This window comes from Streptomyces sp. NPDC048462 (assembly GCF_043200175.1).
Classification (GTDB): domain Bacteria; phylum Actinomycetota; class Actinomycetes; order Streptomycetales; family Streptomycetaceae; genus Streptomyces.
In genome coordinates this window covers 1-57,671 of sequence record NZ_JBICXG010000028.1, presented here as the reverse complement: position 1 = coordinate 57,671, position 57,671 = coordinate 1, and the positions used below count along the sequence as shown (strand labels likewise).

21 protein-coding genes and 1 pseudogene (1 of these 22 running past the window's edge) are annotated in these 57,671 nt (G+C 71.8%); 10 read left to right on the top strand and 12 right to left on the bottom strand.

What is annotated here, in order from left to right; all coding sequences use genetic code 11:
- The 9 genes in view from ACGFU6_RS32510 to ACGFU6_RS32470 are tightly spaced (at most 52 nt apart) and all read right to left on the bottom strand, a layout consistent with a single transcriptional unit that may run on beyond the window.
- A protein-coding gene (locus ACGFU6_RS32510; RefSeq protein WP_393616164.1) for an ATP-grasp domain-containing protein crosses the window boundary here: on the bottom strand, nucleotides 1-1,065 show its 5' portion. The gene continues 225 nt to the left of window position 1, outside the view; 1,065 of the gene's 1,290 nt are visible here — the first part of the coding sequence; it begins with the start codon at nucleotides 1,063-1,065; the stop codon falls past the left edge of the window.
- A 26-nt stretch (nucleotides 1,066-1,091) separates the two neighbouring features.
- On the bottom strand, nucleotides 1,092-1,832 hold the full coding sequence (locus tag ACGFU6_RS32505) for a GNAT family N-acetyltransferase (protein ID WP_393616163.1): 741 nt from the start codon (nucleotides 1,830-1,832) through the stop codon (nucleotides 1,092-1,094).
- Between the two features lie 52 nt (nucleotides 1,833-1,884).
- Nucleotides 1,885-3,255, bottom strand: coding sequence for an MFS transporter (locus tag ACGFU6_RS32500; RefSeq protein WP_393616162.1), 1,371 nt, complete (start codon nucleotides 3,253-3,255; stop codon nucleotides 1,885-1,887).
- Nucleotides 3,255-4,325, bottom strand: a complete 1,071-nt coding sequence (locus ACGFU6_RS32495) for an SAM-dependent methyltransferase (protein WP_393616161.1) — start codon at nucleotides 4,323-4,325, stop codon at nucleotides 3,255-3,257. The genes ACGFU6_RS32500 and ACGFU6_RS32495 overlap by 1 nt, the downstream gene beginning before the upstream one ends.
- Nucleotides 4,326-4,371: 46 nt before the next feature.
- Complete coding sequence (locus tag ACGFU6_RS32490) at nucleotides 4,372-5,655, bottom strand: hypothetical protein (RefSeq protein ID WP_393616160.1); 1,284 nt, start codon at nucleotides 5,653-5,655, stop codon at nucleotides 4,372-4,374.
- Nucleotides 5,652-10,016: an amino acid adenylation domain-containing protein gene (locus ACGFU6_RS32485; RefSeq protein ID WP_393616159.1), complete on the bottom strand. Its 4,365-nt coding sequence runs from the start codon at nucleotides 10,014-10,016 to the stop codon at nucleotides 5,652-5,654. Before ACGFU6_RS32485 ends, ACGFU6_RS32490 begins: the two co-directional genes overlap by 4 nt.
- Nucleotides 10,013-10,309 carry a phosphopantetheine-binding protein gene (locus ACGFU6_RS32480; RefSeq protein WP_393616158.1) on the bottom strand — a complete coding sequence of 99 codons (297 nt, stop codon included), beginning with the start codon at nucleotides 10,307-10,309 and terminating at the stop codon, nucleotides 10,013-10,015. The genes ACGFU6_RS32485 and ACGFU6_RS32480 overlap by 4 nt, the downstream gene beginning before the upstream one ends.
- Nucleotides 10,310-10,328: 19 nt before the next feature.
- On the bottom strand, nucleotides 10,329-11,189 hold the full coding sequence (locus ACGFU6_RS32475; protein ID WP_393616157.1) for a hypothetical protein: 861 nt from the start codon (nucleotides 11,187-11,189) through the stop codon (nucleotides 10,329-10,331).
- A 33-nt stretch (nucleotides 11,190-11,222) separates the two neighbouring features.
- On the bottom strand, nucleotides 11,223-12,488 hold the full coding sequence (locus ACGFU6_RS32470) for a tryptophan 2,3-dioxygenase (RefSeq protein WP_393616156.1): 1,266 nt from the start codon (nucleotides 12,486-12,488) through the stop codon (nucleotides 11,223-11,225).
- Between the two features lie 396 nt (nucleotides 12,489-12,884).
- On the opposite strand from ACGFU6_RS32470, the gene ACGFU6_RS32465 reads away from it, so the two are divergent.
- The 6 genes and pseudogenes from ACGFU6_RS32465 to ACGFU6_RS32440 all read left to right on the top strand — a co-directional run bounded on the left by ACGFU6_RS32465 (nucleotide 12,885) and on the right by ACGFU6_RS32440 (nucleotide 49,707).
- Nucleotides 12,885-14,468: a class I adenylate-forming enzyme family protein gene (locus ACGFU6_RS32465; protein ID WP_393616155.1), complete on the top strand. Its 1,584-nt coding sequence runs from the start codon at nucleotides 12,885-12,887 to the stop codon at nucleotides 14,466-14,468.
- 67 nt (nucleotides 14,469-14,535) lie between these two features.
- Nucleotides 14,536-15,822: a 5-aminolevulinate synthase gene (gene hemA, locus ACGFU6_RS32460; RefSeq protein WP_393616154.1), complete on the top strand. Its 1,287-nt coding sequence runs from the start codon at nucleotides 14,536-14,538 to the stop codon at nucleotides 15,820-15,822.
- Complete coding sequence (locus ACGFU6_RS32455; protein ID WP_393616153.1) at nucleotides 15,822-17,372, top strand: long-chain fatty acid--CoA ligase; 1,551 nt, start codon at nucleotides 15,822-15,824, stop codon at nucleotides 17,370-17,372. The genes hemA and ACGFU6_RS32455 overlap by 1 nt, the downstream gene beginning before the upstream one ends.
- 82 nt (nucleotides 17,373-17,454) lie before the next feature.
- On the top strand, nucleotides 17,455-36,060 hold the full coding sequence (locus tag ACGFU6_RS32450) for an SDR family NAD(P)-dependent oxidoreductase (RefSeq protein WP_393616152.1): 18,606 nt from the start codon (nucleotides 17,455-17,457) through the stop codon (nucleotides 36,058-36,060).
- Nucleotides 36,061-36,101: 41 nt separating this feature from the next.
- Nucleotides 36,102-47,525, top strand: a pseudogene (locus tag ACGFU6_RS32445) (SDR family NAD(P)-dependent oxidoreductase); the annotation flags it as partial.
- Between the two features lie 154 nt (nucleotides 47,526-47,679).
- Entirely contained in the window at nucleotides 47,680-49,707 is a 2,028-nt protein-coding gene (locus ACGFU6_RS32440; protein ID WP_393616185.1) for a HelD family protein, read from the top strand.
- Nucleotides 49,708-49,762: 55 nt separating this feature from the next.
- Here the strand turns inward: ACGFU6_RS32440 and ACGFU6_RS32435 are convergent, their stop codons facing one another.
- On the bottom strand, nucleotides 49,763-50,341 hold the full coding sequence (locus ACGFU6_RS32435; protein ID WP_393616151.1) for a TetR/AcrR family transcriptional regulator: 579 nt from the start codon (nucleotides 50,339-50,341) through the stop codon (nucleotides 49,763-49,765).
- Nucleotides 50,342-50,488: 147 nt separating this feature from the next.
- On the opposite strand from ACGFU6_RS32435, the gene ACGFU6_RS32430 reads away from it, so the two are divergent.
- From ACGFU6_RS32430 to ACGFU6_RS32420, 3 genes are all read left to right on the top strand, one after another.
- On the top strand, nucleotides 50,489-51,958 hold the full coding sequence (locus ACGFU6_RS32430; RefSeq protein ID WP_393616150.1) for an MFS transporter: 1,470 nt from the start codon (nucleotides 50,489-50,491) through the stop codon (nucleotides 51,956-51,958).
- A 78-nt stretch (nucleotides 51,959-52,036) separates the two neighbouring features.
- Nucleotides 52,037-53,452, top strand: coding sequence for a helix-turn-helix domain-containing protein (locus ACGFU6_RS32425; protein ID WP_393616149.1), 1,416 nt, complete (start codon nucleotides 52,037-52,039; stop codon nucleotides 53,450-53,452).
- Nucleotides 53,453-53,455: 3 nt separating this feature from the next.
- Entirely contained in the window at nucleotides 53,456-54,046 is a 591-nt protein-coding gene (locus ACGFU6_RS32420) for a hypothetical protein (RefSeq protein WP_393616148.1), read from the top strand.
- A gap of 434 nt (nucleotides 54,047-54,480) precedes the next feature.
- Here the strand turns inward: ACGFU6_RS32420 and ACGFU6_RS32415 are convergent, their stop codons facing one another.
- Nucleotides 54,481-55,122, bottom strand: coding sequence for a hypothetical protein (locus ACGFU6_RS32415; RefSeq protein ID WP_393616147.1), 642 nt, complete (start codon nucleotides 55,120-55,122; stop codon nucleotides 54,481-54,483).
- Between the two features lie 518 nt (nucleotides 55,123-55,640).
- Here ACGFU6_RS32415 and ACGFU6_RS32410 point away from each other — a divergent pair.
- Nucleotides 55,641-56,117, top strand: coding sequence for a DUF6924 domain-containing protein (locus tag ACGFU6_RS32410; RefSeq protein ID WP_393616184.1), 477 nt, complete (start codon nucleotides 55,641-55,643; stop codon nucleotides 56,115-56,117).
- Nucleotides 56,118-56,610: 493 nt separating this feature from the next.
- On the opposite strand, the gene ACGFU6_RS32405 is transcribed toward ACGFU6_RS32410, so the two are convergent.
- On the bottom strand, nucleotides 56,611-57,180 hold the full coding sequence (locus ACGFU6_RS32405; RefSeq protein ID WP_393616146.1) for an SMI1/KNR4 family protein: 570 nt from the start codon (nucleotides 57,178-57,180) through the stop codon (nucleotides 56,611-56,613).
- Nucleotides 57,181-57,671: the final 491 nt, after the last annotated feature.

Below are 57,671 nucleotides of genomic sequence, written 5' to 3'. Positions count from 1 at the left end.
GTCCACGGCGAGCGCGTCGCGCAGCCCGTGCACGCGGACATAGGTGCCGCCGCCGGGCGGCAGGGGCACCGCCCGGGTGAACACCACCCGCCGTTCATCGGCCCGCACCTCTGAGACGTCCTCGCCGAGCGCCACCCGTCCGGCGAGCGTGACCGCGTCGAAGTCGCCCGAAAGACTGGCTAGTTGGGGTTGGAAACCGCCGAGTCGTCCGTTGACCTCGATGATCCTCGGGCCATCGGCGGTCAGCTTCAGCTCGGTGTGGGTAATGCCGGTGGTGATCTCCAGTGCGTGCAGGGCCGAGGTCACCACATCCAGCGCCGCCGCACGTTCCGCCGCCGCGAGCGGCGCCGGGCGCACGTTCCCCACCTCGCGGAACGGTGGCTCCAGCGGGAACTTCCCGGTCACCGCCCAGTGCGAGACCCGGCCCCCGGTCACGGCCGACTCCACGGAGATGAGGTCGCCCAGCGGGCCGCAGTCCCGGCCCCGCAGATACTCCTCCAGCACCAGCGCGTTCTCCCCGCCCGCCCCGGACAGCAGCTCCGCGACCAGTGCGGCGCCCCGGTCCGCGTCCTCGACCAGATGGGTGCTGCGGCTGCCCTCGCCGGTCTGCGGCTTGAGCACGGCGGGCAGTCCGACGGCCGCCAGCGCCTGCGCCCAGTCGCCCGGACGGCGCACCTTGAACGAGCGCACGGAGTCGGCGCCCCGCTCCCGCAGCCGGCGGCGCTGCGCGTACTTGTCGCGCAGCAGCTCCACCGTGGCCGGCGAGTGGTACGGCAGGCCGAGCCGCCCGGCGATCTCGGCGGTGACCGACAGCTTGGACTCGCTGAAGGTCAAGATGGCGTCCGGGGCGTGGGCGGCGAGCAGCCGGGCCGACACGTCGTGATCCGTGGCGTCCAGCCGGACGACCGGGGCCAGCTCCTGGGCCAGCGGCGCCACCTCGTCGCCATGGTCGCCGGGCCACAGGGCCAGGACGGGATCGCCCAAGGAGGCCAGGCCCTCCACGATGTCCAGGAGGAAGGCGGAGCCCCGGTCGTAGACGACGGCGATGACGGGATGCTCAGACATGTTCACGTCCTTGGGGCAGGGTACGGTCAGGCGGCGGACTGGTCGGATTCCTCGGCGTACCGCACTCCGGAGAGCACGCTCGCCACGGGGGCGCCGGGGACGGTGGCCGCGCTCCGGGCTGCGGCCGGGGCCGTCACACCGAACAGCGGCAGCGCGGCGTCGGTTCCGCCCACCTCCGCCTCGATGGAACGGCGGGCCGACCAGCGCTGCCGGGAGAGCCGGAACCGGTCACTGACCACCTGTTCGCCGCGGACCGCGTTGATCTGGCTGCCGTCGTGCTCGAAGCCGAACTTGGCGCACACGGCCTGGGAGGCGTCGTTGCCGCGCCGTACGACGGAGAACGCCTGGTCGGCGCCGAGCCCGGTGAAGGCCAGCTCCAGGGCGGCCGCCCTGGCGTGTCCGCCGAGGCCCTCGCCCTGCCGGCCCAGCGTCAGCCACGACGTCAGCAGTACCTCCCGGGTGACGCCGAAGTCCCGGGCGCCCAGGCTCTGCGAGCCGACCACCTCGCCGTCGGCGACCACGACCAGGAAGAGCGTCCAGTCCTCGGGGGCCCAGGTGGCCATGGCGTGCCAGTGGCGCTGGAGGACGCGGCGGGCGACCACCTCGGGGGTGCCGTCCGTCCACTGCGAGAAGAACGGCATGAAGCCGGGGGCGTGCACCCCCTCGGTCGCCCGGTCCGCGAGCGCGTCGAGATCCTCGGGCGTGGGCCAGCGCAGCTCGACGCGCGATGTGCGCACGCTGATCCCGGTGAGCGGCCAGTTGTTCATGATGGGCAGCACCTCGCTTGCTTCGTATCGGGAGTCCGGTCGGCCCGGACCGTCACACGGAGGCCGTGGCCGCTTCGGCGGCGGTCTCGTGCGGGGCGGCGGCGGTGTCCGGCGCGGGCGGCGCGCCCGCCGCGGAATCGTCCGCCGCTTCGGCCGCCTTCTCCTGCGGCGTCGGCAGGTCCGCCTCCGGGCCCAGCACCGTACGCAGCCGCACGGCCACGGCGACGACCGCCAGACAGCCGGCCAGCAGCGCCGCCATCAGGCCGAGGCCGTCCGCCCACGGCAGCAGGGCACCGGCGAGCGCCGGTCCGGCCACGGAGCCGGTCGAGACGGCAACCGAGAGCACGGCGTTGACCCGGCCCCTGATGTGCTCGGCCGCCAGGTCGTTCAGCAGCGAGGTCACTACCGGGAAGACCAGCGCCTCGCCCACCGAGAGCAGCACCACCCCGGCCATGGCCAGCGCCAGCGCGCTGCCGCCGTGCCGCAGCCCCGCGGCCAGGACCAGCGCCCAGGCCACGGCCCACACCGCGCCGGAGACGGCGAACACCGTGCTGCGGCGGATGCGCTGAATCCGGTCGGCCAGCAGCACCTGGGCGCCCACCGCGACCAGGATGTTGACGGCGAAGGCACCGGAGATGCCCTCGGGTCCGAGCGCCCCGCCCTGCGTCAGATAGCCCGGCAGACCCGAGCGGAACTGCCCGTACGAGACCAGCGAGCAGACCGCCAGCGCGGCCAGCAGCAGCCCGATATGACGCTGGGTCAGTACCTCGCGGTAGCCGGCCCGGCGCTTGCCGGCGGCGCCCTCCTCGTCTTTCCCGGACGCCTTGACCACCTTCGGCAGCAGCCAGAACAGCGCCGCGCCGGCCAGCAGGAACGTAGCCCCGTCCGTCAGGTAGAGCACGCTGAACCGGACCGCGCGCGAGCCCGCGTCCATGGACGCCACCAGACCGCCGACGAGTACCCCGAGCCCGGTCATGGCGTTGAACACCGCGTAGTCGGCGGAGTAGGCAAGGCCCCGCTCCCGCGCGGAGGCGGCCCCCGCGTACAGGTAGCGCAGCACCGTGCCGACCCCGCTGATTCCGAAGCCGTACACCAGGGCCGCGGTCAGCGCGGTGTACACACCGGTCGCCTGCGCGTACAGCGCCGTGCCGATGCCCGCGACGGCCATCACCACGGGCACCGTGGTGCGCGGCGGGAACCGGTCGAGCAGCGAGCCCCACAGCAGTCCGCCGGCCACGGCCGTGGCCGCCTGCACCGCGAGCGTCACGGCGGGCACCCAGGCGGGCAGGCCGCGCACCTCACTGAGGTAGATCCACAGGAACGGCAGGACCAGGCCGCCGCCGAACGAGTTGAGCGCGTTGACGCAGAGGACGACACGGGTGCGCGGGGAGAACTCCCGCAGCGTCGCGAGGGGACTGGCCATCACTGGGCCTCCAGTACGTACAGCCACGAGTGCGGGGTGCCGAACGGCACGACGCGGCGCGGAACCAGACCGGCTCCGGCGAACAGCTCCTCGTACGTCTCCTTGGTGTGCAGCGGCACACCCATGAGCGCGTGGGCCAGCTCGTAGCCGAGGGAGAAGACCGGCAGTGCCGCCGAGTCCTGCGAGTCCGGCCGCAGCATCGTGTCCGCGAAGACGAACGTGCGGGCCGCCGGGAACGCCTCACGCAGCCGGGTGAAGGTGTGCGGCCGGGTGACGGGGTCTGCCAGCAGGTCGTGCAGCAGGAAGAAGCTCATCACCGTGTCGACCTCGGCGAGGGTCTCGCGGTGCGCGGCCCGGTGGCACACGTCCAGCACGTCCGTCCGGATCGCCCGGACCCGGTCGGCCAGGCCCGCCTCGGCGATCGTGCGGTGGCCGAGGTCAGTGGCCGGACCGCTGATGTCCAGACCGAGGCCCCGGGTGCCGGGGCGCTCGCCGACCACCCGCGAGACGCGTGCGGAGATGCCGCTGCCGAGGTCGGCGAGGACGGAGAAGTCCACATCGGCCAGGACCGAGTTCAGGGTGCCGGCCATGAAGGAGCGGTCGTTCTGACCGGAGCCGAGCGCCACCATCGCCTCGTCGCGCAGCACGTCGGTGCCGAACTCGGCCTCGCCGGCCACGATGCGGTGGGCCTGCGCGAAGACCTCGTTGTATCCGCCGACGCCCCAGGTGAAGTACCCGCGCATGCGGATGACCTCCTGGCCGGCTGTGGTCAGCAGCGCGGTGTGGCCGTCGTTCTGGAGCCGGACCCAGCCACAGGTCGCCGCGGCCCGGACCACCTCGCGCAGCTCCCGCTCGCGGACGGCGGGGCCGGTCTCGGCGACGAGGACGCGCAGGTCGAGCAGCGGGTCGACGGCCAGCCGGTCCCAGACCCCGAGCCGGTCGAGGGCGTTGATGACGGTGCCGGCGACATAGCCGTTGAAGGCCTGGTCCACGCCGATCGGCGCGGGCGCGGCCCCGGCCCAGTCGGCTGGAACGGGCACCGCGGCGGTGAGGTCCTGGGCGGTTTTCATGGCGGTTCCTTTCGTGAGTACGGGTACGGGTACGGGGGTTCAGGGATCAGGTGTGCGCGGCGGCGGCCGGCCGGAGCGGCGTCCCGGCGAGCTCGCACCAATCGGCGAGCAGCTCGTCGGCGGACGAGGAACCGGCGACCGGGGCGTAGACGGCCAGCGCCACCGCCCAGCCGTCACCCGCAGGGGCGAGGGCACAGCGGACCAGCGGGACGTCCGCCGCGGCGAACGTGTCCTCCGCGGCGGCGGCCCGCACACGGCCGGCCGGGGCGGCACCGCTGTCCGGGGCGAGCACCGTCACCGGCACCGGCCGGCCGGAGACGCGGGCGAACCAGCGGCCGCCCGACCGGGTGAAGACGGTGCGCAGGTCCGGGTGACGGTCCTGGAGCGCGGCCAGTGCGGCGTCGGCGGCCGGGGCGCCGGGCACCGGACCGGGCAGGATGGCCGTCGCGCACAGCGTGTGCTCGGCCGCGCTCCCCGAGCGCACCAGGTCGTGGAAGAGCCAGCGCTGCTCGTGCGGGGTGAGCGGGCGCAGTCCGGGCGGGACCGTCGCGGTGACGGAGCCGGAGCGCTGGAAGGGGTACCCGGGCAGCCGCACCCGGCGCCCGCCGCGCCCCAGCGTGCAGTCCACGTCGAAGCCCCGCTCCCACAGCGTGGCGAAGAGTCGCGCGTACGAGGCCGGATCCAGGGGGTCGAGGCACAGGACACCCGCTTCGGTGGCGCCGGCACCCAGGCGGACCACCAGCACCTCCCCCTCAGGGCCCTTGGCCGGCGGGGTTGCGGTGGCTGTCGCCGCCGCCCGCAGCGCGTCGGGGAGGGACAGTTCACCGCGCAGCGCCGACGCGGCGGCGGCCGCCGGCCCCCGGCCGAGGACCACGTCCGGACGCACCCCGTGCGCGGCCAGCCAGGACGCCGTGCCGTACAGCACCGCCGCCGTTTCGGCGGCCTGCGGCAGACCGAGGTCCCCGGCGGTGGCGGACGCCTCGACGGCCTGCGCCAGCGGGGGAGTGCCGAGCGGGGCCGACCCGTCACCGAGGTCGAGGACCAGGCCGGGCACCGGAGCCGCCCGGCGCGGGCGCGCCGCCGACTCCCGCAGCGCGTCGGCCAGTCCGGCGACGCTCGTCCCGGTCACCGCGTGCCGGACGGCGAACCGCTCCCGCCCGTGCGCGAGGGTGAGGGCCACGTCGTCGGGGTCCAGTGACGGGTCCGCCGCCAGCCGGTCCGCGAGCCGGACGGCCGCCGCCGCCGCGGTCCGCTCGTCCCGGGCGGATACCGCCAGTACCCGCGGCGCCCCGGGGCCTGCCGGAAACGTTGTCTCCATCGCGGTGCTCACACCCTCTCCCGTACGTGTTCCTGCACGACCACATGGGCGTTCGTGCCACCCACCCCGAACGAGCTCACCCCCGCCGTGCGCGGCCGTCCGGCCGGGGTGTCCCAGGCCCGTCCCTCCGTCAGCAGGGCGAACCGGCCGCCCTGCCCGGTGAGTTCGTCGATGGGTTCGCTCACATGGGGCGTCGCGGGGAGCACTCCGTGGTGCACGGCGAGCACCGTCTTGATGAGCCCGGCGATCCCCGCGGCCGTGTTGCAGTGCCCGATGGACGCCTTCACGGAGCCGACGGCCACCTGCGGGCCCGAGGTGCCCAGCGCCGCGCCGAGCGCGGTGGCCTCGATCGCGTCGCCGAGCCGGGTGCCGGTCCCGTGGGCCTCCACGTAACCGATGTCGGCCCCGGTGACCCCGGCGGCGGCGACGGCCCGGCGGATCACCCGGGCCTGCCCCTCGATCCCGGGGGCCGAGTAGCCGACGCGCTCGCGGCCGTCGTTGTTGACCGCGCTGCCCCGGATCACCGCGTGGACCGGGTCACCGTCCCGCTCGGCGTCGGAGAGCCGGCGCAGCAGCAGCGCCCCCGCCCCGAACCCGCCGACGGTGCCCGAGGCCCGCCGGTCGAAGGGGCGGCAGACCCCGTCGTCGGCGTACAGCAGGCCGGGCCGGTAGACGTACGAACCGTCGGACTCGCCGTCGAGCGAGACGGCCCCGGCCAGCGCGTAGTCGCTCTCGTGGCGCAGCAGCGCCCGCGCGGCCAGGTGCACGGCGTACAGCCCGGTGGAGCAGGCGGTGTCGAGCAGCAGTGCCTCGCCCCACAGGTCGTGCAGATACGCGAAGCGGGACGCCACGAACGTCGGGTCGACGCTGACCACGTCGTCGACGCGGGCCTCGCCGTCGGTGTGGGCGAGCCGGGGGCAGCCCGCGTACAGGCTGGTGCGGTGCGCGATGTCGGACAACCGCAGCGACGCGTCCTCGACGGCTGCCCACAGCACCTCGTGCAGCACACCGTGCTGGGGGTCGCCCGATTCGACGTCGTCGGCGGTGAGCCCGAGCAGCCCGGCGTCGTACCCCGGGCCGTCGGCGAGCATCCCCCAGCGGGCCACGCGGCGGGTGCCGTCGCCCCGTTCGGTCACCAAAGGCCCGGGGCCCTCGGTGAAGCAGTCGCGGCCCGCCGCCAGATTGTCCCAGTAGGCCGCCAGGTCGGGGGCGCCGGCGAACCGGGCGCCCATCCCGATCACGGCGATCGCGTCGTCCTGTTCGCGGACCGTCGCACGCGGTGCCCGTTCCCGCTCGCCGAGCTCCTCGTCGGCGCTCGCGCCGCCGATGAGCCGGGCCTGCGAGCGGACGCTGGTGAACCGCATCAGTTCGGAGACGGACGGGGCGGTGCCGGTGGTCTCCAGCAACGCGTCCTGGAGCTTGACCAGCAGCAGCGAGTGGCCGCCCGCGTCGAAGAAGTTGGTCTCCCGGTCGAAGACGCGGCCCGGCAGCACCTTCCGCCAGGCCTTCAGCACCGCACCGGTGACGCCACCCGCCGGCTCCTGCGGCGGAGCGACCGGTGCCACGGACTGAGCGACCGGCGACGGCGTCGCCGCGTCCGGTGGTGCGGGCAGCCGCTTGCGGTCGATCTTGCCGTTCGGGGTCAGCGGCAGCTCACCGAGTGCCAGCAGGTGCGAGGGCACGGCGAACCGGGGCAGTACGGCGCGCAGATGGTTCCGTACGCTCTCCAGCGCCGACGGACGGTCAAGGACCGTGTAACCGACGATCTGCTTCTCGCCGGCGTCGTTGATCCGGGTCGTGACGAACGCCCCCCGCACCTGCGGGTGTGCGCGCAGAGCCGCCTCGACCTCGCCCAGCTCGACCCGCTGACTGCGGATCTTGACCTGGTTGTCGGCGCGGCCGATGAACTCCAGCTGCCCGTCGGCCGCCCACCGCACCCGGTCCCCGGTGCGGTACAGCCGCGCCCCCGGCTCGTCGCCGAAGGGATCGGGCACGAACCGCTGCGCGGTGCCGCGCGGATCACCGAGATAGCCCCGGGCCACGCCCGAGCCGCCGAGCACCAGCTCACCGGGCACGTACACCGGCGCGGGGACCAGCGTGCCCTCCAGGACCACATGGAGCCGGGTGCCCGGCACCGCACGGCCGATCGGCACGGTGCGCGCGCCCTGCGGCACCTCCTCGATGGGGTGCCAGGAGGAGGTGAAGGAGTTCTCCGTCGGCCCGTAGCTGTGCAGCAGCGTGCCCGGACGCGCCCAGCGCAGGGCCTTGCGGATGTGCGGTACGGAGATGATCTCGCCGCCGAAGTAGACGCGGCGCAGCGACTGGAGCAGGTCGGGGGTGTCCTCGATCAGCCGGTTCAGCAGCGGAGTGGTGACCAGCAGGGTGGTCACCCCGTGCGCGCGGACCGCGGTGCGCAGCTCGCGTGGGCTGAGGACGAGTTCCTTGTCGAGCACGACCAGCTTCGCGCCGTGCGTCAGCGCGCCCCAGATCTCGTACGTCGCACCGTCGAAGTTCAGGGGGGACAGGTGCGAGACGGTGTCGTCGGGGCCCAGCGGCACGAATTCGGGGCGGTGCATCATCCGCAGCACCCCGCCGTGCGGCAGCACGACCCCCTTGGGACGGCCCGTGGAGCCGGAGGTGTAGAGCACGTTGAAGGCCGTCTCCGGCCCGGCCGAGGTGTGCGGCGCCGACACCGGCAGCGGCCTGGCCGCCGCCCGGACCGCCTCCGGGGTGTGCACGGGCAGCCCGGTGACCCGGTGCTCCTCGCCCGCCTCGGCGATCAGGAGCCGGGGGCGGGCGTCGGAGACCACCAGCTCCAGCTGGGCGTCGGGGTAGGCGGGGTCGAGCGGCAGGTACGCGGCCCCGGCCAGCCCCACCGCGAGCATGGCGGTGACGGTGTGCGGGCCCGGACGCAGCAGGAGCGCTACGACATCGTCGGTGCGCACCCCCTGGATACGCAGCCAGTGCGCCATCCGCACCGCGTCCCGCACCAGTTCGCCATAGCTCAGCCGGGTCCCGTTGTGCACGACGGCGGGGGCGCCGGGGGCGCGGCGCGCCTGCTCCAGCACCAGCTCCGGCACGGTGGCCGAGGCCACCGGTGTGCTCGGGGCGCCGGCGTGCGGCGCCGCCGCGAGAGAGGCCAGCAGCCCCCGGCAGGTGATGCCCGGCCGGGACGCCACCGCCAGCATCCGGTCGATCTGCTCCGTCATCAGCTCGGCCGTGGCGGGCGCGTACAGGTCCTGGTCGTAGTCGATGCGCAGCACGAGCCGGTCCGGGGCCTCCACGGCCGCGAACGCCAGGTCGTACTTGGCTCCCGCGCTCTCCGGATGCAGCAGCCGCACCTCGGCATCCGGTACCCGCCAGGCTGATGCGGGCTGCGGCTGGTGCAGGAAGACCGCCGAGTGGGCGGGGGCGCTGCCGGGAGGCAGGTCGCCCGAATCCGCGTGGGCCTCCATGGACTGGAGGACCTGCTCGCCGAGCGCGGCCGCGTAGTCCGCGAAGGGGCGGGCCGCCTCGTGCACGGAACGCACGGGCAGGACCCGGGTGAACAGGCCGACGGCATTGTCCTGGCCCGCCTCGTGCCGCCCGGCGAACGGCATGCCGAGCACACCGTCGTCCTCCCCGGACCAGGCGTGCAGCAGCAGGCTCCACACCGCGAGCAGGACCATCGCCGGGCTGACACCCTCGCGGGCGGCGAGCGAACGCACCTCGGCGAGCCTGCCGCTGTCCAGCTCGCGCTCGGTCCAGCCCGCCGGGCCGAGCATCGTGTCCTCGGCACGCAACCGGTCCGGCAACGGGGCCAGCCGCGCGGGCTCGCCGTCCAGCAGCGTCGTCCAGTACGGGTCGGGGGCCGTCGCCGCAGGCTGCGGCTCGGGCACGGGCACCGGCACGAAGCGGGGGTCGCGGCCCGCGTGCCGGGCCCGGTAGGCGGTGATCAGGTCCTCGGCGAGCACCTCGGCGGACCGGCCGTCCGCCACGAGGTGATGCACCGTCACCGTGACCAGGGCCCCGTCGTCGAACCGGAGCGCCTCGACCCGCAGCAGCGGCGCGGTGCCCGGGGCCAGCGGGCGGGCCGAGGCCCGGGCGGCGTCGGCGAGCGCCGCCTCGCGGTCGTACCCGCCGGGACGCACGGCGATGTGCAGCGGCGCCGCCACACCGGGCTCCGCGGTGTGGCGCAGCGTGCCCCGCACCGTTTCGAACCGTCCGGCCGGCGCGGGGTGGCGCTCCAGCACATCGGCCAGGGCCGCGCGCAGCGCCCGGTCGTCGAGGTCGCCGCGGAACTCCAGGCAGACGGGGATGTTGTAACGGCCGGACTCGGGCTCACAGCGGTCCGCCAGCCAGATCTCCAGCTGTGCGGAGGAGGCCGCGCTCACGCCCCGGCCCCCGCACGCGTCCCGGGGTCACCGCTGACCGGGACGGCCCCGGCGAGGAAGGCGGCCAGCTCGGTCACGGTCGGGTGCGCGAAGAACTGGCGTACCGTCAGGGACGTCCCCAGCTCCCGCTTGAGCGTGCGCACGATCCGCAGCGCGCACATCGAGTGACCGCCGACCAGGAAGAAGTTCTCCTCGTCGTCGAACTCGTCGTGGCCCAGGCTCTCGGTCCAGGCGGTGCGCACCAGCGACGCCAGCTCGCTCGTCGCACCGTCGGTGGGAAGCGCCGATGTCATGGGGAGACTCCTTACGTGGTCAGGACGCCGCGTCGGCGGGGACGGGAGGGACGAAACGGCGGTAGGTGGCATCCACGGCGTCCCAGAGCTGGGGAAAGAGGGTGCGCTCGGACATCCGGACGAGGCTGACGGTGGACTCCCCGCGCAGACTCGTGGGCAGTACGGGGCAGCTCCCGCCGGCCACGGAGTGCGGCTCGGCCTCGGGGTGCCCGCCCAACTGGCCCCACACCATGCGCAGATGGAGCTGCTTCCAGTCCGCGACGGCCCCGTCCAGCCGGATCAGGCCCTGCCGCACCAGCGCGAGATCGGCCGCGATCCGCTCGTCCCCGGCCGGCGCCGCGAGCCTGCCCTGCGCCGTGATCAGGTCCTCCGAGGTGAGACCGGCGCGCTCCAGCGCCCGGGTGAAGGCCCGCCACAGGGGCGGCGCCGCGCGGCGCAGATTGCGCGCCCCGGGGGAGTCCAGCCCCGTGGTGTTCTCGGGGAAGGTGTCACGCATGGTGAGCAGGCCGGTCTGCGGCAGGAATTCCACCAGGGTGTCCAGCGCCTGCACCGGTATGCGGCCCAGCGAGGCGGCACGCTCCAGCACCTGCGCGGCCAGCAGCGGGTCGCCGTCGTCCAGCAGGGTCACCGCGCGGCCCATCTCGAAGTGCATCGCGGCCCACGCGTACTCGGTGATCAGGTGCACGGACTGGAACAGCCGCTGGTCGGGGTGGACGAGCTGGTCCTCCGGGAGGAGGGCGGACAGCGCCGTGGTGAGCCGGGTGTCCTGCTCGTAGTTGCTGCCCCGGTCGTACTCGTAGACGAGCTGCGGATCCGCGGCATCCGGGTTCAGTGCGCGGCGGGCGGTACCCGGCCGTCCGGTTGTGGCTCTCTTGCTCATGAGCTTCGGTGTCCTCCGGTTCGCTGATCGTGGTCAGCCGACGGCCGGCTGCTGTTCCATGGCGGGGAACAGCCGCTGGGAGATCACCGACGCCAGATAGGGCACGCCCTCCGTGGAACCGGTGCCGCTCCTGGTGCCGATCATCCGTACGGCCAGCCGGTAGTGGGTCTGCTTCCACCTCTGGTGCACCCCCTCCAGCTGCAGGGCGGCAGCCCGCAGGACCGCGGCGTCCCGCTCCGGAAGCCATCCACTGGAGATCACGTTCTCCCAGGTGCCCTGGACCGTCTCCCGGCCGGCCAGCACTTCGCTGCGCACGTCAGGAACCGAGAGGAACGCGAACGAGTCCAGCCTCGCTCGAGCCGGGGTGGAGCAGTACGACTCGAAGGTCTTGTAGCCCTCGGACTGGATGGCGCTCGCACCCTCCGTGAACTGCCGGAACACCTGGAACGACTCGGGCTGCATGGTGGCGAGCAACGAGAACAGCGGCAGCGACTCGCGCAGTACGTCGGTGACCGCGGCGACCAACGCGGCGGCGTCGCCCGGCTGTTCGCCGCGCAGGGTGCGCACCGCCTCGTCCAGCGTGGCCGACATGAAGGCGAAGGTGGTCTCGAAGGACTGGAGCACGCGCAGGAACAGGTACTCGTCGTGCAGGACGTACACGGGCTGGAGGCTGGTGCGCAGCATCAGCCGTTCCCGGGCGGTGACGGTGGCCAGCACGGCGTCCGCGAGCTCGCCGGCCGGAGTGCGGCCCGGTGTCGCGGCGACGACGACGGGGTCGACGGCCCCGTCCAGCACACGCAGCGCGGCCGGTTCCATGACCCTGGCCGCGAGCCGCAGCCGCTTGTTCAGGAGCAGTTCGCCCGGGAGCATCCCCTGCGGGTCGTGCGGGGTGCCCTCCAGCGCGTCGCGTTCGAAGCCGATCAGGTCGGCGAGCAGCATCAGCACCGTGCGGTCGCGGTGCCGGCGCAGCACCTCCCAGCCCGACCGGCTGCCGGGCGCGCCCCGCCGCAACAGCGCCAGCGCCGTGTAGCTGGGGTAGTCGTAACGGTCGTCGAACTTGTCCAGGAGGACGTCGAGGAAGGGCCCGACGAAGGTGTCCGGGATGCCTTCGCCGCCGCGGGACGCCTCGGTGAACACGGTGCGGCACTCCGAGAGCAGCGTCAGGAGCTCCTCGTCGAGGAAGTGCTTGCCCACGGCTCGCAGCCGGTCGATGACGCCGGCGTACGGGAAGTCCCCCGCCCCTCCGGAACTGCACCAGTCGGAGAGTCCGTGCGACAGCGGTGCGTCGGTTTCTTCCATCTCGATTCTCCTTGGGCCCCGGCGATGGATGATTCGAGGCTCGCTGGAGGCCCTGGAAGAACGCTCAAGTCTCGCTCCACACCGGTGCCGGTGCCGGCGGCGCGGACGCGAGGAGCTGTCGGCACACGACGAAGCCGCGTTTTCCCCGTCAAAGAGGCCTATTGCGCGGGAACTTGTGAGCGCCGGGGCGGTTTCCGGCCCACTGCCGCGGGATCGCAATCGCATGGATGTACTGCACGCGCAGGCGCGCCACCTCGCACCGAAGAGGGATTCGAAGTCATGCGTTCAAGAAGCACATGACGGTTGCTAGAGCCCTGACGGAACGAGGTTGACCGCATTCCATTGGATGTCGAAGATTAAACCGCCCAATCGGATGACATCGCTATGGAAGGTCCCATGAGCCTGCCCGAACATTGGTGGAGTAAAAGTCAGAGTTATGTCTCCGATATCCTTTCGCTGCTCGCAGCCGCACCGGATCGGGATGCCGCCTATTGGCGTGGTAAGACCTTCTCCGGCAGTGATCTGATTCGGTCCGTCACTGAAACGTTCCTCGCGCTGCGCAATAGTGGAGTGGGCAGGGGGGACATGGTCGCGATTCTGGTCGCACCCAACAGCCCCGAGATGCTCACCGCGCGGTACGCGACGCATCTGCTCGGCGGCGCCGTGTCGTATCTGCGCACGACCAACCCCGGTACCAGGGCGACGGTCCTTCCGCTGGACCACCAGATCCAGATCCTGCGCGAGACCGAAGCCGTGACCATCTACGCCGATGCCGAAGGCTCGGAGCGCGCGGCAGAGCTCGCTGCCGGCAGCGGGATCCCGGTGACACGGATTCCGCACGGGGAGCACGGCGAGGCCGGCCGGACCGAGGGCGCCGGTACGCCGGACGCCGTGTCGTGGGAGCCGGGCGCGCCGGCCTTCATCGGCTTCACCAGCGGCAGCACGGGACGGCCCAAGGGCATCCGGCTGTCGGGCGGTGCGTGGGAAGCCACCCTGAGCGCCTGGATGGAGCTCGGCCGTGAGGCCGACTGCGCGACCATACTGGTGTCGACCCCGCTGAGCCACGGCGTCGCGCCGTTGGCGGACGCGGTCCTCGCGCTGGGCGGAGCGCTGCATCTCCACGAGACCTTCGACGCCGAGAAGTTCGCGGAGACCGTCTCGGAGTCGAAGGAGATCACGTGGACGTTCATGGCCTCGAACCACGTGTTCCAGCTCATCGACCACCTGGTCGAGCGCGGAATCCGTGACCCCGAAGCCGTGGCAGCCGCAGGCCTTTCCTCACTGAAGCGGATTGTCTACGGCGGCAGCCCCGCGGCCCCCGCAAGAATTGCCCAGGCCTTCCGGATCTTTGGCCCTGTCCTGTGGCAGGGGTACGCCGCGACCGAATGCGGTCGAATCACGACCCTCACGCCACCGGAGCATGGCGACCCGGATCTCACGGCAACCGTCGGGCGGCCCTTCCCGTATGTGGAGATCGCCGTCCGTAACCCGGATACGGGTGCGCGGCTGACGGCCGGCGAAACCGGCGAGGTTCACGTCCGGTCTCCTCAGATGATGGACGGCTATCACCGGGACCCGGAATTGACGGCACGAGTTCTTCGTGACGGCTGGTATTCCACCGGAGACATCGGATTCATCGACGAGCGAGGCTATCTGACGCTCATGGGCCGGGTGGCCCATGTCATCAAGGTGGGCGGCGTCAAGGTGCATCCCATCGTTCTCGAGGCGGAAATCCTTTCCCACCCGGGCGTCCGGCATGCCGCCGTCTACAGCGTCCGGGACGAGGACGGAAGCGAGCACATCCACGCTGCGATCGAATGCGATCCGGCCGAGGTGGTCGAAGTGGAAGACATCCGCTCGGGAATCACCGAGGCACTTTCCCCGATTCACGTGCCCGAGAAGATACACGTCTTGAGCGTGCTGCCGATGAACAGCAACGGCAAGCCCGACAAGGAGCTCCTGAAGTCGCAGTTTTCCTAGTGCCGCTCCCGGCACCGGCGACCTCGTGTGCAGGCCAGTCCCATCGCTAAGTCGAGAAGGCGAGTAAATGAACGTTCACCTGGCATCCTATCTGAGTGGCAAAACCGCCGGCGATCTCGCGGAAAGCAAGCGCGAGTTCCTGGAGATCGGCCGTCGTTCCGGTCACTACCCCATGGCCTCTGCCCGGCGTGACGGGGTGGATTCGGAAGTAAATGTCTGGTGCAGCAACGACTACCTGGGCATGGGGCAGAACCGGCAGGTCATCGAGGCGATGCAGGCCGCGATAGAGACCCATGGCGCAGGCTCCGGAGGGTCCCGGAACATCGGCGGGACCAACCACCACCACGTCCGCCTGGAGAACGAACTGGCGGATCTGCACGGCAAGGAGGCCGCGCTCCTCTTCACCTCCGGCTACACCGCCAACGAAGGCGCCCTCACCGTGCTGGCGGGGATGCCCAAGGACACCGTCGTGTTCTCCGATGCGAAGAACCACGCCTCGATCATCGACGGACTCCGCCACAGCGGCGCGCAGAAGCACGTCTTCCGGCACAACGACGTCGCCCACCTGGAAGAGCTGATCGCGGCGGCTCCCGCCGACTGCCCGAAGTTCATCGTCGTGGAATCGGTCTACTCCATGTCGGGCAACGTCGCGCCGCTCGCCGAGATCGCCGACATCGCCGACAAGTACGGTGCCACCACCTTCATCGACGAGGTCCACGCGGTCGGCATGTACGGCCCGCAGGGCGCCGGTATCGCCGCGCGGGAAGGCATCCGCGATCGCTTCACGGTCGTCATGGGCACCCTGGCCAAGGGCTTCGGAACGGTCGGCGGCTACATCGCGGGACCGGCGGCCCTCGTGGACGCGGTGCGGACCTACGCGCGCTCGTTCGTCTTCACCACCTCGCTGCCGCCGGCGGTCGCGGCCGCCGCGCTGGCATCGGTCCGGTATCTGCGGTCCTCCGACGTCGAGCGCAAGCTCCTCTCGGAGAACGCGCAGCTTCTGCACAGCCTCCTGATCGACGCCGACATCCCGTTCGTCTCCACGGACTCCCACATCATCGCCGCCTTCGTCGGTGACGACGAGCTGTGCAAGCGGGCGTCCCAGCTGCTGTTCGAGCGGCACGGGATCTACGTCCAGTCCATCAACGCCCCGAGCGTGCCCGCGGGCGAGGAGATCCTGCGGATCGCTCCGTCCGCCGTGCACAGCCAGAGCGACGTCGAGAACTTCGCCCAGGCCCTTCGGGGAATCTGGAAGGAGCTGAGCATTCCGACCGCGAGTGCCCGGGACTGGTTCGAGTCCGAGCTCTGCGGTGCCGGCATCCGCACCGAGGCGAAAGCCGGAGCGCTGGTGTAATGACAATGTCAGTCGTCGGCGTACTGGCCGGCACGGCGGAGCGGCGTCCCGAACACCCGGCCGTTGTCCACGAGTCCGAGCACTTCACGTACGGGTGGCTGTGGGACCAGGCCCGCCGCTACGCCTCCGTGCTGCGTGACAACGGCGTACGGCCGGGGGACCGGGTTGCCATGCTGCTGGTCGACACCCCGCAGTTTCCCGTCGTGTACTTCGGCGTGCTGGCGGCCGGTGCCGTCGCGATCCCGCTGAACGTCATGGCGACGGCGGCGGAGATCGATCACGTACTGGCCGACGCCGACGCCCGATACCTGGTGTGCGCCGCCTCCTTGCTCGACCGCGTGAGCGAGGCGGCGGCGCGGCGCGGCACGGTGCTCCTGAGCGTCGGTCCGGGCCCCGCGGGCACGGTCGACCTGGAGCACGCGGCACAGGGCACGGCGCCGATCGACGAAGCCGTCGTGCCGGAACCCGACGACGTCGCGGTCGTGTTCTACACGTCCGGTACGACGGGTGAGCCGAAGGGCGTGATGCTCACCCACCGGAACATTCTGTACAACGTCGAGAGGATGGTCACCACTCCGTATGCGTTCCGGGGTGACGACGTCCTGCTCGGGTGCCTGCCGCTGGCGCACGCCTTCGGCCAGATCTGCGCCATGCTGACCGGCTTCCGTGCCGGCATCTCCCTCGTCATGATGCCCAGGTTCTCCGGCCGGGAGGCCCTTGAACTGATGACGGAACACCGGTGCACGGTGTTCATGGGCGTGCCGACCATGTACTCCAAGCTGCTCGACGCGGTGGCTCAGGGAGGGCAGGTCCCTCGGCTCGACCGCGTGTACAGCGGGGGATCGGCCCTTCCCGCCAAGACCCTCGAGGCTGTCCGGAGCACGTTCGGATGCCCGGTGTACGAGGGCTACGGGATGACCGAGACCTCCTGCAGCGTCGCCTACCACTACCCCGGCCTCACCTTTCGCCCCGGAACGGTCGGTGTTCCCATCACCGGCATCACCGTCGGCACGGCCCGGCCGGACGCCGACGGGATCGAGCTCCTGCCCGACGGCGAGGTGGGCGAGATCGTGGTGCGGGGCCAGAGCGTCATGGCCGGATATCTCGGCCGCCCGGACCTCACCGCCGAAGCGGTGAGGGACGGTTGGTTCCGCACCGGCGATCTCGGCAGGCTGGACCGCGACGGCTACCTCTCGGTCGTGGGCCGCAAGAAGGACCTCATTCTGCGCGGCGGCTACAACGTCTATCCGCGCGAGATCGAGGAGATCCTCGTCAGGCATCCGGCCGTGGCACAGGTCGCGGTCATCGGTGTTCCGCACCCCGTGCTCGGCGAGGAGGTCTGGGCGGTCGTCGTGCCTTCCCGGCCGGCGGACATCACCCCCGGATCCGGCGAGGAGATCACCGAATGGGGCCGGCAGCGTCTCGCCGCATATAAGTACCCTCGGCGAGTCGAATTCGTCGATGCCCTCCCGCTGGGATCCAGCGGAAAAGTTCTCAAGCGAACACTCGTGGCGAAATACGAGAAGCATTCTCCGCAGACAGTGGCATGAATTGGCGTAGCACCCGCGGCACGGCTGCGGGTGCTACGCCTCCGTTCAAGCATCGAACGCGAAAATAGGGGGCAGCTCCACCATGGCTGAATTCCAAGCGGACACGGCGATATCGACAGAGGCCATTGCCGTCGTCGGTATGTCCTGCCGACTGCCACACGCGGAGAACCCCGCTCAGCTGTGGCAACTGCTGAGCGACGGCCGCAGTGCCATCGGCGCGCCTCCTGCGGGACGCCCCGAACTGCCCTCTCGTCCGGGCGGCTACCTCGAGGACGTCAGCGGCTTCGACGCCGGCTTCTTCGGCATCGGTCCGCGTGAGGCGTCGTCGATGGATCCGCAGCAGCGGCTGATGCTTGAACTCGCCTGGGAGGCCTTGGAAGACGCCAGGATCCGCCCGTCCGACCTCGCCGAGAGCCGGACCGGTGTCTTCGTCGGCGTCATTGCCGACGACTACGCCGCCCTCACACACCAGCACGGCATCGAAGGCATCACCCGTCACACCCTGACCGGACTCAACCGGGGCGTCATCGCCAACCGGATCTCCTACACCCTGGGCCTGCACGGGCCGAGCGCGGCCATGGACACCGGCCAGTCCTCCTCGCTGGTCGCTGTGCACCAGGCAGCCGAGAGTCTGCGCCGGGGCGAGTCCGCCATGGCCATCGCCGGCGGTGTCAACCTCAACCTGGTGCCGGACAGCACCATCGGCGCGGAGCGGTTCGGCGCGCTGTCACCGGACGGTCGCAGCTTCACCTTCGACGCGCGGGCGAACGGATACGTACGTGGTGAGGGCGGCGCCTTCGTGGTGCTCAAGCCCCTGCACGCCGCCGTGGCCGACGGTGATCCGGTCTACTGCGTGCTGCACGGCAGCGCGATGAACAACGACGGAACGACCGAGGGTCTCACCGTGCCGAGTCCGGCCGGCCAGCGGGACGTCCTGCGGCAGGCGTACGAGCGGGCCGGGGTGCCCGCCGAGCAGGTGCAGTACGTCGAGCTGCACGGCACGGGTACCAAGGTGGGCGACCCGATCGAGGCGTCGGCACTGGGCGCGGTGCTCGGCGACGGCCGGGTGGACGGGGCCGACCTGCGGGTCGGATCGGTGAAGACCAACGTCGGACACCTCGAGGGTGCCGCCGGAATCGTCGGCCTGCTGAAGGCGGCGCTCTGCATCCGGCACCGCGAGCTCGTGCCGAGCCTGAACTTCGAAACCCCCAACCCGGACATCCCGCTCGACCGGTTGAAGCTCACCGTCCAGCGTGGCCGCGAGCCGTGGCCGCGCCCGGCGGAGCCGCTCTACGCGGGTGTCAGCTCGTTCGGCATGGGCGGTACGAACTGTCACGTCGTGCTCTCGGACTGGCGCACCGAGCCGGCGGCCCGGGAGGAGACGCCGGACGCCGAGGCCGATGCCGAGTCCCGTGCCGAGTCCGGCGCCGGCCCGGTGCCGTGGGTGGTGTCGGGCAGGTCGGCCGAGGCCGTGGCGGGTCAGGCGGATCGCCTGGTGTCGTTCCTGGCGGAGCGTCCGGAGCTGGACGTCGCGGCGGTGGGCCGCTCGCTCGCCGTGACGCGTTCCAGTTTCGACCACCGCGCGGTGCTCGTGGGGGAGACCCGCGAGGAGCTGCTGGCCGGAGCCCGTGCACTGGCCGAGGGCATGCCCTCGGCCGGAGTCGTCAGGGGCCGTGCGGCGCCGGAAGGTGCGCTGGCGTTCCTGTTCTCCGGGCAGGGCAGTCAGCGTGTGGGGATGGGTCGTGAGTTGTATGTGGCGGAGCCGGTGTTCGCGGCTGCGTTCGACGAGGTTGTCGCGGCGCTTGATGCCTATCTGGACGGGTCGCTGGCGGGGGTGATCGCGGGCGAGCCGGAGCTGCTCCAGCGCACCGCGTTCACTCAGCCGGCGTTGTTCGCGGTCGAGGTGGCGCTGTTCCGGCTGCTGTCTCATTACGGGGTGGTTCCGGACTATTTGGTGGGTCATTCGGTGGGTGAGTTGGCGGCGGCTCATGTGGCGGGTGTGCTGTCGCTTGAGGATGCGGCGCGGTTGGTGTGTGCGCGGGCGCGTTTGATGGAGGGGATCGCCGCGGGTGGGGCGATGGTGGCCCTGAACGCGGGGGAGGAGCGTGTCGCGGGGTGGCTCGAGGGCCGTTCCGGTGTGGAGGTGGCGGGGGTCAACAGCCCTTCTGGCACGGTGGTTTCGGGTGACGAGGCGGCTGTGCTCGGGGTTTTGGAGCGGGCGCGCGCGGAGGGTGTGAAGGCGACGCGGCTGAAGGTGAGCCACGCGTTCCACTCGGCGCATCTGGACGGGATGCTGGCGGAGCTGACGGAGGTCGCCCGGACTCTGACCCATGCGGCTCCCCGGATTCCGGTCGTCTCGAATGTCACCGGTGAGGTGGTGGAGGAGTTCACCCCTGAGTACTGGGCGGTTCAGGCCCGGTCGGCGGTGCGCTTCGCCGACGGTGTTGCCACGCTGGCCGGCCTCGGTGTGACGGCGTTCCTGGAGCTGGGGCCGGACGGGACGCTTGCCGGCCTGACCGGCGAGTGCCTGGCGGATGCCGAGGGCATGGTCGCGGTTGCGTTGCTGCGCAAGGACCGTGCCGAGAAGCGTTCGCTCCTCGCTGCTCTGGGCGTGGTGCACGCGCACGGTGTGGACGTCGACTGGGAAGGGTTCCTGCCGGGCTCCGGCCTGGTCGAGCTGCCCACATACGCCTTCCAGCGCCGACGCTTCTGGCTGGACGGCTCGGCGAAGGACCCGGTCCAGGTACCCGCCGTTGCGAGGGAGCGGAGCGGCCCGAAGCAGGTCACGCGAGGCGACACGCTGGAACTGGTGCGCGCGCACGCGGCAGCGGTGCTCGGCCACGGATCGGCGCGCGACGTGGGCGTCGACACGACCTTCCGGGAACTGGGCTTCGACTCCCTCTCGGCCGTTGAACTGCGCAACGCGCTGCACGCGGCCACCGGGCTCTCGCTGCCCGCCGGCCTCCTCTTCAACTACCCGACCCCGGCCGGACTCGCCGAACACCTCGACAGCCGGCTCGACGGCCCGGACCGCAGCCAGGTCCAGGACGACGCCGCGCACGGGGCCACCGCCCCTGACGAGCCGATCGCCATCGTGGGCATGGCGTGCCGGCTGCCGGGCGGAGTCGCCTCTCCGGAGGACCTGTGGCGCCTGGTCAGCAGCGAGGCCGACGCGGTCGGCGGATTCCCGGCCAACCGAGGCTGGGACCTCGATTCGCTCTTCACCTCCGATCCGGACAGCCCCGGCAGGACCTACGCCACCCAAGGAGGCTTCCTGCACGACGCGGACCGGTTCGACGCCGCGTTCTTCGGCATCAGCCCCCGCGAGGCGGCGGCGATGGACCCCCAGCAGCGGCTGCTCCTGGAGACGGCCTGGGAGGCCTTCGAGCAGGCGGGCATGGACCCCGCCGCGCTGCGCGGCACCCGTACCGGCGTGTACGTGGGCGCCACGGCACAGGAGTACGGGCCCCGGCTGCACGAGCCGTCCGACGGACACGACGGCTACCTGCTGACGGGCAACACCGCCAGCGTGGCCTCGGGCCGGCTCTCCTACACCTTCGGACTCGAGGGCCCGGCCGTGACGGTCGACACCGCCTGCTCGTCCTCGCTCGTAGCGCTGCACCTCGCCGCCCAGTCCCTGCGCCGGGGTGAGTCCTCCGTGGCCCTCGCCGGCGGTGTGTCCGTCATGGCCACACCCGGCATGTTCGTGGAGTTCTCCCGGCAGCGCGGGCTTGCGCCGGACGGGCGCTGCAAGGCGTTCTCCTCGTCGGCGGACGGCACCGGCTGGGCCGAGGGCGTGGGCCTGCTGGTGCTGGAGCGGCTGTCGGACGCGGAGCGCGACGGGCACCGGGTGCTCGCGGTGATCCGTGGCTCCGCCGTGAACCAGGACGGTGCGAGCAACGGCCTGACGGCACCGAACGGGCCCTCCCAGGAGCGGGTCATCCGCGCCGCGCTCGCCGACGCCCGCCTGACCGCGTCCGAGGTGGACGCGGTCGAGGCGCACGGCACCGGTACGAAGCTCGGCGACCCGATCGAGGCGCAGGCGCTGCTGGCCACCTACGGCCAGGACCGCGAGGAGCCGCTCCGCCTCGGCTCACTGAAGTCGAACATCGGTCACACGCAGGCCGCGGCGGGTGTCGCGGGCGTGATCAAGATGGTCATGGCGATGCGCAACGGGGTTCTCCCCGCGACGCTGCACGTGGACGAGCCGACCTCGCACGTCACTTGGCAGGACGGCGCGGTAGAGCTGCTGACTCAGGCCCACGACTGGCCGGAGCTCGGCCGTCCGCGCCGGGCGGGCGTCTCGTCGTTCGGTATCAGCGGCACCAACGCCCACCTCATCGTCGAGCAGGTCGACGAGGCCGGGGCTCCGGTGGAGGAGCCGCCGGTGGCGGGTCCGGTGCCGTGGGTGCTGTCGGGCAGGTCCGAGGCCGCGCTCTCGGAGCAGGCGGACCGGCTGGTGTCGTTCCTGGCGGAGCGTCCGGAGCTCGACGCCGTGAGCGTGGGCCGTTCGCTGGCCGTATCGCGTGCTCGTTTCGATCACCGGGCCGTCCTCGTGGGGGAGACCCGCGAGGAACTCCTCGACGCCCTGCGCACGCTGACGCCGGGCGGGCCCGCCCCGACGGGTGCCGTGGCGTTCCTGTTCTCCGGGCAGGGCAGTCAGCGTGTGGGGATGGGCCGTGAGTTGTATGCGGTGGAGCCGGTGTTCGCGGCTGCGTTCGACGAGGTTGTCGCGGCGCTGGATGTGCACTTGGACGGGTCGCTTGCCGAGGTGATCGCGGGCGAGCCGGAGCTGCTCCAGCGCACCGCGTTCACTCAGCCGGCGTTGTTCGCGGTCGAGGTGGCGCTGTTCCGGCTGCTGTCTCATCACGGGGTGGTCCCGGACTATTTGGTGGGTCATTCGGTGGGTGAGCTGGCGGCGGCCCATGTCTCGGGTGTCCTCTCGCTTGAGGATGCGGCGCGGTTGGTGTGTGCGCGGGCGCGTCTGATGGAGGGGATCGCCGCGGGTGGGGCGATGGTGGCCCTGAACGCGGGGGAGGAGCGTGTCGCGGGGTGGCTCGAGGGCCGTTCCGGTGTGGAGGTGGCGGGGGTCAACAGCCCTTCTGGCACGGTGGTTTCGGGTGACGAGGCGGCTGTGCTCGAGGTTTTGGAGCTGGCGCGCGCGGAGGGTGTGAAGGCGACGCGGCTGAAGGTGAGTCACGCGTTCCACTCGGCGCATCTGGACGGGATGCTGGCGGAGCTGACGGAGGTCGCCCGGACTCTGACCCATGCGGCTCCCCGGATTCCGGTCGTCTCGAATGTCACCGGTGAGGTGGTGGAGGAGTTCACCCCTGAGTACTGGGCGGTTCAGGCCCGGTCGGCGGTGCGCTTCGCCGACGGTGTTGCCACGCTGGCCGGCCTCGGTGTGACGGCGTTCCTGGAGCTGGGGCCGGACGGGACGCTTGCCGGCCTGACCGGCGAGTGCCTGGCCGACACCGAGGGCATCGTCGCGGTTGCGTTGCTGCGCAAGGACCGTGCCGAGAAGCGTTCGCTCCTCGCTGCTCTGGGCGTGGTGCACGCCCAGGGTGTGGACGTCGACTGGGAGGGGTTCCTGCCGGGCTCCGGCCTGGTCGAGCTGCCCACATACGCCTTCCAGCGTGAGCGCTTCTGGCTGGACACGCCGCGTTCCGGTGACGCGGCGGGCCTGGGCCTGACGGCTGTGAACCACCCGATGCTCGCCGCGGCGATCCCGGACCCCGACGGCGACGCGGTGCAGTTCTCGGCCTCGGTGTCGTTGACCTCGCATCCGTGGCTGGCCGACCACACGATCGGCGGGACGGTCCTGGTCCCGGGGACGGTGTTCCTGGAACTCGCGGGCACCGCGGCCGAGCACCTGGGCCATGCCACCGTCGAGGAACTCACCCTCCAGGCACCCCTGATCCTCGCCGAGAGGACGAGCGCCCAGCTGCGGCTGACCGTCGACCGGGCCGACGCGCGCGGCGACCGCCGGTTCACCGTGTACGCGCGGACCGGCGAAGAGCAGTGGACCGGCCACGCGGCCGGACTGCTCACTCCCGCCGTCGCCCCGCCGGGCGTCTCCCTGGACCAGTGGCCCCCGGCCGGAGCCACCCCTGTCCCCCTGGACGGCGTCTACGACCGCCTCGGCGGCCTGGGCTACGGCTACGGTCCGGCCTTCCGCGGCCTGCGCGCCGCCTGGCGCGCGGGCGACGACATCTTCGCCGAGGTCGCCCTGCCCGAACAGCTCCACACCGAAGCCGCACGCTTCGGCGCGCACCCCGCGCTCCTCGACGCGGTCCTGCACCCGCTCGTTCTCGACGCCGCGGACCCGGCGCAGGACGAGAGCACGATCCGTCTGCCGTTCTCCTTCTCGGGCTTCGCACTGCACGCGGTCGGCGCCACGGTGCTGCGCGTCCGCTGGACCCGCACCGGCCGGGACACGGCCCGTCTCGCGCTGGCCGACGGCACCGGCGCCCCTGTCGCGGCGATCGAGTCGGTCGCCCTGCGGCCGATTCCGCGCGATCAGCTCGCCGCCGCCGTCACCGGCCCGGCCGTGGAGTCCCTGTACCGGATGGCCTGGGACGCCGTCCCGGCCGCCGGGCCGGTCGCCGACCAGGGATGGGTCCGGCTCGGCGAGGCCCCCTACGCCGACCTCGCCGCGCTCGGCGCCGCGGTCGACGCGGGCTCCACCGCCCCGGAGTTCGTGGTGATCGGCGAGAAGCAGCTCACCGCAGCCACCACCGGAGACGAGCTCGCCCGCACCCACACCACGGCGGCGCGCGGTCTCGAGGCGGTCCAGGACTGGCTGGCCGCACCGCAGTTCGCGGATTGCCGCCTCGTCCTCGTCGTACCGGACGGCGCGCTGCACACGGCCCCGCTCGTGGGCCTGATCCGTACCGCGCAGTCCGAGCAGCCGGGCAGGCTGGTCCTCGTCCACGTGGACGAGGACGGCGCGGAACTGCTCCCCGCCGCGCTGGCGTCCGGCGAGCCCGAGGTCGCGGTGCGCGGCGGCGGGCTGTTCGTACCGCGCCTGGCACGCCCCGCGGCCACCGCGGGGACGGCGAAGGGCCTGGACCCGGAGGGCACGGTCCTGGTGACCGGTGCTCTGGGCACCCTGGGCCAACTGATCACGCGCCGTCTGGTGACGCACCACGGTGCGCGGCACCTGCTGCTGGTGTCGCGGCGGGGTGCCGAGACCCCGGGCGCCGCCGAGTTCGTGGCGGAGCTGGCGGAGTCGGGCGCCCGCGCCCGGGTGGCCGCGTGCGACGTGTCGGACTTCGACGCGCTGGCGGCCCTGCTGGAAGAGGCCGGGGCCGAGCGCCCGCTGACCGCCGTGGTGCACACGGCGGGTGTCCTGGACGATGCTACGGTCGCCTCGCTGTCGGCCGGTCAGCTGGAGCGGGTGATGCGCCCGAAGGTGGACGCGGCCTGGAACCTCCACCGCCTCACCGAGTCCCGCGCCCTCACCTCGTTCGTCATGTTCTCGTCCATCGCGGGACTCATGGGCAACGCCGGCCAGGCCAACTACGCGGCCGCCAACACCTTCCTCGACGCCCTCGCGCAGCACCGCCACGCCCGGAACCTGCCTGCCACCTCCCTCGCGTGGAGCCTGTGGGACAGCGCCGACGGCATGGCCGGAAGCCTCGCGGACGCGGACGTCGCGCGCTGGAAGCGCAGCGGCATCGTCCCGCTGACCCCGCAGCTGGGACTCGACCTGTTCGACGCGGCGCTCGCCTCGGCGGAGCCGCTGCTGGTCCCCGCCGAATTCGACCTGGGCGCGCTGCGCGCCCGGGGCGCCGAGGACACGCTGCCCGAGCTGTTCACCGGCCTGGTCCGCGTCGGCCGCCGGCAGGCGGCAGGCACCGCCGACGCCGACTCGTCCTGGGGCCGGCGGATGAGCGAACTGCCCGCACAGGAGCGGGAGCGGGCCGTACTCCAGACCGTACGGGAGACCGTCGGGCTCGTCCTCGGGCACGGGGCCGACGCCGGCATCGACCCGGCCAAGGCGTTCAAGGAGACCGGCTTCGACTCCCTCACGGGGATCGAACTGCGCAACCGGCTGAACTCGGTGACCGGGCTGCGGCTGCCCACCACCCTCGTGTTCGACCACCCGTCGCCCCGGGCGGTGGCGGACTTCCTGCTGGACCGCCTCGACGCGACCACGACGGCCGCCGTCCCGTCGGTGACCGCCCACGCCCCGGGACTGGACGAGCCGATCGCCGTGGTCGGTATGGGCTGCCGCTACCCGGGCGGGGTCTCCTCCCCCGAGGACCTGTGGCGGCTCGTGGCAGAGGGCCGGGACGCGATTGGCGACTTCCCGTCCGACCGGGGCTGGGACGTGGAGGACCTCTTTGACCCGGACCCCGAGAAGACCGGCAAGTCGTACACCCGCAAGGGCGGATTCCTCTACGACTCCGCGGAGTTCGACGCCGAGTTCTTCGGCCTGAGCCCACGTGAGGCGATCGCGACCGACCCGCAGCAGCGGGTGCTGCTCGAGGTCGCGTGGGAGGCGCTGGAGCGGGCGGGAATCGACCCCGCCGCGCTGCGCGGCTCCTCGACCGGCGTCTACGCGGGCGTGATGTACAGCGACTACGGATCGCGGCTGACGAGCGCTCCGGAGGGTTTCGAGGGGCACCTGCTGACGGGCACGATCGCGAGCGTCCTGTCGGGCCGGGTGTCCTACACGTTCGGCTTCGAGGGGCCGGCGGTGACGCTGGACACGGCATGCTCCTCGTCACTGGTCGCGGTCCACCTGGCCGCTCAGGCGCTGCGCCAGGGCGAGTGCTCGATGGCACTGGCCGGCGGTGTCACCGTGATGTCCACGCCGACGACCTTCGTCGAGTTCTCACGTCAGCGCGGACTGTCGCCGGACGGGACCTGCAAGTCGTTCGCCGCCTCGGCGGACGGCACGGGCTGGGGCGAGGGCGCGGGCATGCTGGTCCTGGAGCGTCTCTCCGACGCCCAGCGGCTCGGGCACCAGGTCCTCGGCGTGATCCGTGGTTCCGCGGTCAACCAGGACGGCGCGAGCAACGGCCTCACCGCCCCCAACGGCCCCTCCCAGGAACGCGTCATCCGCCAGGCCCTCGCCAACGCCCGCCTCGCCCCGCACGAGGTGGACGCGGTCGAGGCGCACGGCACCGGCACCCGGCTCGGTGACCCGATCGAGGCCAACGCGCTGCTGGCCACCTACGGCCAGGACCGCGGCGAGCCGCTGCGGCTGGGATCGATCAAGTCGAACATCGGCCACACCCAGGCCGCCGCCGGTGTCGCGGGCATCATCAAGATGCTGATGGCGATGCGTCACGCGGAGCTTCCGGCGACGCTGCACGTGGCCGAGCCGACACCGCACGTCGACTGGTCGACCGGTGCGGTGGAGCTGGTCACCGAGCACGGGGCCTGGCCGGAGGTGGCACGACCGCGCCGCGCGGCCGTTTCCTCGTTCGGCATCAGCGGTACGAACGCGCATGTGGTCCTGGAACAGGGCCCGGAGCCGGTCACGGCCGCAGAGCCCGCGGTGGCGGGGCTTCCGCTGGTGGTCTCGGCGAAGAGCGAGGCGGCCCTGGCCGCCCGCGCCGGCCAGATCCGCGAGCTGCTGGCCTCGCGGAGCGCCGACCCGGCACAGGTGGCGTCGGCTCTCGCCACCCGCGTCCCGCACCTCCCCTTCCGGGCGACGGTTTCGGGCGCCGGCCGGGACGAGCTGCTGGCGGGCCTCGACGCACTGGCCTCGGGCGGGACCGCGCCGAACCTGGTGCAGGGCACCGCCACGGGCGCGGGCAAGACGGTGTTCGTGTTCCCGGGACAGGGCTCGCAGTGGCAGGGCATGGCCCTGGAACTCTTCGACTCCTCACCGGTGTTCGCCGCCCGGCTCGTCGAGTGCGAGCGGGCGCTCGCGCCGTTCACGGACTGGTCGCTGCTGGACGTCCTGCGCGGTGTGGAGGACGCGCCCGGATTCGACCGGGTGGACGTGGTGCAGCCGGCGCTGTGGGCCGTGATGGTGTCGCTGGCCGCGCTGTGGCGTTCGGTGGGCATCGAGCCGGACGCGGTGATCGGCCACTCGCAGGGCGAGATCGCGGCGGCCGCGGTGTCCGGCGCACTGTCGCTGGAGGACGCTGCGAAGGTCGTGGCGCTGCGCAGCCGGGCGATCGTGAAGCTGGCCGGTACGGGCGGGATGGTCTCGGTGGCCCTGCCCGCCGACGAGGTCCGCGAACTCATCACCCGCTGGGACGGCGCCATCGACATCGCCGCGCACAACGGCCCGCGCTCCGTGGTCGTCGCCGGAGAGGTGACCGCTCTCCAGGAGCTGGTCGCCCACTGCAAGGACAACAAGATGCGCGCCAAGCGCATCCCGGTCGACTACGCCTCCCACTCCGCGCACGTCGAGACCCTGCGGGACGAGCTTCTCGACGCCCTGTCCTCCCTCACCCCGCGCACCGTCGAGGTGCCCTTCCTCTCCACCGTCACCGGTCAGCCGCTGAAGGGCACGGAGCTCGACGGCGCCTACTGGTTCCGCAACCTGCGCAGGACCGTCCAGCTGGAGGAGGCCACCCGGACCCTGCTCGACCAGGGCCACCGCGTCTTCATCGAGGCCAGCGCCCACCCGGTGCTGACCATCGCGCTCCAGGAGACGATCGACGACACGTCCCACGACAGCGCCGTCACCGTCCCCTCGCTCCACCGTCACGAAGGCGGACTCGACGACTTCCTCGCCTCCGCGGCGCAGGCCCACGTCTCGGGCGCTCCGCTCGACTGGGCTGCCGTGCTCGGCGGCCCCGGCGCGGTCGTCGACCTGCCGACGTACCCCTTCCAGCGCCGGCGCCACTGGCTGGAGGGCCCGGTGACGGCCGGGGACGCGGGCGGGCTCGGCATGGCCGCCGAGCGGCACCCGCTCGTCGGCGCCGCGCTCTGGCTGGCCGACGCGGACAGGCTGGTCCTGAGCAGCAGGATCGCCCTGAACACGCACCCCTGGCTGGCCGACCACGCCGTGGCCGACACCGTGCTGCTCCCCGGCACCGCGTTCGTGGACCTCGCCATCCGGGCCGGTGACCACACGGGCCTGGACCAGCTCGACGAACTGACCCTCCAGGCACCGCTGGTGCTGTCCGGCCGAGGCGCGGTACAGCTCCAGGCCGTCGTCGACGCCCCGGACGAGGAGGGCCGGCGCACGCTGTCGGTGCACTCCCGCCCGGAGCCCGACTCCGACGACGCCCTGAGCCACCCGTGGACCCTCCACGCCACCGGCGTACTGGGCCACGCGGACGGACCCGCCGACGTACCGGCCGACACCGCCTGGCCCCCGGCCGGCGCCGAGCCGGTCGACCTGACGGCGGCGTACGACACGCTCGCCGAGCGGGGCTTCCAGTACGGGCCCGCCTTCCAGGGCCTGCGGGCGCTGTGGCGCAACGGCCGGGAGACCTTCGCCGAGGTCGCGCTCCCGGAGGGCGTCTCCCCGGGAGAGTTCGGGATCCACCCGGCCCTCCTCGACGCCGCCCTGCACCCGCTGGCACTCGCGGCCGACGGCCGCCTGGTGCTGCCGTTCGCCTGGACCGGTGTCCGGCTGCACGCGGTGAACGCCAGCGTGCTGCGCGTACGCATCACCCCGGAGGGCTCGGGCGCCGCCCTGTCCCTCGCCGACGCCGGCGGAGCGCCGATCGCGTCGGTGAAGACGCTCAGCCTGCGGGCCGTGGACCCCGCGCAGCTGACCGGCTCGGGCACGTCCCGCCGGCCGGTGCTCCAGGTGGAGTGGACGACCGCCCCCAAGGCCGCCCCGGCCGCCGGGTGGGCCGTCCTCGACGACCGGGGCCACGGCCTGCCCGCCCCCGCGGGCAGCTACTCGGACCTCGCCGGCATCGTCGGCGACCCGCCGCTGGTCGTGGTCCCCGTCCCGGGCGAGGACGGCCCCGGCGCCGCGGCACACCGGGCCCTGCGGCTGGCCCAGGAATGGCTCGCCGAGGACCGGTTCGCCGGCTCGCGCCTGGTCTTCCTGACCCGTGACGCGACCACCGCCCGCACGGAGGCCGGACTCGCTTCGGCTCCCGTCTGGGGTCTGGTGCGTACCGCCATGACCGAGCACCCCGAGCGCTTCGGCCTGCTGGACCTGACGGACCGGGACGTCTCCGAGGCCGAGCTCGGCCTCGCACTGGGCGTACCGGACGCGCAGGTGAGCCTGCGGGACGGGGCGCTGCTCGTACCCAGGCTGGTCAGGTCGCCCGAGGCGGACGACACCGTGCCCGCCCTGAACCCCGAGGGCACTGTCCTCATCACGGGCGCCACCGGCACCCTGGGGCAGCTCTTCGCCCGCCACCTCGTCGCCGAACACGGCGTACGGCATCTGCTGCTGGCCAGCCGCCGGGGCCGGGACGCGGCGGGCATGCTCGAGCTGGAGGCCGAACTCACGGCCCACGGAGCCTGCGTGTCCGTGGTCTCCTGCGACACGGCCGACCGCACGTCCGTCGCCGCGATGCTGGACGCGATCCCCGCACCGCACCCGCTCAGCGCGGTCCTGCACACCGCCGGCGTCCTCGACGACGGCACCCTGCACGCCCTCACGGCCGAGCAGCTCGACACCGTCCTGCGCCCCAAGGTCGATGCCGCACGGCACCTGCACGAGCTGACGGCCGGCCTGGACCTGGACGCGTTCGTCCTGTTCTCCTCGCTGGCCGGAACGGTCGGCACTCCGGGACAGGCCAACTACGCCGCGGCCAACACCTACCTGGACGCCCTCGCACAGCACCGCCAGGCCCTGGGCCTGCCCGGTACGTCGCTGGCCTGGGGCCTGTGGGCCGAGGGCAGCGGGATGACCGGTCACCTGACCGACGCAGACCTCGCCCGCATGTCCCGGGGCGGCATCGCCCCCATCGGCGGCGAGCAGGGCCTCGCCCTGTTCGACGCGGCGCTCGCCACCCGCCGGCCGGTGCTCGTCCCGGCGCTCCTCGACTACACCGGACTGCGGGCCCAGAACGAGGACGGCACGCTGCCCGCGATCTTCCACAGCCTGGTGGTGCGGCGGGCCGCCGCCGGCGAACAGCCGGGCGGCAACACCCTCCGTGAACGCCTGGCACCCCTGGCCCCCCAGGACCAGGAGCGCGCTGTCCTGGAACTGGTCCGAGGCGTGGTGGCCTCCGTACTGGGACACACCGACGCCGGCCAGGTCGCGTCCGACCGGGCCTTCAACGAGCTGGGCTTCGACTCGCTCAAGGCGGTGGAACTCCGCAACCGGCTGAACGCGGCCGCGGGCATGAAGCTGCCCGCGACGCTGGTGTTCGACCACCCCAACACCGTTGACCTGGCCGGCTTCCTGCGTACCGAACTGCTGGGCAGCCCGGCCGCCACGCCGGCCGAGGGCGGACCCGTCCACGCCGAACCGGCCGCCGGCGCCTCCGACGAGCCGATCGCGATCGTCGCGATGGCCTGCCGCTACCCGGGCGAGGCCGGCTCCCCGGAGGAGCTGTGGACGCTGCTGTCCGACGGGCGGGACGCCATCGGCCCGTTCCCGGCCGACCGAGGCTGGGATCTGGAGAGCCTGTACGACACGGACCCCGACCACCCGGGCACCTCGTACACCCGGCACGGCGGATTCCTCTACGAGGCACCGCAGTTCGACCCCGAACTCTTCGGGGTCAGCGCACGGGAGGCCACCGCCATCGACCCCCAGCAGCGACTCCTGCTGGAGATCTGCTGGGAGGCCTTCGAGCGCGCGGGCATCGACCCCACCTCCCTCAAGGGCACCCAGACCGGTGTGTTCGCCGGCGTCATGGCCAACGACTACGCGGCACGCCTGAAGGACACCCCCGAGGGCATGGAGGGCTACCTGTCGGTCGGCAGCACCGTCAGTGTCGCCTCCGGCCGCATCGCCTACACCTTCGGTCTGCAGGGCCCGGCGATCACCGTCGACACCGCCTGCTCCTCCTCACTCGTCTCCCTCCACCTCGCCGCCCAGGCACTGCGCAACGGCGAATGCGAACTGGCCCTGGCCGGCGGCGTGACCGTGCTGGCCGCGCCCACCCTGTTCGTCGAGTTCAGCCGGCAGCGCGGCCTGGCACCGGACGGCCGGTGCAAGTCCTTCTCCGCGCGGGCGGACGGGGCGGCCTGGGCCGAAGGCGCCGGAATCCTCCTGCTGGAGCGGCTCTCCGACGCCCGGCGCAACGGCCGCCGGATCCTCGGCGTGATCCGCGGAACAGCCGTCAACCAGGACGGCGCCAGCAACGGCCTCACCGCCCCCAACGGCCCCTCCCAGGAACGGGTGATCCGCCAGGCGCTCACCAACGCGGGCCTGACCACCGCAGACGTCGACGCACTGGAGGCCCACGGCACCGGCACCACACTGGGCGACCCGATCGAGGCCCGGGCCGTACTCGCCACCTACGGGCAGGAGCGCACGTCCCCCCTCCTGATGGGCTCCCTGAAGTCCAACATCGGACACTCCCAGGCCGCCGCCGGCGTGGCCGGCGTCATCAAGATGGTCAAGGCGATGGAGCACGGAGTGCTCCCCAAGAGCCTCCACATCGACGAGCCCAGCCCGCACGTGGACTGGTCCGCGGGCGAGGTCGAACTGCTCACCGAGGCGGTGCCGTGGCCCGAGACCGACCGGCCGCGCCGGGCAGGCGTGTCCTCCTTCGGCATCAGCGGCACCAACGCCCACGTCATCGTGGAGCAGCCGCCGGCCGAGGAGACGGTCCCGCCGGCCGAGCCGATGCCGGTCGTGCCGCTGCTGCTGTCCGGCCACAACGACGCGGCCCTGCTGGCACAGGCCGAGCAGGTGGTCGGGGCGCTCGCCGACGCCGGCCCGCAGGACCTGGCGGCGACGGGCCGGACCCTGGCCCTCGGACGAGCAGGCCTCACGCACCGCGCCGTGGTGGTGGCCGCCACCACCGCCGAAGCGGCCGGCGCACTCGCGGCACCGGCCGTGCGGGGCACACCCGTGGACGGCCGCACCGCCTTCCTGTTCACCGGCCAGGGCAGCCAGCGGCTCGGCATGGGCCGGGAGCTGTACACCGCCTACCCCGCCTACGCCCGGGCCCTGGACGCCGTGTGCGCAGAGCTGGACCCATGGCTGGACGAGCCGCTGCTCGACGTCCTCTTCGGCGAGGACCCGGCGCCGCTGGACCGGACCGGCTTCGCCCAGCCCGCCCTGTTCGCCACCGAGGTCGCGCTCTTCCGGCTCCTCGAACACTGGGGCGTACGGCCGGACTTCCTGGCGGGTCACTCCATCGGTGAACTGGCCGCCGCGCACGTCGCCGGCGTCCTCTCGCTGGGCGACGCCGCACGGCTCGTCGCGGCGCGCGGCCGGCTGATGCAGGCACTGCCCGGCAGCGGCGCGATGCTCGCCGTACAGGCCGGGGAGCAGGAGGTGCTGCCGCTGCTCGCCGGACGGGAGGACCTGCTGGACATCGCCGCCGTCAACGGCCCCGCCTCCGTCGTGCTCTCGGGCGACGCGGAAGCCGTCGAGGCCGTCGGCGCCGAACTCTCCGCCCTGGGGCGCAAGACCAAGCGGCTGCGCGTCAGCCACGCCTTCCACTCCCCGCACATGGACGGGATGCTGGACGAGTTCCGGATGGTCGCCAAGGGGCTCACGTTCACCGCGCCCGCCATCCCGATCGTCTCCACCCTGACCGGGCAGCCGGTCGGCGCAGAGGAACTGACCACGCCCGAGTACTGGGTCCGTCACGTCCGCCGGCCCGTGCGCTTCCTGGACGCGGCATGCGCCCTGGAGGCCGAAGGCGTACGGACCTTCCTGGAACTCGGCCCCGACGGCGTGCTCAGCGCGATGGGACAGGACTTCCTCGACGCGGGATCGCTCTTGGTCCCGCTGCTGCGCGGCGGGCGCCACGAGCCGCACACCGCCGTCACCGCCCTGGCCCACGCCCACGTACGGGGCGTGCCGGTCCACTGGCCCGCACTGTTCGGCGAGAGCACCGCACCCGCCGCGGACCTGCCGACCTACCCCTTCCAGCGCCGGCGCTACTGGCTCACCGAAGGGCCCGGCGGCGGCAACGTCACCTCGGCCGGCCTCGACTCCGCCCGGCACCCGCTGCTCGGGGCCGCGGTGCCGCTCGCCGACTCCGACGGCGTCCTGTTCACCGGCCGGATCTCGGCCCGCAGCCACCCCTGGTTCGCCGACCACACCGTCGCCGGCACCCTGCTGGTCCCCGGCACGGCCCTGGTGGACCTCGCACTGCACGCGGGCGCCGCACTCGGCTGCCAGCACCTGGAGGAACTCGCCCTCCAGTCACCCCTGGTCCTCCCCGACGAGGGCGCGCTCCAGCTCCAGATCACCGTCGGCGGCCCCGACGCGGACGGCCGCAGGCCCATCGCCGTCCACTCGCGCGGAGAAGGCGAACAGGAGGACAAGCTCTGGAACCGGCACGCCACCGGAACCGTGCTGGCCGCCCTCCCCGCCGTCCCCGGACCCGACCTCGCGTCCTGGCCCCCGGCCGGCGCCGAACCCCAGCCGGTCGAGGACCTGTACGACCGCCTCGCCGACCAGGGCTACGGCTACGGCCCCGCCTTCCAGGGACTCCAGGCGGCATGGCGCTCGGGCGACGACCTCTACGCCGAGGTACGGCCGTCCACAGATCCCGACGGATTCGCCCTGCACCCGGCACTGTTCGACGCATCGCTGCACGCCCTGCTCCTGGAGGAGTCGGCCGGACTACGGCTGCCCTTCTCCTTCGGCGGCGTCCAGCTGACCGGGACCCGCAGCGGCACCGGCACCCTGCGCGTCAAGCTGTCGGCCGGCCCCGACGGAACGGTCGCGGTCGACATCGCCGACGAGACGGGCGCGCCGGTGGCCACCGTCGCCACGCTCGCCCTGCGCGCCCTGCCGGCCGGGACCGCGCTGACCCGCCCCCGCGATCAGCACGTGTACGCGGTGGAGCGGGCCGGTGCGGAACTCTCCGCCGGCGGCGACCTGAGCATCGTGGTCCTCGGCGATGCCGACCTCGGACCCGCCGCCCGGCACCACGCCGACCTCGCCGCGCTGGCCGCCGCGACGGCCGACGGCGCGGCCGCACCCGACGTGGTCGTCCTTCCGGTACCCCCGGCCCCCGTCCACGAGACCGGCCGGGTCACCCAGGACGTGCTGGCGGTCCTGCGCCAGTGGCTCGCCGCCGACCCGCCGGCCGGAGCACGGCTCGCCGTCCTGAGCAACGGGGAACTGGCGCACAGCGCACTGTCCGGGCTGATGCGGACCGCCGAGTCGGAACACCCCGGACGCTTCCAGCACGTGATCACGGACGGCCGGCCGCCCGGCCGCGAGCTGCTGGCCGCGGCCCTCGCCGACCCCCGTCCGCAGCTCGAACTGCACCAAGGACAGGCATACGTGACCAGGCTCGCCAAGGTCCCGCACCCGGTGCGGAACCCCGACGCCGGCGACGCGTTCGACCCGGAGCGCACCGTGCTGATCACCGGCGGCACCGGCGCGCTCGGAGCCCAGGTCGCCCGGCACCTGGTGACCGGCCGAGGCGCCCGCCACCTGCTGCTCACCAGCAGGCGGGGCGGAGCGCGGGACCTGGCCGCCGAACTGACGGAGCTCGGCGCGGAGGTACAGGTCGCGGCATGCGACGCGGCCGACCGCGACGCCCTGGCCGCCCTGCTCGCCTCGGTCCCGGACGCGCACCCGCTCACCGCGATCGTGCACGCGGCCGGAGTCGTCGAGGACAGCACGCTGGAGGCCCTGAGCCCGCAGAGCCTCTCCCGGGTCCTGCGGCCGAAGGTGGAAGCAGCCTGGAACCTGCACGAGCTGACCGCCGGGCTGGAACTGACGGACTTCGTCCTCTTCTCCTCCGTCGCCGGCCTGGTGGGCAACGCCGGACAGGCCAACTACGCCGCCGGCAACACCTTCCTGGACGCGCTCGCCGCACACCGGCACGCCGAGGGACTGCCCGCCGTGTCCCTCGCCTGGGGCATGTGGCAGGACGGCATGGCGAACGACCTCGACCACGCCGACCGGGCCCGGCTCGCACGCAACGGGATCCTGCCGATGCCGGCCGGCCAGGCCCTCGCAGCCCTCGACACGGCCCTGACCGGGGCCGGCGCGCCACGACCCGGCGCCGATGCGGTGGTGCCGGGCCCGGTGCTCGCCCCGGTGGCACTCGACTTCGCGGCACTGCGCGGCCTCGGCGACGCACTGCCCGAGCTGTACCGGGGCCTGGTGCGCACCGAGCGCCGGCCCGCCCGGCCCGCCTCCGCTCCGGCAGCGATTCCGCTGGCGCAGCGCCTCACCGGCCTGGACGGGGAGGAGCAGCGGCAGCTGCTGCTCGACTTCGTCAGGGAACAGGTCGGCATCGTCCTCGCCCACCCGGCCCCGCGGACGATCGACGTCCAGCGCGGACTGCTGGACCTGGGCCTCGACTCCCTCACCGCGGTCGAACTGCGCAACAGGCTGAACATCGCCACCGGACTGCGGCTGCCCAGCACGCTCGTCTTCGACCACCCGAGCACCCGGGCCATCGCCGCGTACCTGCAGGGCGAACTGGCCGGCGAAACCGCGGACCCGGTCCAGGCGGCCCTGGACGCACTGGAGGCCGCGCTCTCGGCCGCAGGCCCGGCGGACGGCGACGGACCGGAGGGAACGTATGCCACGCGGCTGCGCGGCCTGCTCCGGACAGTGGCCGGCGGCTCCGACGACGCCGACCTCGATCTGGCGAGCGACGACCAACTCTTCGCAGCACTCGACAACGAACTCGGCAGGTAGACATGAGTAACGAGCAGAAACTCCGCGACTACCTCAAGCGGGCGACCGTCGACCTGCGGGAGAGCCGTCAGCGTGTGCAGGAGCTGGAGGACCGGGCACACGAGCCGATCGCGATCGTGGGCATGGCCTGCCGGCTCCCGGGCGGTGTCGCCTCCCCGGACGACCTGTGGGAGCTGCTGCGCGCCGAACGCGACGCCGTAGGTCCCTTCCCGGAGGGCCGCGACTGGGACCTGGAGAGCCTGTACCACCCCGAACCCGACCACCTCGGAACCTCGTACTGCCGCGAAGGCGGCTTCCTGTACGAGGCGGACCGGTTCGACGCCGAGTTCTTCGGCATCAGCCCCCGCGAGGCGGCGGCGATGGATCCCCAGCAGCGGCTGCTCCTGGAGACGGCGTGGGAAGCCGTCGAGCACGCGGGCATCGACCCGACCGCGCTGCGCGGCACCCGTACCGGGGTGTACGCGGGCGTCATGTACGACGACTACGGCTCCCGGACTCCCCGTGCGCCCGAGGACTTCGAGGGCTACCTGCTGACCGGCAGCGCCGGCAGCATCGCCTCTGGCCGGCTGTCCTACACCTTCGGCCTGGAGGGGCCGGCGGTGACGGTGGACACCGCGTGCTCGTCCTCGCTGGTCGCGCTGCACCTTGCGGCTCAGTCGCTGCGCGGGGGCGAATGCTCCATGGCGCTGGCCGGCGGTGTCACGGTGATGGCGACACCGGGCACGTTCGTGGAGTTCTCCCGGCAGCGCGGGCTGGCGCCGGACGGACGCTGCAAGGCGTTCTCCTCGTCGGCGGACGGCACCGGCTGGGCCGAGGGCGTGGGTGTCCTGGTGCTGGAGCGGCTGTCGGACGCACAGCGCAGCGGGCACCGGGTGCTGGCGGTGCTCCGCGGTTCCGCGGTGAACCAGGACGGTGCGAGCAGCCAGCTGACCGCGCCGAACGGGCCCGCGCAGGAGCGGGTCATCCGGGCCGCGCTGGCCGACGCGCGGCTGTCCGGGTCCGAGGTGGACGCGGTGGAGGCGCACGGTACGGGTACGCGTCTGGGCGATCCCATCGAGGCGCAGGCACTGCTGTCCGCCTATGGCCGGGCCCGTGCGGACGACAACCCGTTGTGGCTGGGTTCGGTCAAGTCGAACATCGGTCACACGCAGGCCGCGGCAGGTGTCACGGGCGTGATCAAGATGGTCATGGCGATGCGGGAGGGCGTCATGCCCTCGACCCTGCACGTGGACGAGCCGACCCCCGAGGTCGACTGGTCGGCGGGCACCGTGAAACTGCTGACGCAGGCTCAGCCGTGGCCCGATCTCGACCGCCCGCGCCGCACGGGTGTGTCGTCGTTCGGGATCAGCGGGACCAACGCGCACGTGATCCTCGAAGAGGCGCCGTCCGCCCGCGAAGCTGTCGCACAGGAGCAGGACCAGGACCAGGGACAGGACCAGACGCAGGGACAGGAGCAGGAGCAGGTCCGCCCGGCGCTGCCGGCGCCGTGGTTGCTCTCGGCCAAGTCGGAGCCCGCGCTCCGGGCCCAGGCGAGCCGGCTGCTGGCCTGGCTCGCCGACCACCCCGAGGCCCAGGACGCCGACATCGCTGCCGTCCTGATCACCGCGCGCGCTCGGCTGGGCCGGCGCGGTGCGGTGCTCGGCGCCGACCGCGCCGGCCTCCTCAGCGGCCTCACGGCCCTCGCCGCGGGCGCGGAATCCCCGCACGTGGTCTCGGGCGCCGCCACCGCCGGCGAGACGGCCTTCCTGTTCACCGGCCAGGGCGCGCAGCGCATCGGCATGGGCGCGGGGCTTGCTGCCGCGTTCCCCGTGTTCGCCGCCGCCCTCGACGAGGTGTGCGCGCAACTCGATGCCCTGCTGGGGGTGTCGCTGCGCGAGGTCATGTCCGGCGACACCGGGCGCACCGCCCTGCTGGACCGCACGGAATTCACGCAGCCAGCGCTGTTCGCGTTCGAGGTGGCGCTGTACCGCCTGCTGGAGTCGTTCGGCGTGACCCCGGACGTGGTGGCCGGGCACTCGGTCGGTGAGCTGGCCGCAGCCCATGTGGCCGGGGTGTGGTCGCTGGCCGATGCCTGCCGGCTCGTCGCCGCCCGGGGCCGGCTGATGGGAGCGCTGCCGGCCGGCGGCGCGATGCTCGCCGCCGCGGTGCCGGAGGAGCGGGCGCGGCAACTGCTCGCGGCCGGGACGGTCTCGCTGGCGGCCGTGAACGCGCCCGGGGCGGCTGTGTTCTCCGGCGAGGCGGCGGCGATCCACGCGCTGGAGGACCAACTGGCCGAAGAGGGCGTGCGGACCAAGCGGCTGACGGTCAGCCACGCCTTCCACTCGGCCCTGATGGAACCGATGCTCGCCGAGTACGAGCAGGTCGCCGCATCGGTGGAGTACCGGACGCCGCGCATCGGCGTGTGCTCCACGGTGACCGGCACGATGGCCGGCTCCGAGCTGCTGACACCGCGGTACTGGGTGCGGCAGGTGCGTGAGGCCGTGCGGTTCGCACCTGCGGTGCGCTCGCTCGCCGATGCCGGCGTGCGCCGGTTCGTCGAGGTGGGCCCGGACGCGGTGCTGGCGGCGATGACCCGTCAGACACTCAGCGACGAGGAGGAGTCCCGCTCGCTGGTCACGGCGGCGGCACGGCGCGGTGTCGACGAGGCCGGTCAGTTCCTGCGGCTGCTCGCCGCAGTGCACTGCTCGGGTGCCGCTGTCGACTGGGCGCCGCTGATGCCGCAAGGCCCGGCCCGCCACCTCGATCTGCCCGTCTACGCCTTCCAGCACCGCCGTTACTGGGTACAGCCCGACGACGACGCGCTCGGTGACATGAGCCGCGCCGGCCTGCACGCGCTCGATCATCCGATGCTGCGGGTCGCCGCGCCGCTCGCCGGACGCGACGAATGGCTGTTCAGCGGCCGGCTCTCCATCGCCGACCTGCCGTGGATCGCCGACCACACCGCTTTCGGATCGGTGCTTCTGCCCGGCACCGGTTTCGTCGACCTCGCCCTGGCCGCAGGGCGCCGGCTGGACCTGCCCGTCCTGGACGAACTCGTCCTGGCGACGCCGCTGCTCCTCGACGGCACCGCCGCCGCGGACGTGCAGCTCTCGGTGAGCGAACCCGATCACACCGGCCGCCGCCGCCTGTCGATCCACTCGCGTGCCGTCACCGGCGCCGCGCCGTCCCACCCGGGCGAGCCGGAGTGGACGCTCCACGCCACCGGCGCGCTCGCCCCCGCCGACAGCGTGACACCGCACTGGACCGACCCCGACTGGCCGCCCGCCGACGGCACACCGGTCGACGGGGCGCGCCTGTACGACCGGCTCACCGACCTGGGATTCGGCTACGGCCCGAGTTTCCAGGGCGTGCGCGCCGCCTGGACCGACGGTGACGAGGTGTTCACCGAGGTCACCCTGGATGAGACGGCGGCGGGCCGGGCAGCGGGATTCGGGGTGCATCCCGCACTCCTGGACGCGGTCTTCCACGCCGCTATCGACGTGCTCGCCGAGGACCTGCCCGACGGCCGGCTGCCGCTCCCGTTCTCCTTCGGCGGCGTCCGGGTGTTCCGGCCCGGCGCCACGGCGGTCCGGGCCCGCATCATCCGCTCGGGTCCCCAGAAGGTGCGTATCGACGCCTGCGACGCCGGTGGCGCCGCGGTCCTGTCGATCGATGCCGTACTTGCCCGCCCCGCGGACGCCGGCGCTCTCGCCGGTGCCCGCAGCCCGCTCTACGCCCTGGACTGGACGCCGGTGACGGCGCAGGCGGCGCCGGACGGGCAACTGGTAGCACTGGGGCGGTCCGTCGCGGGCTGCGCCGAGACGTTCGAGGACGTCGCCGCGTTCGCGGCAGGCGGCGGTCATGCCGGCGCGGCCGTCGTCTGGTCGCCCGAGACGGCGCAGGCGGACCGCGAGGACGTCCCCGCAGCCATTCGCAGGGCCGTGCACAGCGCCCTCGCGGTGCTGCGCGGCTGGCTCACCGAACCGGGCTGCGCCGACTCGGCACTGGTCGTGCTGACCCGCAACGGGGCAGGCCTGCCCGGTGAGACGCCGGACCCCGCGGCCGCGGCCGTGCGAGGTCTGGTACGCAGTGCGCAGTCGGAGAACCCGGGGCGCATCGTGAACGTCGACCTCGACATCGACCCCGACGACACCGGGGACCTGCTCCGGCGGATCGCCGCCGCGGCCGCCATGGACGAACCACAGCTCGCGATCCGCGACGGCGTAACCGTGGTACCGAGGCTGGTGCGTGCGGTCACCGGCGAACCGGCCGGCGGAGACTTCGGCGACGGCACGGTCCTGATCACCGGCGGCGCGGGCGGCCTCGGTGCCGTCACCGCACGCCACCTGGTCGCCCGCCACGGGGTGCGCACTCTGCTCCTCGCCTCGCGCCGGGGCACGGCCGCACCGGGTGTCGAGGAGCTGGTCACCGAGCTGACCGCGCTGGGCGCCGACGTGCGTGTCGCCGCGTGCGACGTCAGCGAGCGCGCCGAGGTCGCCGCGCTGCTGGACTCCCTGCCCGCGCACCAGCCGCTGACAGCCGTGGTGCACACCGCGGGCGTGTCCGACGACGGCACGATCGAGACCCTGAGCGCCGAGCAGGTGGACCGGGTGCTCGCCCCGAAGGTCGACGCCGCCTGGCATCTGCACGAGCTGACCCGCGACCTGGACCTGTCCGCGTTCGTGCTGTTCTCCTCCGCCGGGCCGCTGCTCGGCGGGCAGGGCCAGGGCAACTACGCGGCCGCGAACGCGGCGATGGACGCGCTCGTCCAGGCACGTCGCAGCGCCGGCCTGGCCGCGCACTCGCTGGCCTGGGGACTGTGGAAGCTCGGCATGGCCGAGGCGCTGAACGACGCGGGTGGCGAGAACATGGTGCGCCAGATCCGCACCCGTCTCGGTCTCTCCCCGATCGAGCCGGACACCGGCATGCAGATGCTCGACAGCGCGTTGACCTCCGGTGAACCGATGCTGATGACCGCGCTGCTCGACACGCCGGCCCTCACCGCACTGGGCCGGCTCGGCACGCTGCCCGCGCTCCTGCGCGGCCTGATCCGCCTGCCGTCGCGCGACCGGATCGCCGACAGCCCGCTGCGTCAGCGGCTGCTCGATGCCCCCGAGGAGCAGTGGGAGCCGCTGATCCTCAACGAGGTCCGTGCGATCGCCGCCGCGGTCCTCGGCCACGAGTCGGCCGACGCCATCGCCCCCGAGACACCGTTCACGGAACTGGGCTTCGACTCGCTCGGCGGAATCGAGTTCCGCAACAAGGTGACCGCCGCCACCGGTGTCCAGCTCCCGTCCACGCTGGTGTTCGACTATCCGACCGCCGCCGCTGTCGCTGGCTTCCTGCGTACCCGGGTCGACGGTTCGCAGCCGGCGCGGCCGCGCCCCGCCTCGGCCAGGACCAGAGCTGTCGGCGGGGCCGACGAGCCGATCGCGATCGTCGGTATGAGCTGCCGGTACCCCGGCGGCGTCGAGAACCCCGGCCAGCTCTGGGACCTGATCGAAGGGCGTGTCGACGCGATCACCCCGATCCCGGGAGACCGCGGCTGGGACGTCGATCACCTGTATGACACCGACCCGGGCAAGCCGGGCAGGATCTACACCCGGGAAGGCGGGTTCCTGGACGCCGCAGGTGACTTCGACGCGGCGTTCTTCGGGATCGGACCCCGCGAGGCGGCGGCGATGGACCCGCAGCAGCGGCTGCTGCTGGAGGCGTCCTGGGAAGCGCTCGAAGACGCCGGCATCGATCCGACCTCACTGCGGGGCAGTGACACCGGGGTCTACGCGGGCGTCATGTACCAGGACTACGGCTACACGGCGCGCGAGGCCGCCGACGGCGCCGCGGAGGGCTATCTGGCGACCGGGTCTGCCGGCAGTGTCGTCTCCGGCCGGGTGTCCTACTCCCTCGGTCTGGAAGGGCCCGCGGTGACGGTGGACACGGCGTGCTCCTCGTCGCTGGTGGCACTGCACCTGGCGGTCCAGGCGCTGCGCGCGGGAGAGACCTCGCTGGTCCTGGCCAGCGGGGTGACGGTCATGTCGACTCCGCTGCTGTTCCTGGAGTTCTCCCGGCAGCGGGCGCTGTCGCCGGACGGGCGCTGCAAGGCGTTCTCAAGTGGTGCCGACGGTGTCTCGTGGGCCGAGGGCGTCGGCGTACTGGCCCTCGAACGGCTGTCCGACGCGCAGCGCAACGGGCGCCCGGTACTGGCTGTCATCCGAGGCAGCGCCATCAACCAGGACGGTGCGAGCAACGGCCTGACCGCGCCCAACGGTCCGTCCCAGGAGCGGGTGATCGCCCAGGCACTGGCCAACGCGGGTGTGGCCGCGGCCGAGGTGGACGTGGTGGAGGCACACGGCACCGGCACCACGCTGGGCGACCCGATCGAGGCGCAGGCACTGATCAACGCCTACGGGCAGGAGCGCGCCGAGCCGCTGCGGATCGGCTCGCTGAAGTCGAACATCGGGCACACGCAGGCGGCGGCCGGTGTCGGCGGTGTGATCAAGATGGTGCAGGCGCTCCAGCACGAGGTGCTGCCGGCCACCCTGCATGTCGATGCCCCGTCGCCGCACGTGGAGTGGGCGGCGGGCGCGGTACGGATCCTGACCGACGCGGAGCCGTGGCCGGCCGGGGAGCAGCCGCGCCGGGCGGGTGTGTCGTCGTTCGGGATCAGCGGGACCAACGCGCACGTGATCATCGAGGAGGCGCCCGCAGCCCCGCCGGCGCCGGTCGCCGCAACCGGCCCGGCGGCTGTGCCGCTGCTGCTGTCCGCGCGGACGCCTGCCGCGCTGCGGTCCCAGGCGCGCCGTCTGCACGACACGCTGAGCGAACGCCCCGGGCTCGAACTCAGCGACGTCGCGTCGACGCTGGCGCTGCACCGCGCGCAACTCGAGGAGCGCGCCGCGGTCGTGGGCCCGGACCGGGAGTCGCTGCTGGCGGCCCTGGCACGGCTGGCGGCCGGTGAGACGGGAGCGGGCGTGGTTGAGGGCACCGGCCGGACCGGTACGACAGCGTTCCTGTTCACCGGTCAGGGCGCGCAGCGGATCGGGATGGGCGCCGGACTGTACCGCGAGTTCCCGGTGTTCGCGGCCGCGCTCGACGAGGTGTGCGCGCAGTTCGACGCGCACCTGGAGCATGCGCTGCAAGATGTGATGTTCGGTGCGGGCGACGAGACCCTGCTCGATCGCACCGAGTACGCCCAGCCCGCGCTGTTCGCGTTCGAGGTCGCGATGTTCCGCCTCGTGGAGTCCATGGGCGTGACACCGGACGCGGTGGCCGGGCACTCGATCGGTGAGCTGGCCGCCGCACACGTGGCCGGTGTGTGGTCGCTGCCGGACGCGTGCCGGCTCGTCGCGGCCCGGGGCCGCCTGATGGGGGCGCTGCCGGCCGGGGGGAGCATGCTGGCCGCCGCGGTCCCGGAAGCACGGGCCGCGGAGCTGCTGGCAGCGGTCAACACCGATCCGGCCGCCGCGGTCTCCCTGGCGGCGGTCAACGCTCCCGAGGCGGTGGTCTTCTCCGGCAACACCGACGCGGTGTCGGCGCTCGAGGCGACGCTGGTGGCCGAGGGCGTCAGGACGAGCCGGCTGCGGGTGAGCCACGCCTTCCACTCCGCCCTGATGGACTCCATGCTGAACGACTTCGCGGAGATCGCCGCGGACCTGACCTACCACGAGCCGCGCATTGCGCTGTGCTCCACGGTCTCGGGAGCCTTCGCCGACGAACTCCTGGGCACGCCCGAGTACTGGGTACGGCAGGTGCGCGAGGCCGTGCGCTTCGCTCCGGCCGTGCGCTCCCTCCTCCAGTCGGGTGTCGGCCTCTTCGTCGAACTGGGCCCCGACGCGGTGCTGACCGCCATGACCCGTGCCACGCTGGCAGCCGATCCCGCACAGCGCGCATCGGTCGTCGCGGGATCCCGTCGCACGGCCGCCGAACCCGAGCAACTGGTCACCGCGCTGGCTGCGGCGCACTGCGCGGGCCGGCCGGTGCGGTGGTCCGGCTTCTTCGGGGCCCGGCCGCAGGCACGGATCGCGCTGCCCACCTACCCCTTCGAGCACGAACGTTTCTGGCTGCAGCCCGCGGAGAGCGCCGCGCCGCTCGCCGGCGCCGACTCCACCGGCCATCCGCTGCTGCACGCCCAGGTACAGCTCGCCGGCACGGACGAGTGGCTGTTCACCGGCAGGCTCTCGCAGCGCACACACCCCTGGCTCGCCGACCACACCGTTCTCGGCACGGTCGTGATGCCGGGAACCGGATTCGTGGAACTGGCACTGGCCGCCGGTGCCCGGCTCGGCGTGCCGCGCCTGGCGGAACTGGCCCTCGAGGCGCCGCTGATCCTCCCGGCCGAGGGCGGCACGGACCTTCAGCTCGCCGTGGGCGGAGCCGACGCCGACGGGCACCGGACCGTGACGGTCCACGCCCGTGTCGCCGACACCTGGGTGCCGCAGGCCCGTGGCCTGCTCACTCCCGCTACGCCGGCCCCGGCGCCGGGCTGGCACCGGGACTGGCCTCCGGCCGAGGGCGAACCGGTCGACGGGGCAGAGGTGTACCGCGTGCTCGGCGATCTCGGGTTCGCGTTCGGCCCGGCGTTCCAGGGGGTCCGGGCGGCGTGGCTGCGCGGGGAGGAAGCCTTCGCGGATCTCGCACTCGATGCCGGAACCGCAGCGCGTGCCACGGCATTCGGGCTGCATCCGGCGCTGCTGGACGCGGTGTTCCACGCCGCTGTCGGCCTTCTCGCCGAGAAGGGACCCGACGGCCGGGCGCCCCTGCCGTCCGCCTTCGACGGTGTTCAGCTGGCGCAGTCCGGCGCGGGCGCCCTGCGCGTCCGTATCGCCCGCACCGCGCCGGACACCTTCCGCGTGGACGCCGTCGACGCTGCCGGCGCCCCGGTACTGAGCGTGGAGTCGGTGCGGGTCCGCCCCATCGAGCGGGCGGCGCTGGCCCAGCTGCAGGGCGCGGCACCGCTGTTCGACCTCGAATGGGTCACCGTGCCCGCCGCCCACAAAGCGGACGCCCGGAGCATCGTCGTGCTGGGCGATCCCGCGATCGTCGAGGCCCCCGAGCCTCTCACCAGCTGCGCCGGCCCGGCGGAACTCGGTGAGCTGCGGGACGTGCCCCACACGGTGGTGTGGCAGGCACCCCGCGCAACGGCCGGCGGCGCGGCGGAGGTACATGCCGGTGTGCTGACGACGCTCGCCCTCCTGCAGAGCTGGAACAGCGCGGAGCACCCCGGCCGGCTCGCGGTCGTGACGCACCGGGCCGGCGGACTGCCCGGTGAGCAACCCGATCTGGTCGGGGCCGCCGTGGCCGCTCTGGTACGCAGCGCACAGTCGGAGTACCCGGGCCGGTTCCTGCTCATCGACCACGACGGCGACGCCCTGCCGGTCGCGTCCCTTGCCGCTGCCGTGGCCCAGGACGAACCGCACCTGGCCGTCCGCGAGGGCCGGCTCCTGGCACCGCGCCTGCAGCCGCTTCCCGTAACCGAACCTGGCCTGCCGCCGTCGTTCGACCGTGGCACGGTCCTCATCACCGGCGGGACCGGGGGCATCGGCGCGATCGTCGCCCGGCACCTGGTTACGGAGCACGGCGCACGGCACCTGCTGTTGGCGTCGCGTCGCGGCCCGGCCGCGGACGGTGCCGACGAACTGGCTGCCGAGCTGACCGCTCTCGGCGCCCGGGTCCGGGTCGTGGCATGCGACGTCACCGAACGCGCCGCCGTCGAGGCTCTGCTGGCCGGTATCGATGCCGGTGTTCCGCTGACCGCTGTGATCCACACGGCGGGCGTCCTGGACGACGGCACGCTCGACAGCCTCACCACCGAGCAGACGACGCGGGTGCTGGCACCGAAGGTCGATGCGGCACTGCACCTGCACGAGCTGACCCGTGACCTGGACCTGTCCGCGTTCGTGCTGTTCTCGTCGGCGGCGCCGCTGCTCGGCGGACAGGGGCAGGGCAACTACGCGGCTGCGAACGGTGTGCTGGACGCACTGGCGCGCGTACGGCGCGGCGCGGGTCTGCCCGCGCACTCACTGGCCTGGGGGCTGTGGACCGTCGGCATGGCCGGGGCGCTCGGAGGGGAAAACGGCGAGCAGTACACCCGCCGGATCCGGAGCAGGCTGGGCCTGGTCCCGATCGACGCGGAGTCCGGCATGGCGCTGTTCGACAACGCGCTCGCGACGGAGCGCGCGACTGCGGTGACCGCACTGCTGGACACGGCTGCGCTCACCGACCTGGCGCGCGGCGGCACCCTGCCCGCGATGCTGCGCGGAATGATCCAGGTGTCCCCGGCTGCCGAGGGCAGGGACGTCAGCCTGACGCAGCGACTGGCCGCACTGCCCGACGCGGACCGTGACGGTGTGATCCTGCGCGAGGTGCGCAGTGTCGCGGCGGCGGTCCTCGGTCACCGGTCCGGTGAGGCGATCGACCCGCACGCGCTGTTCACCGAGCTCGGGTTCGACTCCCTCGGTGCCGTGGAATTCCGTAACCGGCTCGCCCAACTGGCCGATCTGGAGCTGCCGTTGACGCTGATCTTCGATCACCCGACCGCCGCCGATGTGGCGAAGCTCGTGCGATCGAGGATCGAGGAGCCCGCCGCCGATGTGGCCGAGCAGGAACCGGCCGGGGTGCGCGGCACGCTCACCGACCTGGTGTCGGCGGCACACCGCCGCGGCGAACTGGCGGCGGCGATGCCTCTGCTGGTGGCGAGTTCGGCGCTGATGCCCACGTACACCGCCGACGCGGCCGGCAGGCGGCGTCCGGCCGAGGTGCAGCTCTTGGCGCGCGGCGCCGGGGGACCGGCGCTGGTCTGCATCCCGTCGTTCCTGGCGGGTTCGGGCCCTCACCAGTTCGCCCGCCTGGCCCGTGAGCTGAGCGGCGAGCGGCAGGTCAGTGTGCTGCGGCTGCCCGGGATGCGCGCGGGCGAGGAGCTGCCGGCGACGTGGGAGGCGGCGATCGAGAGCCTCGCGGCGGCAGTTGTGTCGGAGTGCGGGCGTGGTCCGGTGGCGCTGGTCGGCTATTCGGCCGGTGGCGCGGTCGCCCATGCGGTCGCCCGGCGGGTGGAGAGCGAGGGCGGGGAGCTCGTGGGCCTCGCGATGATCGACACCTACGCCCCGGACGAGGACGAGGCGACCCGCCGCGTGCTTGTCGACGCGCTGGGACAGGTCCTGTCCCGGGACAACGCACTGACTCCCGTCGATGACCACAGCCTGGTCTCCATGGGCGGCTACGTGCGGATCTACCCCGAGCGCGGGGCCGGACGGATTGCTGCTCCGACGCTGAATCTGCGGGCCACCGTGACGCTGAGCGGCTTCGAAGCCGACCCGGTTCCCGACTGGCAACACCGAGGACCGGCCGAGTACATCGAGGCAGATCACTTCTCGATCATTGAGGACCGGGCGGCAGAGACCGCCACGTGCCTGCGGAACTGGCTCGATTCACTCAAGAGCCATTCCGTCCAGCATTCCGATATATGTGGCTGCGGAATGCGTGACGCGTAAAAGCAGTCGGACACGGGGACATAACCCCGACAAGTAAGTCAAGACTTATCTTTATGGAGCTTCGTCCGTATGGTGTTGCTCGAATCGAAGGAGCTTCTTGTTGTTGAATATGAATGGTTCTGCTGTGCGTGCGGTTGACTCGGAGCAGGACTATGTGTCCTCGTTGTACGAGCTGCTCACCGAGCGGATTTCCGAGGCGCGAGTACACCGGGCGAGTGTGCTGAAGGCTCCGGCGGAAAGCGCCGGTGAGGCGTACGAGAGAGATATCGCCGCCGACCGACTGGCCAAGGAGATCGGCCGGCTGGAGGGCGCCGAAATGGGGCTGGTCTTCGGGCGCATCGACTGGTCGGACGGCACGGCCCTGCGCATCGGGCGGATCGGCCTCCATACGGAGGAGGACGAGCTGCCGCTGCTCGTTGACTGGCGCGCGAACGCGGCGCGGCCCTTCTACGAGGCGACACCGGTCCACCCGATGGACCTGCGACGCCGCAGGCATCTGCGCCTCGATGACCGCACCGTCGTCTCGGTGAGCGACGAACTGCTGGACGGGAGCACCCCGACCGATCAGGACGTGGTGGGAGACGGCCCGCTGGTCGAGGCTCTGTCGGCGCGGCGCACGGGCAGGATGAACGCGGCCGTCGCGACGCTGCAGGCCGAGCAGGACGAGATCGTCCGCTCCCCCCACCGAGGGGTGACCGTGGTGCAGGGCGGGCCCGGCACCGGCAAGACGGTCGTCGCCCTGCACCGGGCGGCCTACGTCCTGTACGCCTTCCCGCGTGCCGCGGAGGAGGGTGTCCTGGTGGTGGGTCCGAATGCCCGTTTCCTGGACTACATTTCCCAGGTCCTTCCCTCACTGGGTGAGAACGACGTGGTCCTGGCGACGTGTCAGGAACTGGCAGGGGTGTTCACGGACGCGGTGGACTCTTTCGGCACGGCACGTCTCAAGGGGAGTTCCGACTTCGCCGACGCCCTGGCCGGTCTGCTGCGTTCCTACCAAGCTCCGGCCGGCGATTTCACGGTGCAGGTCGGTCAGGAAGTGATCTCGCTGCCCGAGAGGGAAGTGGCCGCGGCGCGCGATACCGCTGTCGCGGCCGTATCGGGGCACAATCCCGCGCGACAGGTGTTCAAGGAACTCCTGGCCGATGCCGTGACCGATGCGATGCAACGGGACATGGGCGACGTCCTGGAGCAGATCGACGCCGATACCGAGAGAATGACGGGTCTGGATCTCGACCGTTTCACGGGGGCCACTCGGCGTCGTGCCGAAGGCGCCGGCGACCCGGGTCCGGTCCATGAGCTGGACCTGGACGCCATCCGCGCCGACCTCCTCGGTGATGCCGGTATGGACGGGGCGGTCGAGGCGCTGTGGCCGAGGCTTGCGCCGGGTGACCTCGTGAACGCTCTGCTGGGGGACGAGGACGCTCTCGCCGAGCACCTGCCGGGTGTGACCGAGCAGGAGCGGTCCCTGCTGCTGCGCGGTGCGGGTGATCCGTGGACCGGTGCCGATGTCCCGCTCCTTGACGAGTCGGCGTCCTTGATCGATGGCCCTCCCGAGCGGGTGTTCGGGCATGTGGTGGTCGATGAGGCGCAGGAGCTGACGGGGATGGAGTGGCGAATGGTTGTCCGGCGTTGTCCGGGCCGGGGGATGACATTGGTGGGTGATTTCGCGCAGGCGGGTCCGGTGGTGACGGCGGCCGGCTGGGAGGAGGCGTTGAGCCCTCATGTGGGGCGGAGGTTCAAGCGGCACAGTTTGAGCGTGAGTTATCGCACGACGCAGGAGATTCTGGAGAGCGTGCGGGATTTGCTGGCGCGGATCGCTCCGGATCAGGTGCCCGCGCGGTCTCTGCGCAGTGGTGAACACCCTCGTTCGGTGACTGTTTCGTCGGGTGGGTCGGTCGCCGCTGTTGTGCGGGAGGTGTCCGTGCAGGGGGCTGCGTTCCCGGGTGAGCTCTTGGGGGTGGTGTGTGCGGACGCCAGGGTGGACGAGTTGGTGGCCGGGGGTGTTGCTCGCCATGCGCGTGTGGTGCCGGCGTCGCAGGCCCGTGGTCTGGAGTTCGACGGGGTGGTGGTGATGGATCCGGAGGAGATCATCGCGGCGCGTCCTGGTGGGGAGAGGGACTTGTACGTGGCCCTGACCCGGGCCACCAAGCGCCTGTGCACCGTCACTGCCGGGTCTGCCTGACGGTTGTTGCGCGGGCGCGGTGCCGCGCGTGGCCGCCGTGCTGCTGTGGCGGGTGTCAGAGGAGCCGGTCGACGAGTCCGTCGATGTACTGGGGGGTGAGTTCCATCCCGAACAGGACGCGGATATACATCGGGGCGAGGACGTGGTCGAGTACGTCGAGTGCGGCGGGGGTACTCTCGCCGCGTTCGGCGGCGCGGTCGAGCATGGACTGCATCTGGCGGGTGCGTTCGTCGCGGAGGCTGTCGCGTGCCTCCCGCCCCTGTTGTCCCTGCTGGCCGGTGCCGGTGCCGGTGAGGGCGACGGCCAGGCGTACGAGTGCCGGCCCGTCGGGTCCGGTGATCTCGCGGGCGACGTTGGCCGCGTAGGCGTGCAGGTCACTGGCCAGGCTCCCGGTGTCGGGCATGGGTGACTGCGCGTTGAGGCGGGTGAGCATCACCTCGGAGAGAAGGTTCTCCAGACTGCCCCACCGGCGGTAGATGCTGCTGTCGGCCACACCCGCACGGGCCGCGACCTCCGCGACGGTGAAGTGGCCGTAACCGCGCTCGCCGATCAGCTCGGTCAGTGCCTGATGTACCTGCGCGCCGACCCGGGCGCTGCGCCCGCCGGGCCGCCGGGCTCGCTGTTGTCCATTCATACCCCTCACCTTAACGCAGCCCAGACTTGCGTTTACGGGTGACCCTCCGTATAGTCTCTTAACGCAGCCACTGACTGCCTTAAAGTTCTGGAAGGCGATCACACCAGTCGTGGCCGGGCACAACCGATGACATTGAGAGGAACCCCCATGGCTGCATCGCCTGCAACACCGGACAGCCGGCCGAACCGAACCGTGCTCCTCACGGTCACCTGCCTGGGCCAGTTCATGGTCCTGCTCGACAACACGATCGTCGGAGCGGCCCTGCCCGACATGCAGCACCGCCTCCACACAGAACTGACCGGTCTGCAGTGGATCGTTGACGCCTACGTACTCCTGGTCGCGATGCTCCTCCTGTCCGGCGGCGTCTTCGCCGACCGGTTCGGCCGCAAACGCGTCTACCTCACCGGCGTCGTGGTCTTCACCGTCGCGTCCCTGTTCTGCGCCCTCGCGCCCTCCGTCGGCTGGCTGATCACCGGCCGGGTCCTGCAGGGCATCGGGGCCGCCGCACTGGCCCCCGCCTCACTCGCCCTCCTCGCCGCCGCCTACCCCCTGCCCCAGGAACGCGTCAAGGCGATCGGGCTGTGGGCCGGACTCAGCGGAATCGGCCTCGCCGCGGGCCCCGTCGCCGGCGGTGTGCTGACCCAGGCCTTCGGCTGGCCCGCCATCTTCCTCGTCAACCTGCCCATCGGCGTGATCCTTCTGCTGGTCGGCCTGCGCCACCTCGCCGAGTCCCGCAACCCGAACGCCCCCGCGATCGACATCCCCGGCACCGTGCTGTCCGTCCTGAGCGTGGGCGCGCTCACCTACGGCCTCATCGAGGGCGGCGCCCGCGGCTGGACATCACCGGTCATCCTGGCCAGCTTCGCCGCCACAGTGATCCTCCTCGCGGCCTTCATCACCGTCGAAGCCCGCCGCGCCGCACCCATGCTGCCGCTGCAACTGTTCAAGCGGCGCCTGTTCACCGTGTCCAACACCGCGATGGTCGTAGTCGGATTCGCCCTCATGGGCTCCTCGTTCTTCTTCTCCCAGTTCTTCGTCTACGTCCAGGGCAGCTCGATCCTGCGCGCCGGCCTGCAGACCCTGCCCGTCTCCCTCGCCATGGTCGTCGTCAGCCCGTACGCAGGACGCCTGGCCGCCCGCTACGGCTTCCGCGCCGTGGTCACCACCGGCCTCGCCCTGGCCGGCCTGGGACTCCTCGCACTCGGCACCGTCCACGCCGACACCGCATACGGGAACGTGTGGTGGCGCCTGGCAGTCGCCGGCACCGGATTCGCCCTGGCCATGTCCCCGCTCACCGGGGCCGCGATCCAGGCAGTCAGCCCGCAGGAAGGCGGCCTCGCATCCGGCGTCAGCAGCACCACCCGACAGATCGGTGCCGTCTTCGGCGTCGCCGTACTCGGAGCCATCGTCCGCTCCCGGCAGTCCAGCGGCGCCACCTTCGAGACCGGCCTCAACAGCGCCTTCCTCGCCGCCGGCATCGTCACCCTGGTCACCGCCGTGTTCACCGGGCTGCTGCTGACAAAGCCCAAGCCCGCACAGGAACCCGCACTCCCGAAGCACTCCACCGCCCCTGACGCGGTCACTACGCTGAACAGCGCACCCGCGACCAGCCGCTGACCACAACCCCAGCACTGGAGCATATGAGCACGCCCCATCAGTTATGCGACATGCGCATAGGCTGGGTAGGGTGTGCTCATGCTGATGAGTACGGAGGAAACGCTGCGGGTAACGGTGACCGCGATTGCGCACCGCACCGGTGAGCAGCAGGCCGCTCTGGCCACCGCGTTGGGGCTGACACAGAGCCAGATCAGCCGCAGACAGCGCGGAAAGGCCTCGTGGACGCTGACGGACTGCGACCAGCTCGCCGCCCACTGGGGGATCCCCGTGCTGGATCTCCTCGCGGGCCCCACGCACGCCCTGGCGAAACTGCCCACGGACCGCATCGCGACCGGTGGGCAGCTGACCCTCATCCCACTCGAAACGCCGCCACCAACAACTCCGCCCGCCGCTCCCACTTCCGCGCCCGCCGCTCCCACACCCGCCGCCCCGGCCCCGGTCCCGGCCGCCCCGGCCCCGGCCGCACAGGCCCTAGCTCCGGCCCCAGCTCCGGCCGCCTCGGCGCCGCCCGCGCTGGCGTCGGTGGTTCCGAGGCGGGTGGTTGTGCCTGCTGGTCCGCTCGCGGACCGTGTCCGTGGACGCGTGACTGAGGAACTCACTTCCCATAACGGTGATCTGGGAGCCGCGCAGGCCGCGCTTATCAAAACAGCCGTACCGGATGTGATGGCCCTGTTCGCGGCCTCACGAGTCGGTGGCCGCTATGAACACTCGGAGTTCCCACCCACCGCTGACATCCTGAAGAAGGCATCACAAAAAGGCGCTGACCAGGTCTGGGAAGCCCGCCCGAAATGGCGTTCCGAGGAACTGCACCGCGCCGCTCGCGGCGGGCACGTCACTCTCGAGGTCACCGCCCTGGACATGAACGCCGCCTACCTCAGCGCCCTGAAGGCCTGGCTGCCGATCGGGAAACTCGTCCATTCCCAGGGCAACCACCACGACCCGAAACGCTCCGGCATCCACCGGATCACCCCCGCCCCCTGGGATCAGCCGGATCTCCCGTCACCGCTCGGCGCACGCAAGGAACCAGGGCCCCTGTGGGTGACAGAGCCCACCCTCCGTCTTCTGTTGCGTTGCGCGAGAATCGGGTTGGCCGAGGCTCCGAAGATTCATGAATCGTGGACGTCGGGTGCTTCGGAGGGGTTGTTGGAGAAGATGCGCCGCACTCTTGCCGAGGTACGCAAGGAAGCTATTTCCAGCAATGACGAAACGACTCTGGAATACGTGAAATCCATGTATTCTAAGTTCGTGTCCACTATTGGGGAAAGTACCGCGAACCGGGAGATCCGGCGTCCCGACTGGATGCATATCATCCGTTCGCAGGCATTTGTGAACCTGTGGCTGAAAGCGCATAAGGCACACACGTCAGGTCTGACAGTCGTTCAGATGTCGGGTACAGACGAACTGCACGTTGCCGGGGACTGGCAAACGGTGTTCCCGGAAGGCCGCGACCTTTCCCAGGTCAAGGCAAAATTTACCTACGCGCTGGGGGAGTAGTCCATGACAGGCGGCGCGACCGACCTCTGGGGCGAATGGCAGAAGTATGGGGCTCGGGGGGTGAGTGGTGCTCGGGCGCTGGCGGCCGAGCTCGATCGCATCGCGCGTGAGGGGGGTATTGCCTCGCCGGTCACGACCAGCCGGGGGCTTTCTGCTCGCCTGAATTATCTTGACAGTCGGCCCGGTCGTGAAGTTCTTGCCAGGCATGGGGTCAGTGCGCGGTTGCTGCGTTCCTGGGAGCGTGGGGTGCGTCCCAGCCGTTCGAAGCTGGAGGCGGTCGACAGGGCCTATCAGGAGCGTCGTCGGGACAACCTGGTGCGTTCGGGTGCGTTGAAGCGGTTGCTCGACAACGCCGGCCGAGGTCGGCGGATCGAGATCTACCCCGTGGACCAGTCAGCCGTGGACGAGCAGCGTCGTCGGCCGGAAGTCACCGAACGCTCCGTGCAGGCCCGCTATGTCTGGGACGACATGGTCGAGGCTTGGGCTGCGGGTGACCTGGACACCCTGGACGAGATCTGGGACGACATCATCACCGACCTGGATTCCGACTATGCGGCGTACGCCTATGTCGGATCGATCGGGATCGGCGCCTGACAGCCACTCCTCCCAGCAGCCCCACGTGAGAGGTGTCAGCTTTCGGGGTTACGGGACCTGCGGAACCGGGCGGGGCGTGGGGATGTGACGCAGTGCCAGACACAGCGATTCCCCGGAGCTTTCGTGGCAGCGTTCATTTCGCAGGTACAGATGTCTTCCTCGTGGAGGGCTTTTTTGCGTTTCGTCTTCGTGGACCTGACGAGTCGCCAAGAGCGCTCCCGACCTTTCCCGGGAACTAAATTGGATTAGACCAATTAACGCCCAGTCAGGGGCTCCCAGGACGTCCCAGGAGTTGAGGCCGGCACCCGATGGACCAGCATGACGAGACATCAGGAAACGGGCACGCACCGCAACCAAAACAGGCCCTTCCCTCCTGCTGGCCAGTCAAGGGCAGGCCGAAGGCCGGCCCCACGGGCCGAAGGCGGCCTGGGGGCTCACTTCGCGAAGGGGTCCAGCCCGCGTACGTCCTCGGCCTTCACCACGTCCGAGGCGTCCGGCCTTTGCGGTTCGACCGGCACGTCGACGTCGTAGACGTCGACCACCACGGGGGTATCCGCGATCTCGAACTCGATGCCGTGGGGCGTCGGTCTGCCCGCCTTCGGTACGTGGACCACCACCTCGCCGTCCTTGACCGTGTGAGTGAGCGCGACGCGCTGCTCCCCGTCCTTGGTGCGGGGGTTGCTGTGCTCGGCGGTGGTCACCGAGGCGGGCACCCCTGCGTAGGCCGTGTCCATCCGGCACAGTGACAGGGCGATCTGATCGGTCAGCTCGGTGGCCGAGGACTCTACGTACTTGCCGCGCGCCTTCGCGACCGCGCCCTTGGCCGCGGCGACCGCCTCGGGGCCCACGAACTGGGCATCCACGATGGAGCCGTTCAGGGTCTTTTCGTCGTATACCGACCAGGCCCGGTCGCCGATGATGACGAAGCGGGTCACCCCGTGGAAGCGCGTGTAGGTGCCCGCGCAGTGGCCCTCGCGGTCGACGTGCAGATCGATCGCGGAGCCGACCTCGTCCCTGACCTCACCCTTCAAACCGAATGACCGGTAGCCCTTGAACGTCTTCAGCGCCTCGGTCATGCGTTGTGCGTCGCTCACGGACGGCGCCGGGGACGCTGTGGCGTCGGCGGCCTCTCCGCCGGCCCCACCGCAACCCGCCAGCCCACTCACCGCGACAACGGCGCACAGCACCGCCGCGCGCTTTCTCCACCTCGCCATGTCCGGCGCCCTCCCCAGAATCCGCCCGCCAGGGTGCGGCGGGCGGCCCAGTCTCCCATGCGGCGGGGCAGCCGTTCAGCGCCCCACCACCCTGACGACGACGTCGTCAACGCCGTGATCACCCTGGGCGGCCCCACCGCACCGGCCCCGCACTCGTGTGGCACGAGCGGCACGGCTGGCGCACCGCACCCTCCCGCCGACATCCCCTGCCCCCGTGGCGCGGCCGCACCGCCCGAGGGCAACGGCGTCCGGTATCTCGCCACCGGCACCACACCCCACCCGACGCCCTGACCGTTCGCTCACGGCGCCTAGACGCTTCTTCTGGATCACTCCTCGCAACAGCTGTGTCAGTGCGGCGTGGGAGAGTCCTGGGCGTGGCGATGCCGGAGGGCCTTGAACGAGCGGTGCCTGAGATCGGACGCGACTTGTTCGACGTTCTCGTCATCAGGACCGACTTCAGCGACGACGAGGCGTGGAACGCGGTGGTTGGGGAGTTGCGTCGGCCGTGGGGGCCAGGTGGTGAGTTTCCCGCAGGAGTGCAGCTGGTCGATGCGCCTGTCTGGTCAGGTGCGACGGCTGACGAGGTTCTTGCCGCTGCGGTGGATGAGGACCTGCTTGTCGTCTTCCTCGCTGACCGCGACACGATGCAGTCGCCGGCGCATGCGTTGCTGGCTCTGTCGACCGTCTGGGAGGACGTGAGCGGCCTTGACCCCGTCTATTACCAGGAACTCATCGAGGCGCCGGAGCCCCGGGAGTTTCGTGCTGTGCCCGCCGCGGTGCACGGTGTCCAGATGGACTTGGCGGCTCGGCAACGTGGACTTCGCAGAGCACGCTGCGGCTGCCTCCGAAGAGCCTGATCAGGTGCTGCGGCCCATCTGATCGGAACAGCGGGCGGTCATTGCCTCGGCCGATGTGAGTCGTTCGTTGGGGCATGTCGTGAGTGATGCGCAGTGGGCGCGGATCGAGTCGTTGCTGCCGGATCGAATGCCGAGGAGCGGACCGGCCACTACTCGGAGCAGCGGCCGGCAGAGCACCGCTGGCTCATCCGATCGCCGCACGGCTGGAAGCTGTCGAATCCAAGCCCCGCAACTCCGATGACGAGTGACGTCAGTGCGCAGCGAGGTATGGGCGGGAGCCTGACGGCCTTCATGGAACGAGCCCTGCGGCCGTTCCAGCATGTCGAGTTGGCAGAACACCCAATCCATGCAGCCCTTCGGCGGATTCATCGGTGAACAGCGGCTGATGGAAGATGGCAACTACTGGGTCGGCCTCGACGGGCTCACCTCCTGACAGAACTCCACAAGGGGAAGGCCCTCACGGGAACATCCGTGGGGGCCTTCCCTGTGTGCCTCAGGGGAGGGTGACGATGCCATCTTGGATCCGCTGACTGGTTTCCTCCGGACCAAGGATTCGCTCCAGATCCTCAAGAACCGACGCGAAGAATTCCGACAGATCCGGGAAGAGATCCATGGTCTCCACGTCGCCGTCACTCCACTGCCCCACCGAACCTGTCTCCGCGTCGATGAAGAAGCCATACATCTCACCACATGCATAAGACTCGGCGGCGAAAGGAATCCACTCCTTCCTCCAATAGTCCTCATCCTCGCTCGGACCAGGCATCATCTGATGATGCAGCCGCTCGATACTCGACAGAGGAAGCAGCGCCCATCCGCCGACGAGGAACTCGCCTTCTTGGCAGGAACCCGTCAGGCCGTTCGACCCATCGAGCCGGGTGACGGTCCCGTTGTTGACCTTCAGATAGGCACGCAGATCCTTTGGGAACCGAACACTTATCTTCTCCTCGACAGCGTCGATCTCCTCGTCGTTCGCCGCATCTCCCAGAGCACGGTGACTGACCGGGGCATACTCACGCAGCCAGGACACAACACGCTGCCACGACTCACCTATATCACTCGGCACGCAGACCTCCATCAAATCTACTAATCACGCTGGGCATTCGCACTGCAGGGATGATCCTGCCCTGCGGCACAAGTAAATTCCAGCGCAACGGCCAGCCCACGCCCATACCGTACCCTCTGCTGACATAGCCAGGAATTGCCCTGCGGGGGTGAGGACTTTCCCCCACCCCCGCATTCGCTTTTATGAACGAGGAGTCGCCATGAGCATTTCGATCCTTCCAGGGAAAAAGTGGAGTAGACCAGTTGACGTCTGGTCAGAAATGAGTATGCCATCTCGGGAGTTGGGGCCGGCATCGAGTTGGCCTTTGACGGGTGCCGCGCCTGTAGTCGCCAAGGGCTGGCCGGAGGCCGGACCTACGGGCCGAAGGCCCAGCATCATCACCGAAGGTGATGATGCCTCAGGGCGCCGAAGGCGGCCAGGGGGTGCGGAGCACCCCCGCATCTTGACGGCCCGTAGGGCCGTCGCGTCGTGTCTCCGGAGGAGACCGCGCG

What these genes read in the sequence shown, in the direction of transcription:
- ACGFU6_RS32505 (WP_393616163.1), bottom strand. Translation starts at nt 1,832, where the DNA reads ATGAACAACTGGCCGCTCACCGGGATCAGCGTGCGCACATCGCGCGTC.
- ACGFU6_RS32500 (WP_393616162.1), bottom strand. Translation starts at nt 3,255, where the DNA reads ATGGCCAGTCCCCTCGCGACGCTGCGGGAGTTCTCCCCGCGCACCCGT.
- ACGFU6_RS32495 (WP_393616161.1), bottom strand. Translation starts at nt 4,325, where the DNA reads ATGAAAACCGCCCAGGACCTCACCGCCGCGGTGCCCGTTCCAGCCGAC.
- ACGFU6_RS32480 (WP_393616158.1), bottom strand. Translation starts at nt 10,309, where the DNA reads ATGACATCGGCGCTTCCCACCGACGGTGCGACGAGCGAGCTGGCGTCG.
- ACGFU6_RS32475 (WP_393616157.1), bottom strand. Translation starts at nt 11,189, where the DNA reads ATGAGCAAGAGAGCCACAACCGGACGGCCGGGTACCGCCCGCCGCGCA.
- ACGFU6_RS32470 (WP_393616156.1), bottom strand. Translation starts at nt 12,488, where the DNA reads ATGGAAGAAACCGACGCACCGCTGTCGCACGGACTCTCCGACTGGTGC.
- ACGFU6_RS32465 (WP_393616155.1), top strand. Translation starts at nt 12,885, where the DNA reads ATGAGCCTGCCCGAACATTGGTGGAGTAAAAGTCAGAGTTATGTCTCC.
- hemA (WP_393616154.1), top strand. Translation starts at nt 14,536, where the DNA reads ATGAACGTTCACCTGGCATCCTATCTGAGTGGCAAAACCGCCGGCGAT.
- ACGFU6_RS32455 (WP_393616153.1), top strand. Translation starts at nt 15,822, where the DNA reads ATGACAATGTCAGTCGTCGGCGTACTGGCCGGCACGGCGGAGCGGCGT.
- ACGFU6_RS32450 (WP_393616152.1), top strand. Translation starts at nt 17,455, where the DNA reads ATGGCTGAATTCCAAGCGGACACGGCGATATCGACAGAGGCCATTGCC.
- ACGFU6_RS32435 (WP_393616151.1), bottom strand. Translation starts at nt 50,341, where the DNA reads ATGAATGGACAACAGCGAGCCCGGCGGCCCGGCGGGCGCAGCGCCCGG.
- ACGFU6_RS32430 (WP_393616150.1), top strand. Translation starts at nt 50,489, where the DNA reads ATGGCTGCATCGCCTGCAACACCGGACAGCCGGCCGAACCGAACCGTG.
- ACGFU6_RS32425 (WP_393616149.1), top strand. Translation starts at nt 52,037, where the DNA reads ATGCTGATGAGTACGGAGGAAACGCTGCGGGTAACGGTGACCGCGATT.
- ACGFU6_RS32420 (WP_393616148.1), top strand. Translation starts at nt 53,456, where the DNA reads ATGACAGGCGGCGCGACCGACCTCTGGGGCGAATGGCAGAAGTATGGG.
- ACGFU6_RS32415 (WP_393616147.1), bottom strand. Translation starts at nt 55,122, where the DNA reads ATGACCGAGGCGCTGAAGACGTTCAAGGGCTACCGGTCATTCGGTTTG.
- ACGFU6_RS32410 (WP_393616184.1), top strand. Translation starts at nt 55,641, where the DNA reads ATGCCGGAGGGCCTTGAACGAGCGGTGCCTGAGATCGGACGCGACTTG.